A 56343-nucleotide genomic window follows, 5' to 3' on the forward strand; every position below is an offset into this window, starting at 1 on the left:
CTGGAGTCACTACAGGATCGGGAGCAGTAGCTGTAGATTTGGGTTCATCTGGAGTCACTACAGGATCGGGAGCAGTAGCTGTAGATTTGGGTTCATCTGGAGTTACTACAGCATTATTATTACCATTATTAAAATTTGGGTTGGTATTAGGTCTATTGGTTAGTACGGGTAACGTTGCTGCTGTACCCAACGCTATAGGGGCTAATTTATTTTGGCGATCGATTCGATATGATGGGGTTTGTAATCCTGATGGGACAGCAAAATTTGGCGATGAGGAAGCAGCTAAAGAAGATCTTTCCTGAGAAGCATTATTGGCTATTTTCAGGCGATCGCTTTCCCGATCTATTTCGCCAAAGTCTAACTTAGAATCAGCATCGATGCTTCCTAGGTCGATTCCAACATCTTTTGTAGACAACAAACTATTTTGTCTGCCGAAACCAAAAGTATTGGCAATTCCGCCTCTTTTAGCACCCAAAGACCAAAATAGTATTGTTCCAATAGTGCCGAAAGCAACAATTATCGCAATCATTTCGTCGAAAGTTACCCCCGCAGCAGGTTTTTTTCTGCGTTCTGGAATGGGATTTTGGGGTTCTTGAGAAGATGGATTAGTCATAGATATTAGATTACTAATTTAACAGTGACACTTAAAAAATAAACTAAGTTTAAGATAATTCTCAAAAAATAGGCTGAAGTTTTTAGGTTCTGATCGAACCGCTATTAATGATTGGTTGCAAATTGTAAAGCTGCTATTTGTGCTTCTGCTTTGTTTAATGATTCGTACCATTCTTTTTCGGGATCACTATCGGCAACAATACCCGCTCCCACTTGTCCGTAAACTAGAGCCAGTTTGGCATCGGCAGATGGGACGTATAGTAAAGTACGAATGAGAATATTTAAGTCTAGATTTCCTCGACAGTCAAGGTAGCCACAAGATCCATAGAACAAACTACGGCGCGTCGGTTCTAATTCTTCAATAATTTCCATGCAACGTACTTTAGGACATCCTGTAATTGTTCCCCCAGGAAATACACCGCGAATTAAATCTATTGTATCGCGATCGCTTTGTAAGATTCCTTTGACATTACTAACTAAGTGCATCACGTGGCTATAACGCTCTATTACTAATAGTTCGTCTACTTCTACCGAACCCCATTGGCAAACTCGACCCAGATCGTTGCGCTCTAGATCGACCAACATAATATGTTCTGCTCTTTCTTTGGTATTTGCTAGTAACTCTGTAGCCAAGGCGCGATCGCTTTTTCGATCTGTCCCTCTTCTTCTCGTCCCTGCAATAGGTCTAGTTTGAGCTTGGCTGCCTTCTAATTTAACCAGTCTTTCGGGAGAACAACTAATAATATCTCCCCAAGGGGATTTCCAATAGCTAGCAAAAGGAGAAGGATTTATTTGTTGGAGTTGACTATAAATCGACCAGCTATCGCGGTTTGTTTGAGTCTGAAAACGTAAAGACAAATTGGTTTGAAAGATATCTCCCGCCTGGATGTATTTTTGGGCTTGTTTGACGGAGTTTTGGTATTGTTCTCGATCGGTGAGGAAATTAATTGAGGACTTGGGGATTTGCCCTAAAGGATACCGCTTCCCATAGGGACTTGGGGACTGGGCGAGTAATCGGGTTTCTAGGTCGTTTAATTGGTCGGGGTTGGTCGTAGCTAACCAGAGGATGTTTTTTAAGTGATCTAAAACCGCAAAGCATTCGGGTTCGTACCAATAGGCTACGGGAAAAGGTAAGTCATCTTGATTGAGTTTGGGCAAACTTTCAATTTCCCAAGCAAGGTCGTAACCGAGCCAGCCCAACCAGCCACCAGTGAAGGGAAGATGGGCTATATCTGGGTTTTCTATTGGGTTTTCTGCTAGCGATCGCTTTAGTAAAGAACGAAGGAAAGGTAATATCTCACCCATTGCAGGAGTCCATATTTGGGCTTTGCCATCCACTTTTCGAGGACAACCTCCACAAATGGAATAACGAGATAAATGGGGGTATTCTGGGTCTGCTATGGTAGGGCTTTCGAGGAGGGTAGCAATATCTTGATCGCCAAATAATGTACTAAAGACTTCTGAAGCAGTGCGGTTGGCTAAAGGTAGAGATCGCCAGTACCAAGATTTTGTTGCTTCTGTCATAGTTAAAAAGTTCCACCCACAAACCAACGGGCGCACCAGAAGGGAATTAAGATCCCTAAAGCGATCCAATCTCGCGATCGCAATTTTAGTTGATGCCATTGGACTCGATGTTCGTTAGGACTAGTAAATCCTCTAACATCCATTGCCACAGCAATTTGTTCTGCTCTCAATAATAAATTTTCTAGTAGCTTCTCTGAAACAATTAACCATAGTTGCGCGCTACGACGCAAGCCCAATTTCTTCCAATCTATGGCTCTAGTGCGGATCGAACGAACTAAATTTTGTACTTCTTCTAAAACTAAAGGTATAAAACGCAGGGAAAGAGTCAAGGTGAGAACGATCTCTGAAACTGGTATATTGAAATGACGCAAGGGGTTCATTAAGTCGTCTAATCCTTCGGTAATCTCTTCGGGAGCAGTGGTTAATAAATATAAGCTAGTGCTGTAAATTAGAGTGAAAATTAGGGTAGAAATTCTGATCGCCACATCTAAGGAGCGACGAGTAATTACCAGACGGGGTAGCAAGAAAAACTTGGGTTTATCGAATAAGACGTATTGATAATCTGTGGCAGGAGCTAGGATGGAAGTGCATTGGGCAGTCTTTTCTGCTGCAAGATCTTTTGTGGTGTTATTGGCGGTGTTATTCGCTGGGGATATTTCCCCACAAAATGGGGGTGTGCGGGGGGTATACTTGACAGCTAGGCTATCGGGAGAAATGCTGGCAAATAAGAACATAAAAGTGCAGAGCAAGAGTAACCATCCCATTTGCTTGCGCCAGACTCTAAAGGGAATCCCAGCAACTATGGTTAAGAGGATTAAAGACCCCGCCAAAGCAATTCGCCAAAAAGGATTGCTTAATAAAGGAGCGATTAAAAAAGTCATTAACCAAACTAATTTAACTCGCGGATCGATTCTGTGTAGCCAAGTAACAGGTTGTTCTAAATATGACCCAATAGGCAGCGATCGCAATAAATCCATATGTAATCAAGGAACGAGGAGCAAGGAGCAAGGAACGAGGAATTATTGGTTTCTCTGACGGCGAATTTCTCTAGTTGCTGCTTCGTGGGCGCGAAGAGTTTCGCTAAAAATGTGAGTTCCATCATAACGAGCTACGAAATATAAATAGTTTGTATCTTCTGGATTTAGAGTAGCTTTGAGGCTTTCTATGCCAGGAGAAGCAATGGGAGTAGGAGTCAAACCAACGTTCATATATGTATTATAGGGCGATGGAGTGCCTACTTGGGTGTAGGTTAGGGGTTGATCTGCGGTTTGTCTGATGCCCAAACCGTATTCTACAGTGGGATCGGAGCCTAATTTTATCCCTTTTTCTAACCTCGCGGTAAATACCCCTGCAATCAAACGTCTTTCTGAGCCAACTACTGCCTCTTTTTCGACAATACTCGCCAGAGTTACCCAATCATTTAAACTCATATCGGGTTTTTCGGCTTCGTAGACTGGCAAAGCTACCTCTTCAAAGCGATCGAGCATGGTATAAATAATTCCCTCGGGATCGCTAGTGCGATCGCTGCTAATCTTATAGGTATCGGGATACAAAAAACCTTCTAGAATCGGTAAATCTTGAGGAAGCCAAGGATATTTATCGTAGGGAATTTGTTTGACCGCATTGGCAAACTCTTCTGCACTAAAGTAACCTCGATCTGCAAAATATGCTGCCATTTGTTTGGTAGACCAACCTTCGGGAATGGTAAAGTTAGTCTGCATAATATCTCCCGACCAAATTTTGGTTGCAATATCCGATAATGATTCTTGGGGGGATAGAAGATACGTACCAGCTTTGAAACCGCCTTGCGAGTCGGTGGTTTGTTTTAGCTTCGTCCAGATTTTCCAGCCTTGATGAGATTTGATTAATCCCGCCTGGGCTAATTCTGCACCAATTTGATTGCCACCAACACCAGATTTAACTGTAAACGGGACTTGCTTTTCTTGATCTATTTTTCCCCCTGGGGATTCTACGGGGGCAGTTAAACCTTTCCAACCAACCAATCCCAAAAGAAATAAAACCCCTACAGTGGCAGGAATAACTTTCATTGCTGGACTTATTTTAGTTTTTCTTTTAGAAGTTTTTTTCCGAGGAAACTTTCTTTTAGTAGTCATGTATAAATTATTTTAGTTATCAATTATCGATAGATATAAATTATCCGTATTTAGTTTATTTTGCGATCGGGTTCGATTTTACCTTGATCGTTATTAAATTGTCTTCTTCTGCCTCTAGTATGTTGAATTAATTGCCATGACATTCTTGATATTTTTTACCACTACCACACCAACAAGTTTCTTTAGACTTGGGTGTTGTTCCTGGTAGGATATCCCCATCGACATAAAACCATTGACCGTCAACTTTAATAAACCGAGAACGTTCGTGGAGTTGTTCTGGTAGATCGACTTGGTACACCGCTTCAAATTCTACAATTCCAGTGGTGTCATTTTTCTTACCTTTTTGGGTATTGATTATGGTCAAACCCAACCACTCAGTATTGCTAATGCTTTTGCTTAATTGGGCGCGATCGCTTTTGTTTCTTTTGTCGGGATGCAACGTCGCGATTAAATAATCAATATTACCTCGATAAAATGCTGTATAACGCGATCGCATTAGTTTTTCTGCTGTTTCTGGTTTTTTCTTCCCAGATAAATACATTCCACAACAATATTTATCTGCTTTTTTGCTTTGACAGGGACACAATTCTGGAGTCATTGATTAAAGATCTTAAAGTTACTAGTTTAGGGGGTGCGATCGATTTTCCAACCCAATTTAGTAGGATGTTGGTAGATCTTTTTTAGGGTGTTAATATCCCTGAGAGAAATAGGAGGAGGATCGCTTACCTGAGAGAAATAAAGCGCGTCAGTTTCTCGATCGCTATGTCCCCATATCCCCAAAGCATGACCCAATTCGTGGCGGATCGTGGCGAATAGAGATACCCCCGCATAATTAGGACTGATTTCTACTTTCATTTTATGAGTGATGGTAGCAGGATTTTGTTTAATATAAAATTTATAATTAGTTTCTGCTGTAACTGCTCTGGGGATATCGTATAACCCCGTATCGCGGTTTAATTTGGTTTCTCTTGGGGGTTGGGAGCGCAATATTACAATATCTGCTCGTTCTCGTTTTGTTATTTCTTCTAGGGGTAAATATACATTCCATTCGGCGATCGCTTTTTTAACCGCGTTAACCCACTGTTGAAAACGTTTGTCTGCTGAGGAGTCGGTCAAACTGAGGGGTTGCTGAACGTATACTGTTACGGGGAAATGCGACCAAACTAAATACCCTAGGGGCGTAGAATCAATGCGACTAAAATAATTACCGCTGTTTGTTTTGTCTTCCCATGTCTTCAAAGATTCGGGTAGAGTATGAACTTTGGATGGGGGTAAATTGGCGGTGGTGGGTTGAGCGAGAACTATAATTATCTGGGAAATAAATACAATCAGACAAGTGGCGATCGCAATATAAACAAGTTTTTGCCATTTTAACCGCCACTTATTCATGAATTTCTCATCAATTTAGGAAAATATTAACTAATCCAACCTGCACTCAAAGCAATAGTGAGAACGATAAAGGAAATACCTAAGCCCCAGGTAATACGATTTAAAGCATTTTCCGCGCTTTTTGTACTGGTAAACATTTGAGACTGTCCGCCAATACCGCCCAAGCCGTCACCCTTGGGGCTATGTAATAATATAAGTACTACCAATAGAAAGGCAGAAGCTGCCCAGACAATTTGAACTGCTTGAAATACGTTCATAAAAAAATATAATTTCGGCTTTTATTTTTATTTTTAAGACCAGCAACTATTGTAAACTTTTAACACAGGCATATTCAACTTATTTTTTAAATCGTAGGAAATGTCATTCACTCTAACTGACTTTCCCCCATCCCTACATGAACAATTACTTTGCTACAGTATCTCGCGGTTTAGAAGAAGTAGCGGTACGAGAATTAGAGAATATTGGCGCAAAAGATGTTCGTCCCGACTTTACAGGAGTCCATTTTAAAGGAGACAAAGCCACACTCTATAAGGCTAATTTATGGACGAGAACCAGCTTTCGGATCTTGATGCCCATCGCACGAGTTAAAAGCTTTACGGGGGACGAACTATATAAGAGCGTGCAAAAAATTGATTGGGATGAATATCTCGAACCCGATATGACTCTAGCTGTAACTTGTACGGGAAAAAGCAAGCATCTCAATCACACTCATTTTACCGCCCTACAAATTAAAAATTCCATCACGGACTGGCAAAAACAAAGGGGTGGCAAACGCTCTAGTGTGGATACAGAAAACCCCGATCTCTTAATTAACGCTCACATCGACCAAAAGCACTGTATCTTGAGCCTAGATAGTTCTGGTTCTAGTTTACACCGTCGGGGATATCGCCCCGCGATCGGTGCAGCACCGATGAAGGAAACTTTAGCCTCTGCTTTAATCGAGCTATCAGAATGGACGCCCGATTTACCCTTTCTCGATCCGATGTGCGGTAGCGGTACATTACCCATTGAAGCAGCTTTAAAAGGCTTGAATATCGCCCCTGGGTTGTATCGCGACTTTGGCTTTCAAACTTGGCTCGATTATGATGATAAATTATGGCAGAGTTTGATTAAAGAAGCAGAGTCGCAACAAAAAACAGACATCAATGTTCCCATCATAGGCAGCGATCGCAATTTGCAAGTAATTCGCCAGGCTTTTGTGAATGCGGAGAATTCTGGATTGGAAGACTATGTCAAATTTGCCCGTCAAGAGCTAATTAACGTCGAACCGCCAGCAGATAAGGGGGTTTTGATTTGCAATCCTCCCTATGGGGTAAGGTTGGGCAATGAGGCGGAATTAGGCGAACTATATAAGCTTCTGGGAGATATTTTTAAGCAACGATTTAAAGGTTGGACTGCCTATATTTTTACGGGTAGTATGAAACTATCTAAGCAAGTCGGTTTGCGGACTTCTAAGCGAGTCAAACTTTACAACGGCGCAATTCCTTGCACTTTGTTGAAATATGAGATGTATTAAGTAGTTTGGCTTTATGGTTTAGAGGGTTAATAGTTATCTCACGCAAAGACGCAAAGAAGCAAAAGTACAGAGGGATCGAGAGATATCCTGAAATAAGTTTGACCTGCTATTTCGATAATTTTAGTTTCATAAACCCCAATTAAGCGATCGCCTAAATCTAAAACAAAAATTAACCAATAGGTTTCAAGAACTGCGATACCCTAGATCGAGTGATTTATTAGATTTTTTTAAGATAGTTCCTATGACATCCACCATTGAAACTTCTAAGCGTACAGTACGTATTGGTACGCGCAAAAGTCAACTTGCTTTAGTACAAACTTATTGGGTGAAAGCAGAACTAGAAAAGCATTTTCCTGATATTGAATTTGAAGTCGAAAAGATGAGTACCCAGGGAGACAAAATCCTTGACGTACCCCTAGCAAAAATTGGCGACAAAGGTTTATTCACCAAAGAGCTAGAAGTAGGAATGCTCAATAATTCTACTGATTTTGCGGTGCATTCTCTTAAAGATTTGCCTACTAATTTACCCGAAGGTTTAATGTTGGGATGCGTTACCCAAAGAGTAGATCCCGCCGATGCTCTAGCAGTTAACGAAAAGAACAAAGATAAAACCTTAGCAACTTTTCCTGAAGGTTCGGTAATTGGGACATCTTCTCTTCGACGTTTGGCACAGTTGCGCCATCATTATCCCCATTTAGAGTTTAAAGATATTCGTGGTAACGTTAATACTCGTTTGGCTAAATTGGATGCGGGAGAATATGATGGTATTATTTTGGCGGTAGCTGGCTTGCAAAGATTGAATATGAGCGATCGCATTCACGAAGTTATTTCTCCAGAAGTATCCCTTCATGCAGTAGGACAAGGCGCACTAGGTATTGAATGTCGCGCAGGAGACGAAGAAATTCTTAAAATTCTCAAAGTATTAGAACATTCAGATAGTAGCGATCGGACTATGGCAGAAAGATCGTTTTTGCGAGAGTTGGAAGGGGGTTGTCAAGTACCTATTGGAGTCAATACTACGATTGATAATGACTCTCTAGTCGTCGTGGGAATGGTAGCTAGTTTGGATGGCAAACAATTGCTTAAAAATACAGTAACTGGCAAAAAACAAGACGCAGAGCAGCTAGGAAAAGATTTAGCAGCTAAATTGCGCGAACAAGGCGCAGGGGATATTTTAGCCAAGATTTTTGAAGAAGTAGGACGAGGATAAGTTGTCGCAGCTTATTTATCGCTTAGTTGAGGAAATTTATTGGCTCGTAAGTAATAAGTAATAACCGTTAATAGATAATCGATCTAACCTTGTCCGAAATTTATCTATTAAAGAGTACATTTAAAAACCCTAGCTTAAAGTTGGGGTTTTACACTTACATTTATTCATCGGAAATTTTAGTTTGAGTTCCTTTGACTCTACAAGAATTTTCGAGTATCACTTACATAGTCCAATTAAATTTTCTTCATAACTATTACCATGAATATCAAAGTCAAAACTATAGCTGTACCTGCATTTGTTGCTCTATCTCTTCTATTTGGAGCTTGTGCAGATCAAACAATTGAATCTCCTGATGCCATAGATGGAGCAGTTCAAGAAGGAGTTGAAGGTATCGAACAAAGTACAGAAGATGCTGGAGATTCAATCAAAGGCGGTCTAAAAGACTTCGAGAAAGGAGCAGAAGACGCTGCGGGCAATATTCAAGACGGTGCTAAAAACTTACAAAAAGATGCTGGAGAAGCTGCTGGAGCAGTCAAAGATGGTGTCAATCAAGGTATAGAAGATGCTGGCAATGCTGTTGAAAACTTGGGTGACGAAGCACAATAGTCATTGAATAGTTAAGAAGTTCAATTGAGAGTGAATAATTGAACTCCTTAGCTGATAGGATCTTGATTAATCAATATAGGTATCGTGTAGCAGTAACTACCGATACCTGTTTTTTTAGCTGATTTTGTCAGAAAATATTCAAAAAAAACTTATGGATTTCACTAGCAGTATTTTTGTATATGCTAAATGGTTGGGATTTGCTACCATTTTTTGTTTGCTCGTAGCAATCTTATCTTTTGTTGTCGGCTGGAGTTTTCGCTTTCGTTTGGTAGGTGTTACCAGCTTTATGGGAGTGCTTACCGCAGGAATGTTTGCTCTTGGCTTGAGCTTTTTTCCCCACGAATCAATTTCTGGTGCGGCTCGCTACACTTTGATTTATGACAATGGTGCAAACCAAGCAGTAGTAGCAGTCGCCCCCGATATAGAGAAATCCGCCATCGAACCCACCTTGCTTCAAGCAGCTTCGGATTTGTATTCTTATGGTAGGACTGGTACGGGTGGCAATAGCGAGTTTACTATTAAACTAAGAACAGTTTTGCATCCTCAAACAGGAGTATCTCAACCTTTATTTTTGGGCGAAGCAAAGCGATCGCTGATAGCTAGTGGAGATGAAGACATTCAAGTTAATGTTTTTTCTCAAAATTTGCGTAAATTACCCAACCCCAGCTAAAAGAGCAAGATTAATCAACTATTTATATGAGCAAGAAAGCTACACCCACATCAACCAAAACGGCAACTAGTTACGCTCCCTTATCGATCGCCCCCGCACGAGTATTGCGAGGAGAGCATTGTTTGAGGGATTCAGGTAAGGAAATCGCTAAATTGGGAGTTCGTCCTCTGGTGGTGGGTGGAGATCGAACTTTAGCAGCGATCTCCTCTAATTTAGAGCCTATCTTCACCCAAGAGCAATTAGTTGCTGAATTTGCTAGTTATAGTCCAGATTGTGCGGAATCTTCTTTATCCAGGCTCAAGGAGATGGTGCAGCAGCATCAAGCCGATCTGATTATTGGTGTTGGTGGTGGTAAGGCTTTGGATACGGCAAAACTACTCGCCTATCAATGTAATTTACCCATAGTTACCCTGCCGACTTCTGGGGCTACTTGTGCTGCTTGGACGGCTTTATCTAATATCTATTCCGAAGCGGGAGTTTTTCAATATGATGTCTCTCTCAGTTGTTGTCCCGACTTGTTGATTTTAGATTATGGTTTAGTCCGCACTGCTCCCCAGCGTACTTTAGTTGCAGGAATTGGCGATGCGATCGCCAAGTGGTATGAAGCTTCTGTCAGTAGTGGAGAATCTACTGCTACCTTATTAATTTCGGCAGTACAACAAGCCAGAATTTTAAGAGACATCTTATTCCAAAAATCCGCGATCGCTCTAAAGCATCCTCAGAGCAATGAATGGAGCGAAGTGGTCGATGCCACAGTATTGTTAGCGGGGGTAATTGGTGGTGTTGGTGGAGCAGATTGTCGTACTGTTGCTGCTCATGCAGTTCATAATGGTTTGACCCATTTACTAGAAGCCCACGACGTATTCCACGGCGAAAAAGTCGCTTATGGTATTTTGGTACAGTTGCGCCTCGAAGAGATGATTCAGGGTAACAAACTGGCAGCATCATCGAGAAAGCAATTACTCAAGTTTTATACTGAAATTGGCTTGCCTAAAACCCTAGAAGACCTTGGTTTAGCAGATGTTAGCCTCGCTCGACTGCGTCACGCAGCAGCGATCGCAACTCAGCCTAAATCCGATCTCCATCGACTACCCTTTGCTGTTTCTGCCGAACAATTAATGGCAGCGATGGTTTCAACCACTGTAGATACAACAACAGTAAAGGCGAACAATCTCAATTAAACAATATTTTTGCTTTATTTAAAAAGCGATCACGAAACCAAGCAAAGCTATAAAGCGATCGCTTTAACTATAAATTTTTATTTACCCAACAACCTAACCGCACCAATACCGCCAAAATATAATCCCAATACTGCACCTGCTAATAAAGACTGAGTTAAAGGATCGGTAGAAGGGGTTAAGACTGCACCCATAATCACCGATCCCAAAACTACAAAACGCCAACCTGCAAACATCTGTGCCGAGGATACAATACCGAGAAAGCCTAAGATAAGCTGAATAATGGGAATCTGGAATGCTAATCCCGTACTAAATAATAGCAATAAGACAAACTCAAAGTATTTATCGATCGACCAAGACTGTTCGACAACATTGCTACCATAATTGATAAAGAAATTGAGCGCAGCAGGAATCAAAGCAATATAGGCAAAAAACAAACCTGCAAAGAATAAAATACTCGAACCAAAAATGACGGGGGCGAGGAGACGACGCTCTTTTCGGGTTAAGCCTGGTAGGACAAATTGAACGATTTGATAGAGAATAAATGGACTAGCCAAAACCATGCCACTATAACCAGCTACCTTAATCGAAACAAAGAAAAACTCCCCTGGTGCTAGCTGCAAGAATTTAACCCCTTGGGCGGGGACTTCTAAGATGCGTACTAGAGGGCGTACAAAAATAAAACAGCCTAATGCTGCGATCGCAACGGCAATCAGAGCGTAAAACAGACGCAGACGCAATTCTTCCAAATGGTCGAATAGAGACATCTCTACTTCATCAGGAAGTTCGTTTAGATAATCTTCTTTTTCTTTAGTAGGGGTTTCTAAATTGGGTGATGGCATAAATAGAGATCGCCCTAGAATCTTAGGCAACGTTTAATTAGTTTTAATAATTATATCTTTCTTCCTTACAGGAAGGACGGGAGAAAGAAAGCCAACGTGCTTTTAGCCGTTGGACGGCGTGGAACATGGTCGGGAAACCCGACCGTTTCCGCTTTATGAATTTCGACCTTATTCTGAGGTTGGGCTGGACATTGGATTGAATTATTTTTATACCGACGACAAAGGTAACAAAGTTGAAAACCCTCGATTTTCAACCCTCGATTTTATAGAAAAGGAGAAAAAGCTCTTAAAAGACTAAATCGAAGTAAGTCTAAGAAATGGTATCTTGCATAAGACTAGTAATGCTGGGCGTAAATAATAGGTAATAAGTAATGATTTATCAGCTTTGACAGATTATTTAACGGTTACTTTATTTACTCCATTCTCTACTAGTCCCATACAAGATTGGCGAAGAATTTAGCTCAAATCCCATAAATATTAGCTTCAATGAGGTAATTAATGACAAAATACGACGTATATGCTTTAGGTAACGCTTTATTAGATACTGAGTTTGAAGTTTCTCCAGAGACTCTAGAGAAGTTAGGCATAGAAAAAGGCGTGATGACACTGTTAGATCGTGATGCTCAAGACAAAATCGTGGAATCTCTGGCAGAATACGATACAAAACGTTCCTGTGGTGGATCTGCTGCCAATACCCTCATTGCGATAAGTCAGTTTGGCGGGAAAGCTTTTTATTCCTGCAAAGTAGCCAATGACGAACCAGGGAAGTTTTATACTAAAGACTTATTAGATTGTGGTGTAGCGACTAACCTAGATACCCAAGTTGCAGATTCAGGGGTTACGGGTAAATGTTTGGTATTTGTAACTCCCGATGCCGATCGCACTATGAATACTTTTTTGGGTATTTCAGGAAATTTCAGCGATGCGGAATTAATTCCTGAAGCGATCGCCAATGCTGAATATACTTATATTGAAGGTTATTTGGTTAGTGGCGAAAATAGCAAACAAGCAGCCATTAAAGCTAAAGAAATCGCCCAAGCAGCGGAAAAAAAAGTTGCCTTTACTCTAGCTGATTTTAATATGGTCAAGTTCTTTAAATCTGGTTTGCTAGAGATTATAGGTGATGGGGTTGATTTCTTGTTTGCTAACGAAGGGGAAGCTTTATTGATGGCAGATACGGAAGACTTTGATACTGCCGTCGAACATCTAAAAACTCTTGCTAAAGGCTTTGCCATTACTCGCGGTGCAACTGGGTCGGTTATTTTCGATGGCGAAAAACTGATTGAAATAGAACCTTTTCCCGTTAAAGCGATCGATACTGTGGGTGCGGGAGATATGTATGCAGGAGCATTTTTATACGGTATCACCAACGGTATGAGTTACGAAGAAGCTGGCAGATTGGCTTCTAAGGCTTCGTCCAAAATTGTAACTAGTTTGGGTGCGCGGCTTAAAACCGAGGAAGTTCGAGGTCTTTTAAACTAATCTAAAGTTGCTTAATTAATTAGAAAAGCGATCGCTTTATAAAAGATAAAAGGCGATCGCTTTTAGTTATTAAATTCTAAATAAAAAATTAAATATATAAAAAGAGCGCGATCGCAATCTATGCCCCGCACTCTTTTCTATAATTTGATAGATTTATATTTTAAAAGTATTTATAAATCTTTCATTAGCTTAACTAGTTGCTACAGTTTCTGCATCGACATCAACAGTTTCGCTACTGGGATTTTCGGCGTTGGTAGTAGTATTAGGATTACTTTCTTGACGAGCTTGTATTTTAGATATCATCATTTGTGACAATTCTGTAAATAATAAACCTGCTAACATTACATCATCAAGTTGTCCCAAAATAGGAATAAAATCTGGTGCAATATCAATGGGACTAATCAAATAAATTACCGTACCTAGCATCACCCACCAACGATATTTAGGATGGCGGATGGCACTGCGATACCAATCGTACAAGGAAGAAAGAGAAAAATTCATCGCTGTATTTGTGTCCTCGATTAACTGATCTCATTATGACAGAGTGCAGCTATAAATTCAGTGTGGAAAACCTCATATATAGCCGTACAAAGATTTTCATAGTGATTTTAATAGTTGGAAACGAGTACTTCTGCGATCGCACCTCTTTTGTTTCCTTGAGAATTAATCGATCGCGGTGCATTTACTTGTTCTATTTTAAATTGACTATAGAGATCGAAAATTAAAGGTGCAGCAGAATTAGATACCATAAACTTAACTCCCTGGCGATCAAGTCTTTGGCAAAGATTTAACAGTGCGATTTGCATTTTATTATCGAAACCTTCTTTGCTGTAGTTGGTAAAGTTAGAGGTTGCATTTAAAGGGATATAAGGGGGATCGAAATAAACAAAGTCTTCAGGGGTGATTTTTGATTCTAGATCGAGAAAAGAACTATTTAAAATCTTGGTTTTTTGCAAACTATTACTACAAGCGCGAAGATTGTCTGCATCAATAATTTTCGGATTTTTATATCTTCCAAAAGGAACATTATATTGACCTTTGGAGTTGACTCGATATAAACCATTAAAACAAGTCTTATTCAAGAAAATAAAACGGCTAGCCCTTTGAATATTTGTCCATTGAGAGTATTCAGGCAAGCGATCGCAATTTCTAATTTGATAATAATATTCTTGATCGTAATAATGCTGTTGGAGATCGATAATTAATTCTTCAACATTATTTTTAACGCATTGATATGTATTAACTAATTCTAGATTGATATCTGAAAGTACAGCTTTCTCTGGTTGTAAATGCCAAAAAAGAGCAGCACCACCCATAAAAGACTCGTAGTATGTTTCATATTTTTGAGGAAGGCGTTTGACTAATTCTGGAAGTAGTTTTCTTTTCCCTCCCACCCACTTTAAAAAAGGCTTACAAGCGATCGTTGAATTGCTCAAAATTTTATATTTAAAATCATTAATCTTAGAACTATCTAAAAATGCGATCGGGTTCGAATATTAAATATTATCAATTTAAAATAAAAAAAGGTGAGTTCAACCCACCTTTAAATCAAGTTAAATTACATTGAAACATCTAAATTCAGTAGGAATAGTAGTAAGTCAATGCAAATAATAATCAAATAATCTCTTATTACTTATTACTTATCCTCAACGATCCACAGACCCCATAATGATATCTATACTGCCGAGAATAGGCATAATATCAGCCAGCTTAACCCCTTTAAGAAGTTCTGGTAGAATTTGTAGATTATTAAAGTCAGGGGCGCGAATTTTCCAACGCCAAGGAAAGACATTATCATTACCGACAATAAAGATTCCTAGTTCCCCTTTACCACTCTCCAAACGAACGTAGTGTTCCCCTTCAGGAATTTTAAAGGTAGGAGCAACTTTTTTGGCTACATACTGATATTCAAAATCATTCCACTTAGACTTACGCCCTTCCGCCATGCGACGAGCTTCCAGGTTTTCATAAGCACCGCCAGGAATACCTTTGAGAGCTTGACGAATAATTTTGAGAGATTCGCGCATTTCGCGGACTCGAACTAAATAGCGCGCAAAACAATCACCTGCTGTTTCCCAATGAATATCCCAGTCAAAATCGTCGTAACATTCATAATGGTCTACTTTACGCAAATCCCATTTAACCCCCGAAGCTCTTAACATAGGCCCCGATAGACCCCAGTTAATTGCTTGGTCGCGGGTGATTGTACCGACTCCTTCTACACGACGACGGAAAATCGGATTGTTGGTAATCAATTTTTCATATTCATCGATCTTAGGATCGAAGTAATCACAAAAATCTTTGCATTTATCAATCCAACCGTAGGGTAAATCTACCGATACACCACCAATACGGAAGTAGTTATTATTAACTAGTCTTTGACCAGTAGCAGCCTCCCAAAGATCGTAAATTAATTCCCGTTCGCGGAAAATATAGAAAAAGGGAGTTTGCGCCCCAACATCTGCCATAAATGGGCCTAACCACAATAAATGGTTGGCAATACGGTTTAATTCGAGCATAATTACCCGAATATATTGGGCGCGTTTGGGAACTTCAATTCCTGCAAGCTTTTCAGGAGCATTAACGGTAATTGCTTCGTTAAACATACCCGCAGCATAGTCCCAACGGCTTACATAGGGGACATACATTACGCTGGTACGGTTTTCTGCAATCTTCTCCATACCTCGATGAAGATAGCCAATTACAGGCTCACAATCGATTACATCTTCCCCATCAAGAGTCACAATGAGACGCAATACGCCGTGCATTGAAGGATGATGAGGCCCCATGTTGAGAATCATGGGTTCGGTTCTAGTTTCTATCTGTGCCATAAATCAGCAATATGTCTTTTATTAATAAAGCTATATATTGTTACCGCTATTCTGTATATCTTATCGAGTTTCTTGTCGGGATACGAATCTATTCACTCTAAAACTAACTATTGCGTAAATTTACAGAAGGTTTATCATAAATTTAATATTTACTACAGATTCTGGCAACGCTTTCGATTATGATTAAATCTATCAGACACGAGCAAGAAAAGTTAGAATCATGGTAGCAGACGATCTTCAAATCGGTTCTCTTTTACAGCCTTTCCAACGTTTTGGCGTAAATCTTGGTTTAAAAAGAATTGAAAAGCTACTAGCAAATTTAGGCAATCCTCAAGAAAAAGTACCAATTATTCACGTTGCGGGTTCTAATGGCAAAGGATCGGTCTGTGCTTATTTGTCTTCGATTTTGACCGAAGGGGGATATCGAGTCGGACGTTATACATCTCCTCATTTAGTCGATTGGACAGAACGAATTTATCTCAACGAACAAGCTATTGCACCGACTGAATTAATTAAACTACTACAGGATATTCACGGGGCGCTCGACCCAAATGCAGAAAGCCCCACCCAGTTTGAAGTAATTACTGCTGCTGCTTGGCTTTATTTTGCGCGATCGCAAGTGGATATCGCCGTGATGGAAGTGGGCTTGGGAGGTAGACTGGATGCAACCAACGTCACCGATCGCAGCTTGGTTAGCATTATTACATCCCTTAGTAAAGAACACTGGCAGCGTTTGGGGCCGACTATAGCCGATATTGCGAGAGAAAAAGCGGGAGTCTTCAAGCCTAACTGTCCTGCTATTATCGGACAATTGCCGTCAGAAGCGAAAGATGTGGCGATCGCTAGAGCAAAAGAGTTAGATTGTCCTTTGACTTGCGTAGAACCAGCTCAAAGAATCGAAATTCCGCAACGAAATGATGCTAATTGGGCAAAATATGAAGATATTAAGTATCCTTTGCCTTTAAACGGAGAAGTACAGCTAAATAATTCAGCTTTGGCGATCGCGGCTATCAAAATTTTACAACAGCAGGGGTGGGATATTCCTGAATTGGCAATTCAGACAGGAATGAACAAAACTAGGTGGTTGGGTAGGTTGCAGTGGAGTACTTGGCAAAATAGTCCTTTGCTGATTGATGGGGCGCATAATCCCGCAGCAGCGATCGCCTTAAGGCAATATGTCGATACTCTCAAAAAACCCATTGTTTGGGTGATAGGAATACTTTCTACCAAAGATCGTGAAGATGTTTTTGATGCTCTTTTAAAACCTCAAGACGAGCTACATTTAGTACCCGTACCAGACCATAGTAGTGCAGATACTCAAGAATTAGCAGCGATCGCTAATGGTGTGTGTCCTAACTTAAGTCATTGTTCGACTCACCTAGATGTCTTTACCGCTTTAGATAGTGCCATCTCTAGAACTCAAGAATCAAAAACAGAAAAGTTAGTTGTTCTATGTGGTTCTCTATATTTAATTGGTCATCTCTTTCAAAATAGAGATTTGCATCAACCTTCTCACAAGTTAGTCAATGCAAGATAAATTGATCGATTAATTAAAATGAAGATTCGCTAAAAGAAGATGTTGCCGAAGATTCCTCCGTGTCAGTGGTCGGAATTTCTAGAAAGTCACTGTTGTCTAATGGTTTAATTAAACTATTATCCCTGGTGCTATTAAAATCATTACTAGAAGTTGGACTGCTATAGTCAGGAAACTGACTGCTGATTCTTTCTTGGTTTTGGCGATTGCGTGCCACACTCGAATCAAAGTTATCAATCGGGCGATTTATATCTGTTAAATAGGCATTTGCAGTGGATTGAATAGTGCTAGGAGGATTAGAATAAGTGCCTGTGGGAATTCCTTCATTACTCGGTAATATACCTGTCGTACCTCCTTCCTCTTGTGGTACGGGAACGATGACTATATTGTCTTCTCTGTTTAATTTCTCAAAAGGGCTGTCATCTTCAGTAATGTAAGATGACTCTTTTTCTTCTTGTTTTTCTTGAGCAATTTGGTCAGTATAAAATGAATAGGCTATTCCCCCCATGCCCAATATTACGCAGAAAAGTATGCCTACTCCCAGGATTATTGGTAAATATTGTGAATCTCGCTGCATAATGTTCCCCAATAAAAGTTTTGGTTATTAATGCCTTCACTTTTTAACTTAGTAAGCAATAGTAAAATAACCGATTATTTTCAGGGAATTCTATAACTAAATATCTTGGAATACTTAATGACTCTCATCATTTGCCCTGGTATTCATCCACCAGAGTTAACCGAAAGCTTTGTTGAAAGTATTAAAAAGACAATTGGAGAAAGAAAATATCTAATTTTCCCCTCCGAAGAATCTGGGCCTTATTCGGCGATCGCAATTCTACAATGGCTAAAAATACACTATCCATCACCTCTAGATGCTCCTCCACTATCTTTTATTAGTTTTAGTGCGGGAGTTGTGGGTAGTATGGGGGCTGCGATCGCTTGGCAATTACAAGGAGGAAGAATTAATAACTTTATTGCCTTTGATGGTTGGGGAATGCCATTAATTGGCAACTTTCCTCTCTATCGAGTTAGTCACGATCGCTTTACCCATTATACGTCGGCTCTTTTGGGAGGAGGAAAAAAAGGTTTTTATGTCGATCCAGAAGTAGAACATTTAACATTATGGCGATCGCCCGATACTTGTCGGGGATGGTACATAATTAGCCCTGGTTTAAAAACTCGTTGTTCTCTCCTGGAATATCTTAATTCTAGATGTTAAACCAAAATTTAGAAAATAATTTTTGTTCCTACATGACAGACAAGCAATAACAAAACAGCATAATTAAAATAATTGAGCTTTTTTAAATCTCGCTTCAATTCAGAAAAAGTAAAAGCTAAAAATATCAACAAATTAAAGACAAATAAGCCGCCTCCATAGATCCAGTAAGTATTAATCTTATAAAAATCTATATTAGTATTTTGAGTGATTAATAATCCATGAATCAATCCCAAACAAATAGTTAAGAGTATTCCTAAATGAGAAATTTTTAGCGTTAGCCTGTTGCTATTGCTCGTAGTAATCTTGAACGTATTAACTAAGGTAGGAAATAAAATTGTCAGAGAAGTTACTAAAGATAAAACACCTACAGTATGAGCTATTGAATTAGGATTAAGCATAATTAGTATTGATCGAATTTATAAAAAATTTATATTTCAAGCTGAAGACAATGAGTTCGTACCTTCAGCTTGGTATCAAAGTTTGAACTACAATCCAAGTTTTTGCTAGACAACATTTTAGTTGTCTGCTAGATACTGCATAAAATCAGCACCAAACTTGGAGTCAATACTCAAACAAAATACAGCATACAAGATTCCAGCAGTAATTAAGGCGTGAAATTGTTTCATAACTATTAAGTTTCCAATTTTGATTGTTAATCTAGATTTTGACTACGACGAACATCAATTGAATATGCATTTTAAAGCTATTTATCAATATTTTTTATTAAGTAAACTTTAATTAATAATAATAAAAAATTTCATTAATCAAAAAAGCATCTAAAATTTAGATGCTTGAAAATAAGTTATAAAAACTGTCTGAAAAATACCTGCTATTACTGAAGATAGTTAAAATAAGCGAGGGTCAATATCTATATATTTTTGGTCGAATAAAGTTAATTAAGAACAAATTAATTGTCTAAACTCATGCTACTTGAGGCTCTAACATTGTGCCCAATTGCTCGATTCCTTTATGTAGATGTCTAGTAACAGTCATCGGACTAATGCCAATATGTCTGGCGGCTTCTTTTCGGGGTAAATCCCAAAGAAATACACATTCAATTGCTGCTTTAGTTTTATCTTCTAGTTGACTCATTGCTCGTTGCAACTGCAATTTATCATCTTCCAATTTACGCTGTTGATGATAGCGAGGATCTGCAATAGTATCGCCAAAGGTAATTGATGAATCGAGACAATTATTAACCACCGCATCCAAACTAATTGGCAAGCGATTTTGTAAGGCTAATTGACACTCACTCCATTCTGCCAAAGGTACGCCCAAACCATCTGCCAATTCCGTGTCTTTAGGCAAACGTCCTAGCTTTTCAATTAAATCTTTGCGGAGTTTTTTTCCTCTGGTATAAAGCTCTTGCCATCTACGAGGAATTCGCATCATGCTACCTTTATCTCTCAAATAATGTAGCATTTCTCCACGAATATAAGGAATCGCAAAAGAGCTAAATGCAGAACCTTGTTGGGGATCGAAGCGTTCGATCGCTCTAATTAAACCCAAGTAGCCAATTTGTTCCAAATCTTCATACGGTTCAGCACATTTACGACAGATTTGATGGGCTACTTTTCGAACCAAACCTGCATTTAACTCTACTAATTTATTGCGTAATTCTAAAGATGGATTACGATGATAATTCTGGAGAAAATCCATACAACGATAACTAAAAGTTGGAATAGCCATAAAAATAAAGTTTTTCTGTATCAACAATCTATTTATGCGAATCTAAATCTCATTTTCTGTTGTCAGAAAAATCTACACCATAGTTGTTTTACGGAAAAAACTTAATTCCAACTTTTTTGTCTACGAGCAAATACGTATTATAGATTAAGTTTTAGCGAGGTATTTGTTCTAATTAAATACTTTTTAAAACTGAGCTAAATCAGATTATTTAAGGTATAAAGTACGTAAATATAATTAGCAAAAATTTGTTATCTCAAACAAAAAAATCTTACAAAAAAGCAAGAATAGAAAACACTATTCTTGCTTTTTTAATAGCTATATTAAATATAAAATTAAAGTTATAACTTATTTAGTTCTTCGGCAAGAACATCAACGGTTAAATGAATCTGTTCCACGGTATGATTACAAGTAATAAAAAACCTTAACCGCGCGCCATTTTGAGGCACAGAAGGATAAATCATAAATGGCACGTTAATCCCCCGCTTAAATAAATTTTGAGATAGCTGAATTGATTTCAAAGAATCGCCAACAATAATCGGAATAACTGGAGAATCTTTACTCATCCCCGTATTCAAACCCTTTTCTTGGGCTAAATCCAAAAACAGCTTGGCTCTTGCTTGAAGAGTAATTGCTCTTTCTGGCTCGTTTTGCAAAACATCAATAGCAGCGATCGCAGCAGCGGTATTGGGAGGAGACATCCCCACGCTAAACACAAAACCAGGGGCAGTATATTTCAAATATTCAATTAAAGCAGAAGAACCCGCAATATAGCCTCCACAGCTAGCAAAAGACTTACTAAGTGTTCCCATCCATAAATCTACGTCTCTGGGGTTAATATCGTAATATTCGCTAATTCCACGACCCGTTTTGCCGATAGTACCCATGGAATGAGCTTCGTCGACCATCAATAAAGTTTTATACTGCTGCTTGAGTTTGATAACTTGAGGTAAATCCGCAATATCACCATCGGTGCTATATACCCCTTCAACAACAATCAAAACTCGTTGATAGCGGTGACGGCGATCGCTTAAAATTTCTTCGAGGGCTTCGTTATCGTTGTGAGGAAATGCAATCAGACTCGCTCCAGAAAGAAAACAACCCTGCATGATGCTGTTGTGACTGAAGGCATCATAAATGACCAAGTCATCTTTACTCAACAAATGACCGATAGTAGTGACATTGGTAGCATGCCCTCCCACCATCATAATGCTGTCATCCACGCCAATAAGATCGGCGAATTTTTGCTCCAATTCTCGATGAATTGGTTTTTCCCCTGAAATCAAGCGACTAGCACAAGCAGAAGTACCGTAGAGTTTTGTTGCATCTTGTGCAGCTTGGGTAACCACGGGATCGCCACACATTCCGATGTAGTTGTAGGTGGCAAAATTAATTAGTTCTCTCCCATCAATAGTAGTGCGATCGTTGACTACTGTTTCCTGGGGAATAAAGAAAGGATTACCATTGCCCAAACTAGCAACTTGTTCTTGCTGTGCTTTTAATTTTTTGTATTCAGGAAATTCTTCAAACTGATAATTTTCTGGAGAAATTGCTAAAGAATTTTGCTTGCTTGCTGCTTGGGATAGATCGGCAGAAGTGACAAATTCTAAATCCTTGGCCGAATTCACTCGATCTTGAAGTGAATTACCCGTGCCTAAATATTGAGCCAAAGCTTCAATATTTTGATAATCCCAAAGTAGGGTAGGTGGCAGACGACAGCCCAAATAATCTTCTAAATCTCCCGATAGATTGATTGCTTCGGCTGATTCTAAGCCATACTCTTCAAAATCTTGCCTCACATCAATTTGATTGGGTTCGAGTTCCAGAACTTCTGCCAGCTTATCAATCAACCATCCCTGTATTTCCTCTGCTTTCGAGACAGCACTTGAGCCATTAAGACTGGCATTTCTGCTGGGAGAAATATTGTTGGTTTCTTTATTACCATGTAACGTTTCTTTGAATAGTGTCATTAACTCACTCCTACACCACTTAAATTAAAAATCTACTGTCGGCAACTTGCCCAACGGCAGATCGGGGAAATCTTTGGGGTCGCTTATTCATTGGTCTAGCCGACACCTTCCAGACCGCGATCTTGATACTCGATGATTATTTTGCTATCTAGAAGTTCTGATTTTATCAGCCATAATTTTCTAGGGACGTTTTTCGCGCTACGAACCCCCGCCAAAATACCAGAGTATATAGCAGGGGTCAATTTCATTTGTTTAATTTGTAATATTAATATGATGGCGACCCCACTTTTTGTTACAAAGATACAGAATCTATTGAATAATAGATCGAATCTATAACAAACTTGTGTAGATCGCCAGTTTTTCAGCAAAATATATTGTAAATTTTAACTAGCAATATATTCTCTAACGTAGCTTCTGCGCCGTCTCAACTGAGCTAAAGCTTGATGTTCTAGCTGACGCACTCTCTCGCGACTAATTCCCATTCTCTGACCGATTTTGGCCAAAGATAATTCTTTGCCATCATCCATACCAAAACGCAATCTAATCACTTCTTGTTGTTGGGGCGATAAATCCGCCATCAAACTAAATAAATCTTGACGTAGAAGTTGCTGAGTAGCATAAATATCGGGGGAAATGCCATCATCTTCGAGTAATTCAGAGAGTTCTGTATCTTGATTGTCACCTACTCGAACATCTAGAGAAATTGGCTGACGGGCGATACTTAAGTATTCTCGGATTTGAGAAGTTTTAAGTTCCAACTCTAAAGCAATTTCTTCAGGATTGGGACTGCGCCCCAACTTTTGAGATAGTTCTCGCTGGGTTTTTTTGATTTTGTTAAGTTTTTCGGTGATATGAATTGGCAAACGAATAGTACGAGCTTGCTGGGCGATCGCCCTGGTGATTGCTTGGCGAATCCACCAGTAGGCATAAGTAGAGAACTTATATCCTTTCGTGGGGTCAAATTTTTCTACACCCCTTTCTAATCCCAAACTTCCTTCTTGAATCAGATCGAGAAATTCCATATTGCGCTTTTGGTATTTTTTAGCTATCGCTACTACCAAACGCAAATTCGCCTCGATCATTTTTCGCTTTGCTCGTTGACCCTGTTTGATAATCTTGTTAAGTTCTACTTCACTCATTTGGGCTTGTTTTGCCCATTCCTTCAGGCTGAGTTGGCAATCTTGCTGCTTTTCTAACTCTTCTTTTTCGCTCAACAGGATCATCATTTTCTGTACTTGCTTGCCATAAACAATTTCTTGTTCGTGGGTTAACAAGGGTACCCGTCCAATTTCGTGCAGATAAGTTCGCACCATATCTGCTGAGTAGCTTCTTTTAGCAGTTGTTTTTTCGATTTTAGCTTTGGGCATCTTTACAGTTATGACTCCTATGTAAACTGATTAAAAGTCAGCGATACTTCTTCTTTTTATGAACTGTCCGACTGTGTGTTTAGACGTTGTGTTAGGAATAAAGGTTCAACCATTTTGCATACATAAATGTTGAATGGTCTAAAAGCGATCGCTTGCAATCTACAATCGATAACTTCTTTACTTCTATGATGGACTTAAACGAGTTATGCAAGACCTAACTTGCGATCGAGATTGCCGAACTTTTGATGGTGTAATTTACTATTTGCAGTCAGAATTCAGGGCAGCAACAAGAGACTCAAAATCAAAGCGATCGCCAGCCATAATAAAAAACAATAACTAGTTAAATTTAAGGCTCGGTCAATTTTGTCTCGGGTAATGGGTTCCAAAGCATCTCCCAGCAATGGTTTTTCTTTGACAATACCTTTATAGGTATTTTTGCCTCCAAGCTGTACCCTTAAAATGGCAGCATAAACAGTTTCACTCCACCCCGAATTGGGACTGGGATCTTTTATGCCGTCTCGACGACAAATAGCCAAAACTTCAAGGGGTTTGCCCGAACATAAGCTTAAGGTTAAGACAGTTAAACGACAGGGAAGCCAAGTTAAACGATCTTCTAACTGTGCGCTAAACCAACCCAGATCGGTATAGGGTTCGTGGAGATAGCCCACCATTGAATCTAGGGTGCTAGCAGCTTTGTAAGCTAGTGCTAGAGGTAAGACACCCACTCCTGGGATAAATAAGCCTAAAATAGCGTAAAAAAGAGGTGCTGTGACTCCATCTACGGCATTTTCTCCTACAGTTTCCAATAATGCCCGTAATATTTCCGATCTCTCAAGGCGATCTGTATCTCTCCCCACATACAGACTCAAACGCGATCGCGCTATGGTCAGATCTTGAAGATCGATTGATTCTAAAACATCTTCAACGGCTACCTGCAAGCTTTTCTGTGCAAAACAACTAGCTAGTAAAACGATCTCGACTGCATATCCCCACAAAGGATGAATCTCGCGAAATATCGCCACGATCGACCAACCAAATATTCCACTACCAATAATCAAAGTTAAGCCTAACAATATTCCTGCAAGACGACGGAGATAGCCCGACGGACAAAATGCGATCGCCAAATTGGCATATTTTTGAATTAGCCATCCTATAACCTGCACTGGATGAAGCCATCCCCGGGGATCGCCAATTAAATGATCCTCTAGGGCTGCTAGCAGTAAAACTAAACCTGAATGAGAAACTGACACTGTAGAGAAAATAACTAAAACTGCCTTGTATGAGTCCAAAGTATTTATTTGTAAGGCTTTTATAATGCCTCAATAATCATCTTTTTTTTGAGAAAATTCAAGATTATTTTCCCAGTTTTGACCCTGACAAACTAACGGTTTTATTGGTTTATCTATCATTATTTTTTCTCTCAAACAACAAAATTATTTTCTTCTCCTTGGGCAGCTTGCCAACTGCGAGCATCATAATATAAATCGGCTAACGTAATACTATACAAGGCTGCTTTTAATTTTTGATGTAGTCTTTGCCACAGGCTAAAAGTAACCCAATCTTCTGCTAAATTACAATCGGGGGAGTAATTTACTAAAGGTTCAATAGTTTCTCCTACCGCTTCGAGAATTTTACCTAAAGAAATCTGTTCTGGTTTAAGAGCTAATTGATAGCCACCATTTGCTCCTCTCACTGATTTTACTAAACCAGCCCGTCTCATTTCTATCAGCAATTTTTCTAAATAAGGTGCGGGTAAATCTTGTCTTTGAGCGATTTTTTTAACTGATGTTGGTTGATATCCTGGTTGTAAACTGAGGTCTAATAATGCTTTAACACTATAATGACCGCGAGTAGTTAGCTTCATTTTTTATTTTTTATAAAGTAGAACCACTTTAAACTTGCGTATATAACTCGATTTTTTTTTACAAAGTTACTTAAATCAGTTTTTTATACTGTCAACTATATCTTTAAATATCTAAATTTTAATTTTTTATTTAGTTAATTATGCTCAATAAGTGTAATATAGTTCTATATAAAGATTGCAAGGTAAAATATATAAGCTTTGTATTACTTTAGTGAAAAGCAAAATTGTAAACCAAAATAAATTTTTAGTTGTTTCAAGTTAATGGCAAAAGCAACCCAACCACAACCTTTAGTAGGTCCAATATTAATCGATAAAGTCAAAGAGCTAGGCAATCTCTCTAAAGAGGAAAAAGCTAGAGAATGTGGCTATTATACAGTTACAAAAAATGGTGTAGAAAGAGTTAATATGATGAAGTTCCTTAATGCACTAATTGATGCAGAAGGAATCGAATTAGACAGTACCTCCAACGGTCAAGGTAGAGGCGGTCGTTCTGCGAGTTATCGTATTAGTGTTCAATCTAATGGTAATTTACTAATTGGTTCTGCTTATACTAAAAAAATGGGTCTGAAGCAGGGTGATGAGTTTGAAATCACTTTGGGTAGAAAGCATATTCATCTACGCCAAATTGGTGTAGATGATGAAGAATAAATAACCATCAGCTTGGGAAGTTTACCCAATAAAATAGCGAGTTTCTTAATTAAAAAATCAAAGATTTATTAGAGGAGTTCGGTTGAACAGATAGTTTAGTAGACCGTTCGTCCTCAATTTTTATAATTTAACGGCCTTAACGGCCTTTGTGAAACGATTCGTGGATTAGGCAGATTAACACGAATTATTGATAGTTATAGTTAAAAATTACTTAAGTCAATTACACCTGAGGCAAAATTAATATTTTTTGATAGCTAGTATCCAGTTGAGAGAATCAAACTGAGAATCTTTAATCGTTTTTTCTAAAGGAATCTGCAAATCTTTAACAGCTTGAGAATCCAGGAGTAAGTAAACATTGCGATCGTGCTGCCAACGGTCTTTCAAATCATCAGTTTTTTGCACTACGACTTGGCGATCGCTATAAAAATCTAAACTAGACCGCTCCTGGACCATAGAAGTATAAATCACCTGATTTTCTGGAGTATGCTGACGAATCAACTCCGCAATTGGCTTAACTGGTTCGACGCTTTTTAACTCCCAAATCCAGTGGGGAGAAACCATCAATAAAAAAATTGAAACAAAAAGACCCCAAAATAAAAGCGGAATAAATTGCTTTTCTTGTTGGGCAAGGACAATGGCGGTAGCAGCAAAAGTAATCGCTAATGAACCGCAGACAAAGGGCAGATAAAAATCTATATAATTGCGAATGCCCCAGTGTAATCCTGCAAAAGCGGACAATGCTGCCATTAAAGCAAAACTATAAGTCAACAATCGAGGATAATCTGCATAACTAGGCAAATTACGAATCAAATCTAATTGTATCCCCGCTACTAATGCCAAAGCTGGGTATATAAGTAAAATAGACCAATAATAATCCCAATTAAAAGTCAAAAAAATCAGAGTTAAATAAAAACCGATCCAAACTACTACCAGTTTGCCCCACCCCCAATGAACGTTGCGACTTGCCAATTTTAAACCAGCACCCGCTACCATGAACCACGGTACAATATACTGTAAGCTTTGAGTCAGAAAATATTGAAGAGATAAATTGGCATCCAAATTCCCAGCAGATATTGGACCCTCAATAGCATTTAACTCCAAGCCAGAGGAAGATTGACCTAAAAATAGACTGATAAAACTCTCCGTACTTTGAAATTCATAATAATGAAACCACTGACAGATATACCATCCTAACCCAGGAGTTACTCCCAATATTAGTCCTCTCAGAAAATAAGGAGAAGTTAGCAGACGAGGAGTATCCCACCATAAAAATCCTCCTACAATCGCTAAAATCTGCAAACTAACGATTCCTTGAGTCAAACCGATCAACCCCAAACCTATTCCTGCAACTAAAGACCACTTGAGATCTCGGCGCGATCGCAAAATCGCCCAAATAGTCAGCAATTCAAAACAAAGCAACGGACCATCAGACATTGCCAAGCGACCAAAGCGAACTACGGGGAGACAAGTCAAATAGACTAACGCCGAACACAAAGCAGGAAAACGAGCGATAAAAATTTCGCGACCGATATTATAAACGAATATTACAGAGCTAGCAGCTAATAAAGCCCCAGGCAAGCGGGTGGTAAACTCACTGACTCCCCCCAGCTTATAAGCGATCGCAATCAAGTCATGTACCAATGGTGGTTGAGCCAAATATGGCTCGCCCCACAAAGTCGGAAAAATCCAGTTAGATAGGGCATCAGATCCTTGATAAATTTCTTTAGCTACTTGCGCGACGGTCCCTTCATTAGAGTCTAACAAAGGCAAATTGCCCAAATTAACTAAAAACAAAATTAATGCTGCCAAAAATAGACTAGTAAAATAAAAACACTCAAGCCAAATTTCACTTTGGCGTAGTTTGTTGGGGGAACGTCTCCAGATAGATGTAGGATGGGATGGCATAAGTTACGACAATACTAATTAGTGCAAATTATCTTTGTTTCCAATTTATGTGGTTAATGAAAATATAAATTTTGAAAGATGTTTTAAAAAATGTCGCTGGTATTTATTTGTTGTCTTAGATTGTAAATATATTTATCTTCATCAGTCTATCTCTTTCTGTTCCTAGAGAAACAACCATAATCAAAATACTAAGTAAAAAATATTGAGTAATTTCACTTCTGACTCAGATGTTAAAATATGACCGAAGCAAACAGCGATCGCATAGTTTGATGCCCGAAACTATTAGTCTATTGGATTCAAAATAAAATTTATAACTCGCCACAAATAGGCAAAATAAAGTAGGTTAACTATTGTTAACTATTAACAAACTCAAAAGATTTGAAAAAACCATTTTCTTTCTTTGTTTGACTGCCAATCTGCGCTCGTAATGCTCATCTTTTATACAGCTTATGGAAGGATCTTTTGAAATTACCCTACAAATAGTCATTGCCGTTCTTGCAGGTATTAGCGCACAAGTGGTGGCTGAATATTTTCAAGTCCCTAGCATTGTCTTTCTCTTGGTGTTTGGTATTTTATTGGGAGCAGACTCGTTAAACATACTTCATCCTCACGATCTTGGTATAGGGTTAGAAGTCTTAGTTGCCCTTTCTGTTGCCATTATTCTGTTTGAAGGAGGACTAAATCTAGAATTACGCGAACTGGGTAAAGTATCGGGTAGCTTGCGTAACCTAGTCACAATAGGAACGCTGATTACTCTAGTTGGTGGAGGGATGGCTGCCCATTGGTTGGCTGAATTTCCGTGGTCGATCGCTTTTCTCTATGCCTCTTTAGTCGTGGTCACAGGACCGACCGTTATTGGGCCTTTACTCAAGCAGGTCAGAGTAGATCGTCAGGTGGCAACTCTCCTAGAAGGAGAAGGTGTCTTAATAGACCCCGTTGGAGCAATTTTAGCGGTAGTGGTACTCAACACGATTCTCAACACTAACGCTGCACCGATAGATATTATGAGCGGATTAGTACTGCGTTTGGGAATTGGCGCAGTAGTAGGAGGATTGGGAGGATGGTTATTAGGTTTATTCCTCAAAAAAGCTAACGAACTTTCAGAAGAATTAAAAAATCTCGTTGTTTTAGCTGCGGTATGGGGACTATTTGGTCTTTCTCAAAGCTTGCGTAGCGAATCGGGTCTAATGGCAACCGTGATTGCAGGAATTGTTCTCAAAGCTTCTGCTATTCCTGAAGAAAGATTATTGAAAAGATTCAAAGGTCAACTAACAGTACTTTGTGTTTCGGTCTTGTTTATTCTTTTAGCAGCGGATCTATCTATTGATAGTGTGTTTGCACTAGGTTGGGGTAGCGTGCTAGCAGTTTTTGTACTGATGGTCGTGGTCAGACCAATCAGTATTGCTGTTTGTACTTGGAATAGTGGCATGAATTGGCGACAAAAAATATTTTTGGCTTGGATTGCTCCCAAAGGTATTGTTTCTGCCTCTGTAGCTTCTTTATTCGCTATTTTGCTCACCGAAAAAGGTATTAATGGGGGAGATGCGATCAAAGCACTAGTTTTCCTCACTATTTTGATGACAGTCTTTTTCCAAGGATTAACGGCACGGTGGGTAGCAGGTTGGTTGCAGATTACTTCTAGCGATGCCAAAGGTGCGGTGATTATTGGTTGTGACGCTTTAGGTCGCTTTATGGGGCGTTTGTTCCAGCAGTTGGGAGAGTCGGTCGTTATGATTGACACCGATCCTGAAAACTGTAAAAAAGCGGAAGCAGATAATTTAAGTGTATTCCAAAGTAGCGCGCTCGATACCGAAGTTTTAGCCGAAGCGGGCATAGAATCAATGGGAACATTTTTGGCTATGACCAATAATGGCGAAGTTAATTTAGTTCTAGCACAAAGAGCCGTGGAAGAATTTCAACCCCCTAGAGTATTGGCGGTATTTCCCCAGAATAGTTCGGCTGAAAGCAACAAAACCAAAGTAAATCAAGCACTAATTCCTCAGCTACAAATCAAAACTTGGAACAGCTATATTGATGATGGTCAAATCAAGCTGGGCTTAACGGTATTGAAAGAACCTGAATTTTCTTTTAAACTAGCCCATCTACAGGCATTAATTCGTGCAGGAGAAATGTTACCTTTATTAGTCAAGCGTAATGATAGTCTTCAGGTAGCAGTAGCCAAAGAAGAATGGCAAATTGGCGACGAAATTTATTATTTAGTTCACGACCCCAGACCAAAGCTATTGAAGCGTTTATCGGGAGGAAATCAGTCTTCTCGTCTTCTTTTAGAAAAGCTTCCCGAAGTAGAAGAAATTCCTTTGGCTTCTCCCGTAATCAAAAATCCTACTGAAGCCATAGAAAAATCTAATTAAAAGCCAGGTCATATAGTCACAAATTAGTTGTATTTAGATACATCGATCACGATTAATAGATTGTTTGCAGAATCTGATTGAGATAGATCGCACTATCATATTAATAGAAATTTTAGTAAATAAAATATTGAGAACTATGGACGTTAAGTTGATTTTGTTGATTTTGACAGGAGTTTTTACTGTTGCTTGTCTGTTTTTTGGCACAAAAGGTGGCTACTATGACACCGATAAATACGATGGCAATGGTTCGGCACATTAAAACAATAGTTATTTAAAGATAGATAACTAAACTTAACTTCTCTTTAGATTGAAGAGAATTTTGTCACCTCCGTAATTTAAGATCTTGATTGAAGCACTAAATATTAGTGATTAGTGTTGAAAGTTTGTTTGAAGCTGGGAGATCGGGGGGGACTATATGAAAACAAGACAGGGACAAACTGGATCTATTTCCCTGCCTTTGTCCTGTTTTGTATACGCAGCGGGTCATGAAGATGAAGGTGTATGTTTGCTACTGCATATTGGTAAATATCGAATTCTGCTCGATTGCGGTCTAGCCGATCTAGGAGATTTGTCAGAAAGAAACAAGTCGCCAGCAGATATTGTTGTTTGTTCTCACGCCCACGAAGATCATTGTCGCAGTTTATGGCAATTACATCGTAATTTTCCTGAGTTACCAATTTATGTTAGTGAAGTGACATCAAAGTTGCTGCCATTTTACTGGGTTGATGACCCTAGTTTGGAAAATCTAGATTGGTGTCAAACTTTACCTTGGCGATCGCCAATTGATATTGCTCCCGATTTGCAGATAGAAATAGTACCTGCGGGACATTTACCAGGAGCAGCAGCAATTATTATTACCTATAGAACGACCGAGCGTAGCTATAAGGTAATGTATACAGGAGATTTTTCTGTTTCCAACTTTCAGCTAGTAGAAGGCATGTCGATTGAAAATCTCCGAGGAATATCCCCCGATGTGCTGATTTTAGAGGGCAGTTACGGTACGGTGCGCCATCCCCATCGTCGCCTGCAAGAAAAACAATTGATGGAGCGAATCGATCGCGCTTTATCTCAAGGAAAGAATGTTTTACTTCCCGTACCTCCTATTGGTTTGGGACAAGAAATACTCAAGCTGTTGCGTTCTCATCATCAGTTTACAGGGCGAGATTTAGATATATGGGTAGATGAATCGGTTGCAGTTACTTGCGATCTGTATTTAGAGCTTTTGCCTCAGTTTCCTTTGCCCGTACAGAATTTTGCCAAACATCAACCTTTGTTTTGGGACGAACGAATTTGTCCTCGTATGCGGCGGCTTAACAATGGAGAGAGATCCCTAGGAAACCAAAATCAGGGAGTATTTTTAGTAGATTATCAAAGCGATCTCTGGCAATATTTAACTGGGGAAACTGAATGTTTGGTTTTGCTGGCAGAACATCCTCAAGAGTATTTGCATCCAGATTCGCCAAGATTAGATTTAATCCAGAATCTGTCTTATGTAACAATTGAGACGTATTTGCTGGCAGAACATAGCGATGGACGCAACACTACTCAGTTGATTCATAATTTGCGACCACAGCACGTTATTTTTGTTCACGGTTCTTTAAGTTACCTTTTAGAGTTAGCCAGCTTAGAAGAGCTGAGAAACCGCTATCAAATACATTCTCCTGTGGGGGGAATACTTGTAGAATTGCCTATCGGCGATCGCTTTGTTCAACCCCAAGCTCCTCAACCCGTTTATTACGAAGGAGAACTCAACGAAATCGGTTCGGCGATCGCTATAAACTTACCATATGACATTAGCAGCGATCCTCGTTGGCAAAATATTGCCGATACGGGAATTATTCAAGCTCATTGGCAAGGAGACGAATTAGTAGTCAGGGGTGTATCTCAACGAGAATTATTAAATGTCAATAGTCAAGCAAGAATATCATCAGACCTAGACTGCTGCAATCGCTGTCAATATTACAGAGATCGACGTTGTTGGAATCGGGCTTCTCCTTTATGTGGATTTAAAGTAATTCCTGAAGGTTATTGTCCTGTTTTTGAAGCTATGGAAGAAAAAAGTTAAAACTAAACTTTTAATCCCGATCGTGTTCGGGAGATTGAGGCTGAATTTGTTCTGCTTCTGGACAGTCTTCAGAAACTATAATTTCGCTATTAGTTTTAGATACTGATGCTAGTTTTTGGGTAACAGCACCAATACTTTCCAAGCGTACCATTTCTTCCCAGGAACTAACTTCATCATCTTCTTCTGTTTCATAGCGGATAGTGACAATATCCCCCTCGAAATCAACAATACAACCTCCTTCAATCCAACGTTGTTGATCCCGCAAGTAAATACAAACTTCGCGACCATCTTGACAGAGTTGATAAATCTTGCGGTGTAGCATGGGTTTCTCCTGTTGCAAGTAACTCCTAAAACTTTACAGTATCTATTATTGCCATTTTGGCACTATGACACAAGAGTCAATTTTTCTTTTCTGATAACCGAATCCTAGCAAATTACTCGATAATTTTTCGGCATCATTGATCGCTCTTAATTGGGACTGGGTTGACTTTCTAAATATTGCAAAAATTCTAACAATTGTTCGTCCGTCAAGTAAAGGCGACTGAGCTTTCCATAGTGACTTTTAAGAAAATCTTGTCCATATTCTTTAGTCCAACCCAATCTTTTGATTTCAATATCGGTTTTTTGCTTTATTTGGTGAAATTTAGCAGAATTTACTATTTTTACACTTTCAGTCGTGGTGGTTAAATTAGGATTGGGAGCATAAGTTTCCGTCGCAACGTTGCTCGATCTAGTTTCTGTATTAGCAGTTCCCTCAAATAAGTTACCTCCTCTAGATTCTTGGGGTGATCGCATTGTTTTTTCCTGAGAGACTTCTGACTCTGGAATTGATGGAGATGGTACAGGTTCGTTTGTAGAAGAGGTAGATTCGACTTCCCCTGAAAAATCATCAGAATGAATGATAAGTTCTGTTTCGAAGGCATTGTTGCGGTCTTCTACAAGATCGTTATTCTTACCATAGCTATGACTAGGGATTTCAAAAGGTTCTCCTATAGCAGGAACAGGGGGTGAATTTCTGGATGCAGCAAAACTGGGAGTAACCTTGGTCGTGGAAGTCAAATCAGTTTGACTCGTTGTCCCATGACTGTCTAAAATCAACGTTGCGATCGCTCTTTCTCTGGCTTTATCTTCGGCTGTTTCTACTCGGTCTGTTCCAGCTAAACCAGTAGCCAAAGTAACATTTTTTACTACGATTGAGACTCGAACGATATAAATTCCTCGGTCAATATCGATTAGTTCGCTAACTAGACTTCCTTGGGGATATAGTTGACGAAATTTACCTAACATCATCATAATTTAATTTATTTTTTAGTTTAAATACTAATATGAAGCTACTGTTTATTTCTTTTAGTAAAAAAGAAATTTGCCAATAAGCATTGAGAATTTACAATAGATCTGAATTGGTTATAAATTAACTCGTAGTTTTGTGAAAGTTAAATTCACCATCAATTTATCGATCGGCACGAGAGGAGATAACTAGGCTACAAAATTTTAAAACATATAGTCAGTAGATTCTATTGTTTTTCTCAAGCTTGTAGAGTCCCCCACCCTCAAAGTTACACTGTCATAAAACGAAAGTAAGATGACAGTTAGTCGGAATGCTGCATCAACCTCGCAACCGTAATAACATCAACATAAATGCAGAGCAGAAGCTTGGCAATCTTCATATCGTTATTTTACCTCTGTTGTGCAGTGCAGCTCTTAATTCCGATTGAGGGGACACCAAAATCGCTAAACAGGTAGTTTCCGTCGTAAAACATCCTAACGTGCAATATAGATCTTACGAGTTACTATAGTCATCTTCGCTTCTGTCGTCTATTACTAAATTAAAATTGGATAAGGATAATTTTTAGATGGAATTTTCAATCGCTACATTATTAGCTCAGTTCGTCGATGATAAATTAGTCGCAGGCAAAAATCTCGAAAAAAAGCTCGGCTGTGAAGAAGAAGAGAGCATCAATAAATTACAAATTACTTTAGATGCTCTAGAGAAAATTGGCGTTTTAGTCAAGGAAAGAGGTAAGTATCGCCGTGTTTACGAAGAAGATGTGGTGGAAGCCAAACTAAGATGTTCTAGTAAAGGATTTTGCTTCGCCATTCAAGACGAAGAAAACGCCGATGATATTTACGTTCGAGAAAGTCATCTCAGCAATGCTTGGAATGGCGATCGCGTTTTCGTAAAAATCATTAAAGAAGGCAGTCGTCGTCGCTCTCCTGAAGGCGAAGTGAAGTTAATCTTAGAAAGATCTAATCCTTCTTTACTGGCAACCGTCACCAATAAAGAAGAGAAATATCGCGCTATCCCCTTAGACGACCGTCTTTTATTTGAACTCAACCTCAAAGAAAATGGTCAAGATTTAGAAGCAGCCTTAGAACATCTAGTTCATGTATCGGTTCTACGCTATCCCTTGGGGCAGCACCCTCCCTTGGGCAAAGTAACTAAAGTTTTAGGTAGTGATGCCGAAGAAGCTGCGGATGTAGATATTGTTTCTTGCAAACACGACCTACCCCAAGACTTTCCTGAAAAAGCCATTAAAGCTACGACTAAATTACCCACCGCCCGTATTCCCGCAGCAGAGCTTAAAAATCGTCAAGATTTAAGAGATAAGCTGACTTTTAGTATTGAGTCCGAAGCCAATCTTAACCATACTCCTTGGGTAGAAAATGCTTTTTCTCTGGAAAAAACCGCAGCAGATAATTGGCAATTAACCATACACATTACTGATGTAGCTCACTATATAGAAACAGATAGTATTTTAGACCGCATTGCCAGAAAAAGAGGTACGGCAGTCAATCTACGCAAACAAGTTTTACCTTTGTTTCCCGAAAAAGTCAGCAAACTTTGTTCGTTTATTCCAGGTAAAAACCGCCTTGCTATATCTGTAGTCATAACTATCGAACCTCAAGGTAGCATTCTTGAATATACAATTGCCCCAACAGTAATTTCTGTCGACCATCAACTGACTTATCAAGAAACTCAAGTTTTGATTAGCGAGGAGAAAAAACCAGGGAGAAAGTTGGCTGAAGTAGCTCCCGTACTCCAAGATTTATTTTTTACCCTCAGTCCTTTGATTAAGGCACAACGTTTACAGAGGGGTGGTTTGGAAATTAGTACTCCCGAAATAAACAGCCTTTATAAAGACGAAGGAAGAGTGGGTACAATTCTCAGTCTCGATAGTTTACCCGTGCATTCAATGTTGACCGAATTGACTATTTTGGCGGGTAAAGTAGTAGCAGAACATTTGAAAGCTTTGGAGTTACCAGGGATATACTGTACTCAATCAGAGCCAGATGTAGAAGATTTAGAAGATTTGCTCAAATTAGGCAGTAATCTGGGTTTGGAATTGGATATTAATCCAGAAGAAGGAGTTACTTCTCAAGACTATCAAAGATTAACCGAGCAGTTTTCTACTTCCTCTGCGGTAATGGTATTGAATTATTTGCTGCAAAGCACGTTCAAACCAGTTAAGTTTTTGACCGAACCCAACAAGCACTTTGGTTTGGCTTATGAAGATGGTTATACTCACTGTATTTCTCCTGGTCAGAGATACATTGATTTGGTCGTTCAACGTATCTTAAAAGCAGTATTCGAACACGGAAAAGATCGTCGTCATAGTAGAACTAAAGAAGGAGTAGATCTTTTCAGCAGTAGTTGTCACGGACAAATTAACTGGAAAGTATTGCCTCCTAAGATTCAAGAAGAAATCGAAACTGATATTCAGACGATGTTACCCTTTTTGAATGATCGCGAAAAACAAGCCGAAGATGCGGAAAAAGATCTGGCTGGCTTGAAAAAAGCAGAGCAAATGAAAGAACGCACTGGCAAAATCTTTGAGGGTTTAATTACAGGGGTTCAATCCTATGGTTTCTTTGTCGAGATTGAAGACTTGCTCGTAGAAGGTCTAGTCCACGTAAGCTCTCTTAAAGATGATTGGTATGAATATCGTTCTCGCGATAGCTGCTTAAAAGGTAGAAAAAACCGTACAGCCTATCGTTTGGGCGATCGCGTTGAAGTAGAAGTTAAAAGCGTTGATTACTATCGTCAACAGATTGACCTCGTTACTGTCGGTGGTGGTAGTGATGCTGATGATGGGAGTAATCGTAGTTGGGGAGAAGAGGAATAAGGAAAAAAGTAGGAAGTATTGATATTGCTTTGATACTTCCCTTTACTCTTTAAAAATCAAACTAAAAAATTTAATTCAAAAATGAAAGATAAAGTAATCGAACAAGTTATTGATCTTGCTAAGAAAAAAGGTGTTGAGGCTGAAGTTTATTACGTCTCCAGTCAAGATACGCCAATTGAGTTTGCTAATAACCGTTTGAAATCTCTGGAGACTAAGGCTTCTGAAGGAATTGCTTTGAGAGTCATTGCTGATAATAAACTAGGATTTGCTAGTTCGACGGATTTAACTCGCTTATCGGATTTAGTCGATGCTGCGATCGCAACAGCAGAAATTGGCGATCCAGTAGAATTTGATTTTGCTCGGGATTTTAATGGGATTGAAGATAAAAAAGAGTTTCAATTCCCTAAAACTGCAAAATTGGTCGAAGTAGGGGAAGACTTAATCGCAAAAGTCCACCAATATAATCCCGATATTCTGGTAGACATTAGCTTTCACAGTCGTTCTGGTAGAGCAGAATTAGCTACTACCACCGATGTTTATACCGAACAAAACGGTCAAAGTCTCAGTGCGGTTTTATCGGGTAATTTGGTACGGGGAGAAGACTTTTTACAAGCATACAGTTATGAAGTAAGTCGCGATCGCCAACCTGACTATGAAGCAATTTTAAATAAGTTAATTAAAAAATATCAACGTGCCGAAGGTAGCGCGAAAATTAAAAGTGGTACTTACCCTGTATTATTTACCCCTAGTGCCGTTAGCAGTACTATGGGCAGAATGTTTGGCACGATTTTCTCTGGTCAGTCTTTGGTACAAAAAGCTTCTCCTTTGACCGATAAATTAGGGGAAAAAATGTTTGACGATCGCATTAATGTCTACGAAGATCCGACTATAGGAGTATCAGCCTGTGATTTTGACGATGAAGGCGTACCCACTAGTAAAAAATATCTGGTCAACCAAGGCGTTATCGAGCAATTTTACTGGGATAGACGTTGGGCAGCCCGTTACGGGATTGAATCTAGTGGAAATGGTTTTCGGGGCGGTATATCCCTTCCTAGCCCCAGTTTAGCTAATGTTTGTCTGACTCCTGGTTCGACGACTGTAGACGATCTCATTGCAGGAATGGAAGAAGGGATTATTGTCGATCAGGTTTTAGGCGCGGGACAATCTAATATCTTGGCAGGAGAGTTTTCCGTCAATATAGATTTGGGTTATAAAGTCGAGGGAGGACAGATTATCGGTAGGGTCAAAGATACAATGGTTGCAGGCAATATTTTTGAAGCTTTCAGCAATTTAATCGATCTGAGCGATCGCGCTGAATGGGTCGGAGGTAGTTCCTATGTTCCTCATATCCTATTTGCTAAGTTAGGAGTTGCAGCCAGAGGATAAATTACTTGCACCAATGATGATTAGCTACTTTACTTAGGGGAAAGGGAAAAGTGATTAAAAAAAGCCGTGTTGTGAGATTTTTGTTGCCCGTTGTTTTGTGTTTAGCAACCTTGCTAACTGGCTGCGTTGATTATGATGTGGGGGTTAAGTTTACTACTCCCTATCAAGGGGAAATTACTCAGCATATTAAAGTTAGCGATAAATTAACCAGTCTCGCCCCAGGAGACAGCAGAAAATGGTTAAACAGCATTGAAAAGCGATCGCGACAGTTAAAAGGTAGTATTAATAAGCTAAATTCTGAAGAATTGTTATTAACTATTCCTTTTGGTAATGGTGCAGAGTTGGCACAGAAGTTTAATCAGCTTTTTCAAACCAGTATTGTCCCTAATGCGACAATTCCCCAAGGTAAAGCCGACCTAATTCAGCTTAATTCCCAGGTATCTTTAAAGCAAAATAATTTAATCTTTGTTGAAAGGAATACCATCGATCTAGCGATCGACTTAAGAGCATTAGATATATTAACCAAACAAGATAAAATTGCGATCGCAACTGATTCTTTAGCAGATTTGGAATTTCAGTTGGATACTCCTTGGATTGCCTATAGCATATCCGATCTAGACTATCTCCAGCCTATCGATAGTACCCTCAAAAAAGGTTTGGTATGGCAACTTAACCCAGGAGAAATAAACCATATTAAAGCGGTGTTTTGGCTGCCTAGCCCCGTAGGTATTGGTGCAGCAATAATTGTTCTGTTGATGTTATTGGGGTTTTTATTAAAATACCGTCATTTCCCTGGAATAGCTTAATCATATTTTCTTTAGATAAAAGGGAGACATTTCTTCTGGATAACCAGCGACAATAACAACAAGGCGATCGCGATCCAGTAAAATTGAAAAAAACAATCAATAAAACATAAAACTAGATTCGAATAAATCTTTTACTAGTTTTTAATATCGAGATTAAAGTCATTTAGCGTTCAATAATCAAGAATTAATTCTTTGACGTAAAATAAATTCGGCGATCGCCAAATCTACAGGAGTCGTAACTTTCAAATTAGTTTCTTCCCCTTCAACAATTTTCACGGGAATATCGCATTTTTCCAATAATGCTGCATCATCCGTAACTTGCCACCCCAAATTTTTTCCCTGAGCATGACATTTTTTTAACAGTGCAACATCAAAACCTTGAGGAGTTTGAGCAGCCCATAAGTTGCTCCGTTCTGGAGTATCTGTAATAATTCGGCGACTGTCCACTACCTTAATCGTATCTTTCACTGGCACGGCAGCAATAAAACTCTGACAATCATTGAGAGCATTACTACAGCGATCAAATAACTTAGGAGTTACCAAGCATCTTGCCCCATCATGAATCAATACCCTCTCAGCAGCATCTGGCAGAGCCTGTAAGCCATTGTAAACTGATTCTTGGCGCGTATCTCCTCCAGCAATCAACTCCACTGGTTTGGTCAAATTTGACTGGTTCAGGATATCTTTAAAATCAGGAAAATCCATCGGTTGACCCATAATGCCAATCCACCGAATGGTTTGAGACTGTTCCGCAGCCAGTAAAGTCCATGCTAGTAGAGGCTTTTCTAGTAATTTTAATAAAAGTTTATTGCGTTGGCGTAGCCTTCGCGCAGCGAACTCGCTGCCCATCCGACGACCCATACCAGCAGCAGGGATGAGTAAGTACATTTAAGATGTTTTCCTTAAAATAAATCTCTTTAGCTCTATCATCTACTAAAATTGACCTCAGATAAAACAAAGGACTATATCTTCTTCATCCCTAATGCGTATACTGGCTCTCATCCCTGGCGGAATTGACAACCAACTCCTATTTTTTCCTACTCTGGAAACTCTTCAACAGCAGTATCCCCAAGCTGCAATAGATGTATTAGTAGAACCAAGATCGAAAAAAGCTTATCGAGTTTGCAAAAATGTTGATGAAGTTTTAGTGTTCGATTTTCAAGATCGCAATAGTTTTGCCGATTATCTTAACTTGTTAGGAATAATACGCGATCGCGAATATGATGCGGTAATTAGTCTCAAAACGACTTGGCGCATTAAATTGCTATTGTGGCTCAATGGGATACCCACTAGAATAGGTTATCAAGATGATTCTGCTCTATATTTATCCAAATCTGTTCCTCGCAAACCAGAGCAATATACTGCCGAAATGTACCACGATTTGGTGACAGGATTTGGCATTCAAACTCCTTGTCCCCCCATGACAATTAATGTCCCCACAGAAGATATTAGTTGGGCAGAATCGGAACAGCAACGACTATCTGTCAAAGATACTGGATACATAATTTTTTGTGACAATCCTTCTATCGAGTCAGGTAATAGTGTTTATCCCATCAAAAGTTGGCAGAAAATTATTGACGATCTAAACCGCAGACAAACAGGATTATCTATTCTTTTGTTGCAAACTAGCACCAATCGCGAATGGGTCACATCCATGATTTCAGCTAACAATAATCTTAAAGCGATCGCTCCTCCTGATGTGGGCAAAATGGCAGGTATTGTTGCAGGTGCTAACTTGATTTTGTCTAACAACGGCACGCCTTTGCAACTTGCTATAGCGACTAAAACCTATAGTTTTGCTTTGTTAAGCGATCAAGACAGTAACGTTATTTCTGCTCGTGAAGAAAATTGTACTGGTATTTTATCGACAACTGATAACTTAGCTGATATTGCACCAGAAACAATTATTCAAAAAATGTGGCAAGAGAAATAAAGAACAAGAAAAACCAAGAACAAGGAGCAAGGAGCATGAAAATAATCAGTAATTGATCGTTTCTGCTCTGATAGCTCCTAAATCTTCGCGTCAATCTATTTACTAGCCAACCTCACGAACGCCTATGATACAAGACAGTTGGGAAACCGAACCAAGTTCCTTTGCTGAAACAGTTCAGTTAGTTGAGAACTTTGTCAAGGGAGAAATTATCCGAGAAACCAAAGAAAAGCAACTTTACTATCACACTATAGATCATGCTTTAGCTGTTAAACGTCGAGCTAATATCATTTTTAAAGCGATCAAACCCACTTTATCAACTAGTCAGCTTTTAATTGAATTAAATCGCTTAGAATATTTAATCGGTTTGTCTGCCATAGCTCATGATATGGTGCAGCAGTTTTCCTTGTCTCCAGAAATTAAAATACCTCGCAAGCGAATCGCTGGAATTAGTGAAATTGCCACGGCTAATAAATTAATTGAATATATTAACAATCTCAATCAAGCATTATTAGATCGGCAGCTTGATTCTGATATTTTATTCACTGACTGGGATATAGCAACTATTAAAGATGCCATTCTAGCTACTATTTGCGATCGCGATCCCCAAGCTGGCAAAACAGCTTATAGCTTTTCTCCCTACTCAATTTATCAACCCTACCTCTATGATTCTCAAGCTAAAAATTCTATCGTCGGCAGAATTATTGCCTTGGCAGATCTAGGTACACTAGGAATAGAAGGTGTCGAACAATATATCAAAGAAGGCATTTTAGTTTTTTTAGAAGATAATCTAGATCTCAAAGACTTAATCTTAAATTGCGATCTTTCAAGTTCATCGGTTAATGAATCAACTAGATTGAGACTGCTTAATATGGCTCGATTCATAGTTAACTTGGCAAGAGAAAGACAAGCTAGATTTGAATTGGAAATTGCAGGATTTGCTCCTCAAGCTCGTCAAATTTTACGAGAACGAGTTTTCATTTACTTAGATAAAGAAAATATTCATAAAATTCAAGCCAGAGTACCCACGGAGGATAATACTAGCCTGGCAGAATTGGTAGATTTCTTCTGCTTAAATAAAAATTTTGATGTTTAATTCTTGTTTAAGAATTATCAATCGCCTGTTGTTTGGCAATAATGAGGTGGCTAATCTTTTGGACAACTCGATCTAATCAACTGCCACCTAATTATTATTCAGTCATGACAGAAGTACTAATTTGAGACTCCTGCCATAGCTGATACAATAAATATTCACTACTGTGGTTCAATTGGCAGACAAAGACTCCTTCTTCACTATCTTCGCTCTGGGCGACCCAAGTACCAGACAAAGAAACCTCTAAATACTCTTCATCACAAGGAGTAACTTCGATTAGTTCTCTTTCTTGTAATTCTACCAAACTCGCTAAATAGGGAGTATAAGCAGGAAGCGCCAAACAAGCAGTACTCGATTCAGTATAAATGCTGACGCCAGCGCGCAAACTAACTAAGACCCTGGCTGCTTTCCATGAGTCAACTGATTCTTGTAAATATTCTAAATAAATTCCGTCTTCTAAATAAGTGATTTTTAACACGATATTCTTCTCTCCTTCAAAATGAAAGTCCTTAAAACAAAAAGTCTTAGAGACTCTGTTTTCTTTGTTTAAATAGCTCCATAACTAAATGTTTCCTATTTCTTGTGGATTGGCATTGATATAAATCACCTATGAACTGTTTTCTGAACCCAGCGACCAACAAAAACAGACAATAAAAAACCCTGCTAGTTAAAATTTTTGAGCAGGGTTAAGTTAATTTTTGTTAAGATAAATACTTGTTTATAAGATGCTTATCTTCCACTTATTTCCCCTACTATTTGGTTTCTGTTCCGATAGATAACTATCTAGCCATGTTCTCCAACCCTTGACATCTTGGGAATTACAAGCTTTGATATGTTTGATTTCTGGTAAATATGCTATTTCGTTGCTATCCTGGAAAAATAAACACTCTTGACCGAACACTACCCACAAACATATATCTGGGCGCGCTATATTGGATGTCAACGGTAAAAGTGATAAAAACAACATTAAATTTCTCGGAAAGCCTTTTCAAACTGCACTTTTAATACTACACTTATATTACCGTATATGTCTAGTATCTAGAGGAAAAAAAATGCGAACCCTAACTCGCACATCTACAACTGAAATGGAAGTTACCAGCATTCGTCTGGAACGCAGTCTTAAAGACAAGCTAAAAGAATTATCTGGCAATCAAGGCTATCAGGCTTTAATTCGAGACATTCTTTGGAACTACGTTCATCAAAAGTCTGGTGACTATCGTCCCCAGTTCGCTCGCTCTGATATTCGCGCTACTGTTGAAGCAACTGCTCGCAAAGATGAAAGCTGCGCCCTCACTGGTAAGCTCATCCAAGAAAACGAACCAATGCTTCTTGGATTTACCATCTACGGAGATTTAGTACCTTTAAGCGTTAATAGCGTAACTGAATAGTATCTTCGATGCTTAGGGGAACTAAGAAGTTAAGAGTTTTTCTATATTCTTATTTATATATATGGTTGCTCCAATTTCTTGGTTCTCCGTCAAGAAACTATCCTTAACCTCTGGGATATTATTTAAGACATATAATTTATCAAATATTTATTACCGAGTTAATTGTTTTTAGAGTAGTTTGCAGTAAAAGAATTTAAAATGAAAAGTATATAAATCCTATAGTAAATTTTTGGCAATAGTATACAGTCACATATTTTACTAATCTAGCTTAAATTTAGAAGGAGCGATCGGACAAGATGACAGAAGCTACTCAAACTATCGAAAGAGGTATTCAACTTACCCCTACAGCTTTCAAGCACATCAAAATGCTGCAAGAGCAACAAGGGGATCGAGAGCTTTGCCTTCGTGTTGGGGTTCGTCAGGGAGGTTGTTCTGGAATGTCTTACATGATGGACTTTGAAGAACCGAATAAAATTCAAGATACCGATGAAGTTTTTGATTATGACGGATTTAGAATTGTTTGCGATCCAAAAAGCCTTTTATATCTTTATGGCTTAGTCTTAGACTATAACAACGCTATGATAGGCGGTGGATTTGATTTTACCAACCCCAATGCTGCTCAAACTTGTGGCTGTGGTAAATCATTTGGCGTATAGAAGCAGATAGATATATCGGTTTAATTAAATATTTTCTTGGACAGACTGGATATATTCAGTCTGTCTTTTGTCATTAGAAAGCTGCCAAATTAAACAAATATCCTATGGTCTAGGAAACTTAGAAGCTGCGGGAAAATATTTTACAGGTTCGTTTTGCAATGCCTTCAACATAAAAGAACGCCATACAGGAGCAGCATAATCTCCCCCTGTGATCCCTTTACCCATACTTTGATAATTATCATTACCTACCCAAACTGCCGTAGCTAGTTGGGGGACATAACCCACAAACCAGACATCTCGTTCGGAAGAAGTCGTTCCCGTTTTTCCTGCTGCTGGACGACCGATATTAGCTTTGTTACCCGTTCCTCCAGGCTCTAATACGCCTTTTAGCATAGTAGTTAAATTAGCAGTCGCCCAAGGGTCGAGAATCTTTTTAGGTTGAGGAGTGTTGTCTAATAGTATGTTGCCTTTACTGTCAGTAACCTGCAAAATAACAGTAGTGTCAGATTGCCAACCATTATTAGCAAAGGTTGCAAAAGCTCCAGCCATTTCTAAAGGAGTTACTCCAATAGAACCCAGGGGTAGGGATATAACAGGCTGCATTGGGCTTTTTATACCCAATTGACGGCAGATCTCGATTACTTTCTCCAATCCTACTTGTTTGCCCAACTTAACCGCAGGAATATTACGAGATTGACTGAGAGCTTTAGAAAGAGATATGATTCCTGCAAAATCTTCTTTCCCGCCATAATTTTGCGGTTTATAAATTCCTCCTGGAACAGGATAGCTGACAGGTGCATCGTTAATTGTCGTTCCTGGGCTATATTTACCACTGGCTAAAGCAGCGTAGTAAACAAATGGTTTGAAAGAAGATCCTGGTTGTCTGCGAGATTGAACCGCACGATTAAATTGACTAGATTTATAGTCAACTCCTCCTACTAATGCTTTGACAAAATGAGTACGAGGATCTACTGCTGCTAATGCAATCTGATCGGCTCTTAAACCCCAACGTCGGAGCATATTATGACTATCTTGGACAGATTCCTCTGCCATCTTTTGAAATTCCATATCAATGGTTGTCTGAACCCTAATACCCCCTTGACGAACTTTCTCTTGTCCAAAACGTTCTTCTAATTCTCTGGTAACAGCTTCAGTAATAAAAGGAGATTTACTCTTACGCCATGCTGTTGGTTTGCCAACTAAAAGTTTTGCTTGTAGGGCTTGTTGTTCTTCTTCTGGGGTAATCCAATTTAGGGTACGCATTCGAGCTAAGACTTGTGCCTGTCTAGCTTTAGTATTGCCATAGTTTAAAAATGGACTATATTGTTCTGGTGCTTGAATTAAACCAGCTAGTACGGCAGCTTCAGCTAGATTTAACTCGTCTGCACTTTTATTAAAATAACTTTCAGCAGCAGTTTGCACGCCATAGTTGTTGTGACCCCAATAGATGTTATTGAGGTACATTTCTAAAATTTCTTCTTTGGAAAAAACTTGTTCGACTCGAATTGCCAGAATTGCCTCGGCTAATTTACGACTGAAAGTACGTTCGCGGGTCAAAAACAGATTTTTAACCAATTGCATCGTTAAAGTAGATGCGCCTTCTGAGACTCCACCTTGTTTGTAGTTGGCTAAAGCAGCACGCGCAATACTATAGGGATTTAATCCATCATGACGATAAAAGTTACTATCTTCGATCGCGACTACTGCTAGCTTAAGATGAGGTGACATCTGCTCTAAGGTAGCAAGTTCTCGGTTAGCTTCTCCATGCAAGCTGGTGAGAAGCCTACCTTTGATATCGTAAACATAGCTGGTTTCGGCAGGGACATAATTACGCAGCACCCTCACATCAGGAAGATTGCGAAAACTAAAGGCTAAACCAACTAAACCACCAGCAGCAACGGCACTGGCAATCATTGTAATGCCTAACACAGTACCTCCCGTAGCTTTGACTACACCAGACAAAAATGATTTGGCGATCGCTTTGGTGTTTTGAGGTTCTGGTTTTTGTAGCATGATTTCAGAAGACACGGTGTTTTAAATCCCTCCTAAGAGCATTACAAACAATGGTTTGAATAATAGGCTAAGTCAGTAGAAAGTCAAGCCAACTAGCACAATGTTGAGTTAGATCGATAATTGTAGCAATACCCACTGGATAATGGCTTAGCTTTAATTGGCAAAAAAAACCTCGGCTGACTAACCGAGGAATATTAATTCAGGAGAAATCAATGTTGACCAGTTTCTTGCTACAAATTTGGTAAATGAGTGACGGAAACAGGTAACATTTGAATTTATGTAAATTAATGTAACAAAAAAGTTATATATTTACAAGGTATTGCAGGATCTAGCTTAGTCGGACGCGCTTCTAGGTAAACTACTACTCAAATAAACTATTGCATCCTTTAGCCAATGATTATCGCAATTACTGCATTGAAAGGAGGGGTAGGTAAAACTACCACGGCAGTTCATTTAGCTGCATATTTTCAAACTCTCGCACCAACACTATTGATTGATGCTGACAAAAATCGTTCTGCATTGGTTTGGTCTAAAGAAGACAAGTTGCCTTTTTACGTGGCATCTCAAGCAGGTGCGCCTGGTCTGATCAAAAAGTTCGATCGCATTATTATCGATACTCAGGCAAGACCCGAACCTGAAGAATTGGAAGATTTGGCTGGGGGCAGTGATTTGTTGATCTTACCCACTACTCCCAATCATTTAGATCTTGATACTACTATTAAGGCAGTCGAGTTACTCAAGACTTTAGATGCCAACTATAAAATTCTGTTGACGAAGGTGGATTCTCGGACAAAAAATGGTCGAGATGCCAGACAATTTTTGGAAGAGGCAAAATTACCCCTGTTTAAGGAGGAAATTCCCCTTTTAGTAGCATTTCAGAGATCTCCCAGTCGCGGTGTTATTGTGAAAGATTTTCCAGATCGTCGAGCAAAGATCGGCTGGAATAGATACAAGGCTGTGGGCAAAGAAATCGTTGCCACTATGACTGATAATTAATATTTGTAATATTTGTTAGGCTTTGTGGGCGATTACAGCATAAAAAGGATCGCCTCCTCCTATTCCCATCATCTGTAGCAAAGGAGGTAAAGTTGATTGTTGAATTATTACTTCTGGTTCGGTAAAACCGTCAACAGAATGAAAATATTTGCGTACTAAGTTTATGCGATCTCGATCAGTTCCATCTCGCCAAGCTGCGATCGCTTTTTGATAAAACATGCGATTGGAAAAGCTGATAATTACTATCCCATTTGGTTTGAGAATTCGATATATTTCTGATAAAACTGCCTCGGGATATTGTAGGTATTGTATCGAAACCGTAATTAAGACTGCATCAAAATTATTATCTTCTAAGGGAAGTTTTGGTTGCTGATTCAAATTTTGCAGAAAATAACGATCTAACTGGGGATTTTTGGCTAATTCCTCTTGATTCATTCCATGACCTTCTACGTGAGAAAATTTTAGGTCTTTGGGTAGATGAGATACCCAACTACTCATCAGGTCTAAAATACGGCTATTGGGTTCTAATTTTTCTCGATAAAGATTAGTCAGGCGATCTATAAATCCATCATCAACATGAGTAACAAAGCGGGGCAATTCGTAAAAATTGAGATCGTTGGCATCGTCCAATTTGCTTCTCTGTTCTGGGCGTAGCATATTCAAAAAAGTACTTTATTATTGAGATGAATTATGTTGAATTGTAACGTTTTTTCTGAAATAAAAGCTAATTTAGCCACAGCATATTGTGTCAAATGGAAAGGTGTCATACTACGGAACATTTTTGAGATTTAAGAGTCTTATTATCAGTTAATCAATCAGTTTACTTGGCAATATCCCATTGAAGAAAAATGTTACCCGATCGAGATATAAACAGTTAATAGTTATTAGCCACAAACTTAATAAATTTGGGTTTAATTATTGGTTTTATTATTTATAATCGCTAGCATCTAAGACTCGTCTGTATCTGTAAATATTGCTTTTTTACCCTGTTCCCGTTGGCTTAAAGCAAACATTTTGAGGTAAGGCGATATCCCTCGTTAAAAACGATAGTAGAGTTCAGGAATTCTCTAAAATGGCAAACCAAGAACATTTAGCATTAATCAAGCAAGGAGTAGACGTTTGGAATGAATGGTACAAGAAGAATAAACGAGTAATTCCTGACTTAGCTACAATAAATCTAAGCGGTTTTAACTTAAGTGGTATTAACTTACAAAGAGCAAATTTAAGAGGGGCTAATCTAAGTCATGCAGATTTAACCAAAGCTCAATTAGTTAATGCTGATTTGGTAGGTGCAAATTTTTTAGCAGCAGACTTAAAAGATGCTAATTTAAAAGCAGCTAATTTAGATTATGTTATTTTTTCTCAAGCCAAACTTAATGCTAAAACTATAATTGCTGCTAAAAACCGTAACGTATGGGAAATTGTTAATAATAAAACTCAAGATAAAAGTTTTAATGGTGCAGATTTAAGAAATTCTAATTTATTTCGCGCTGAATTGAGCAAGGTTGATTTAAGTCATGCCAAACTAGAGAATGCCAATCTTAATAGTGCTAATCTCAATAATGCTTATCTTTTTAAAGCAGACTTGACAGGAGCTAATTTACAAAATGCCGATTTGAGAAATGCTTATTTCAGTCAAGCTAATTTAACTAAAGCTTATCTTAGTGGTGCATTATGTTGTGGAACATATTTTAAAGATGCCGACCTCAAATTTGCTGTTTTGAAAAGGGCTAAATTTAGTCACAAGACCATGATTGACCTTAAATGGCATTCTGTATGGGAAATTGTTAATCGTGGTGCGGCGAAAAAGAATCTTAGTGGCATAGATCTTAGCAATGCCAATCTTCAAGGAGTTAATTTTGCAGAAGCTAATTTAAGTCATGCTAATTTGAGTAATGCCAACTTAAGTCAAAGCAATTTGGATTTAGCTAATTTGACTAATACGGATTTAGCAGGAGCAAATGTCAGTGGTGTGGATCTCAATCAAGCTAATCTTAGAGGGGCTAAATTAAAGTCAGTTATCGGTCGAGATACTCAATTACCTGTAGCGGTTAAACCGATCCAGACAAGTGTAATGGTACAAGAAAAACCTACGACCATACAAACTGTAGCGACTCTTGATCCAAGTCAAGCAGCTTTAGTCGATAGCCCTCAAACCAAACCCAATACTAAAACAAATATATTTGGTTTAGTATTGGCAGGATTAATTACTTCGGCGATCGCAGTATCTTATGTTGTATTAACTCAAAATCCGAATATTTCTTGGCAGGATTTGTTACAAAAGTTGCAGCCTTGGAAAGATAAAGTAGAAAAGTTAATTCCTATTAATTAATTATTATTCAATCAGTTAAACCAGGAAGGGTTAGATCTCCTTTCATTATAAATATCAGATCCAACCCTTCTTAATGACTTTGTTTGTATGGGTAACAGTTATTATTTAGTCGTTTTCCCAACTGTCACTAGAAATTAAATCCCCAATAGGATCGCGTAATAAGTAGTCACATCTTTCCAATTCACACTCGATTGTCACCCATTCACGAGCAGGAATATATTTGCAGAGAGTATATATTGATTGCTGACGGCTAATCAAACCTGTTTCGATTAGTTGTCGTGCTTCGTCTCTTAAGGTGTCAATGGAATATCTAGTAGAAACGCAGGGGGATGCAGTAGCAGCAGTCATGTTTTATCACCGTATATTTAGTAGTTTAAAATTAATTCTCTTGATACCACTATAAACTATCTCGAAGATGATTAACTAACAAAATCTTATTCTTGCTGTATCTAAAATAACAAAATAATTGTAGTATAAGAAAATCAAATAGCGACGTTAATGTTAACTTAATAAATACTAATTATTTTTAATAACTAGAGCTATTTAGAAACCAAAGTTTTGTTGAAAATTGGACTTAAATGCCTCAGAGTCAAGATTATATAGAGCTTTTAAAGCGATCGCTTGAGCTTGTTCCATTTGCCCGTAACTAAATACTAAAGGTAGTTTGTTATCAATAAAATCCTCGAACCACGACAATACATAAGGACTACCGTAAATTACTATTCCTTCTATTTGGTTTTTAGTTGCCAACTGTTGATAAATCTGTCTGGTATTAGAGTTTAAACCCGCATTCCCTCGAAAAGGATTGCCTCGGATAAATATCTGTAACAAAGTGGGGCGAGAATCGAGCAAGATACAGTCGAGGGTGCTGCTGTCTACTATTTGTCTTTGATAGCCAAGCTGTTGAGGAATGGCGATCGCAGGAGTGTTTATATCTAAATAACCTGCATTTAAGATGTCATCTACAATAATTAAGTTGCGAGACTCACTTTTATTGGCAGAAATTAGAGGGAGATTAGCGGTTTGTAATGAATCTTGTAAAATCGATTTAACTGTTAACCTAGATTGGGGGGCAGATATCTCTGGAATAGTATTAGATTCGTCTAACACTTTCTGTTTGGCTTGCCAAATGCGTTCCCAAGATTGTTCGATCTGCTCTCGGTTGATACATCCCGACTTAACTGCATCATAGATTGATCTGATCGCAACTTCTGGATCGTCAGGCATTAATAAAATATCGCTACCCGCTTCTACTGCCATGACAGCTATTTCTTCAGGGGATGCGTACTGGGTAATGCCTCCCATAATTAAAGCATCAGTCACGACTAAGCCAGAAAAACCCAACTCCTGTCTTAATTTTCCCCTAACGATCTCCGTTGAAATAGTAGCAGGTTTATCTCGATCCCAAGCAGGTATAGAGAGATGGGCAGTCATCACGCTGTCTACTCCAGAGGCGATCGCTTTTTGGAAAGGAGGTAATTCTATTCGGGCTAATCGAGCATCATCATGGGGTAAGGATGGCAATTCTAAATGAGAGTCGGTAGCTGTGTCTCCATGTCCCGGGAAATGCTTGGCAGTAGTTAAAACGGGATAAGACTTTGCCCCTTGAATAAATGCCCCACTTAAAGCAGAAACAACTTGAGGAGATTCTCCAAACGCTCGAATATTAATGACAGGATTATCAGGGTTGTTATTGACATCCACCACGGGAGCAAGTATCCAATTAATTCCTATGGCGATCGCTTCTTGCGCGGTTATTCTACCCATCTTCGCCGCATATTTTAGGGCTAACTGAGAATCTTGTTGATAGATTGCACCCAATGCCATTGGTGGTGGAAACCAAGTACCCCCAGGAAAACGCTGTCCGATTCCTTCTTCAATATCTGCTGCGATCAACAAAGGTATGTTTGCCCAAGATTGAAGTTGCCCACATCGCTTTTGTAATTCAATGCTACTTCCTCCTAAAAGAATCACCCCCCCCAGGTTTAATTCTTGTAGCCATTGTTGCAGTTGAGCATTAGAAGCCTCCCAAGCAGGGTAGCGAATTTGATGGTCGAATAAATAGCCAGATGCCCGAACAACAATCATTTGGGCGATTTGCTCTTTTAAAGATAAACTGTGCCAATCTTTGCTCATTAATTATTCAATTACTCTACTATTTCTGGCTTATTTTGTCTTTCCTCACTGATTTTATTGAGAAGATTGAGCATTCCATCTCCTCTTTCTAAAGAGCGATCTTCAATAAACTGTACTGTTGGGGTACGACGTAGCTGCATTCTACTACCCAATTCTTTGCGGACATAATGAACCGAAGAATCTAACCCTTCCATAGTTTCTTCTTTGGCTTCTTCTGTCCCATATACGCTGACAAAAATTTTAGCGTGTTGTAAATCTCCCGACACATCAACGTCAGTAACGCTTACCATTCCCGCACCAACGCGATCGTCTTTTATTTCACTAAGCAACATTTGACTTACTTCCCGCTTGATTAAAGCAGCTACGCGAGCCACGCGACGACTATTAGCCATAATATTTTTATTTTGATAACTGTGGGTGATGTAACTCCATCCTGCAATTACATCATCATTAATTGTATTGTTTTTCTTATTTAATTTTTTATTTCGCCAAACGAGCCAGAATACTAGATTCGGGAAAAGACATTTTTGGGCTTTCTTCCAATAAATATTCTAAAAATGTTTCTGCAATCACCGATAGTTTCTTTCCTGCTAGGCGACATACAAACCAACGCCGTTTAATGGGAAAGTGTTGAAAATCAAGAACAGTGAGTTCTCCCGACACTCTTTCGGAAATAAGGCAGTGTTCTGAGAGGATAGATATCCCCAATCCTCCTGATATTGCTTGTTTAATCGCTTCATTACTACCTAGTTCTAGTTTTACTTTAACTGAAATATTATGCTGCTCAAAAAGCTCTAGGATGGCATCTCTAGTACCCGATCCTTGTTCTCTCATGATAAACGGGCAATTGTTTAATTCTTGGATGTCTAAATTCTTTTTTCCTGCCAAGGGATGTTCCTTTTTCGCTACTACCACCAAAGGATTATTTAAAAATGCTTGGCTTTTAAGATCTATATCTTTATGAGGATTGCTCACTACATATAGATCGTCTTTATTGTCTGACATTCGCTGCTGAATTTCTCGATGATTGGTCACTTTGAGAGCAACATCAATACCTGGGTAATGCTGGCAAAATGAGCCTAGTAGTCTGGGGACAAAATATTTGGCAGTAGTAATAACAGCTAAATTTAACTGTCCTTGTTTAGTACCTTTCAAGTCTGCTACCTTGATTTCAAAATTATTCAATTTCTCAAAAATATCTTGACAAGTAACTAGCAATTCTTTTCCTGCATCCGTTAAATAGAGACTCTTGCCTATTTGCTCGAATAAAGGCAATCCTATAGCTTTGGTCAACTGTTTGACTTGACTAGAGACTGTTGGTTGAGTAATTAATAATTCTTCTGCTGCACGAGTGAAACTACCGTTTCTGGCTACTGTCTCGAAAACTTTGAGTTGATGTAGAGTTGCTTGAATCAAAAGTTTTTGCTCCTGGCTAATTCGATCGAACTTACTTTTTACTATCATATAAATAAATCAATGCTTTTTTAAAAAAATATAGGTATATATATATGCATTTGATACTTAAATAAACTCTAAAAATTAGAAATTAGCCTAATATTATTTTAGATATGTAGATCAGATCGCAAGTAAAAGTTGAACAACTAAATTGATAGTTTCATCATGTTTGATTTTCTCAATCCTCTCCTCAAACGTCATCCAGAACGGATCAAAGCTGATATAGAGATTTATACTTGGGCGACTTGTCCCTTTTGTATTCGCGCTAAATTACTTTTGTGGTGGAAGGGAGCAAATTTTACTGAATATAAGATTGATGGAGATGAAACTGCCCGCAATAATATGGCACAGAGAGCAAATGGTAGTAGAACAGTCCCTCAAATTTTTGTTAACGATCGCCATATAGGGGGTTGCGACGATCTTTATAATTTAGATGCTAAGGATGAATTAGATACTCTTTTAGTTCAGCCAAGTACTTAATTTTTTAGATGTAAGCTGCAAATGTAATGGATAATAGATTTTCTAATATATTCAATCTGACTGAAGATCAAGCGATCGCTTTATTGAAAAAGCCTTTAAATACTGAAGATGGTACATCAGAACGTTATGTGGGTGCGGCACATCTAATTAACTTTCCGACAGAAAGGTCGATTAATGCTCTGATTGAAGCCATAGAAGATCGAGATCCTGCTTTAGAAAATCGTATAGCCAGGCGTAAGGCGTTAGAAAGTTTGGGTCGCTTAAAAGCTGTCCGAGCATTACCCACATTAAGAGCTTGTTTGTCAGATGAGGATGTTCTGACGGTGGAAAATGCGGTATGGTCGATCGGGGAAATTGGAACAGAAGATGAATCTATCCTAGAAGAGATCGCCAATCTGTTAGGCAAACCAAATCAAACTTATCGCGTCATCATTCATACCCTGGCAAACTTTGATTACAAGCCCGCCATTGACAGAATTAAACCTTTCACAAATTATGACGAAGAATCTGTAGTTAGTGCAGCGATCTCATCTTTGGCTCGTCTGACCGAAGATAATAGCCAAATGGGACGAGTAGTAGAGTTTTTACAAAACGATAATATTAATGCCCGACGTGCTTGTATCCAAGATTTAATTGATGTTGAATATTATCCCGCTATATCGGCGATCGCCAAAGCTCCAATTTCGATAGCCTTTCGTTTGCGCGGAATAAGATTATTAGCAGCCAAAGGTATTGGTAAGGGAAAGATTACTTTTGGGGATATTGAGTCGAGTTTGGATCGAATAATTCGCGATCGCCCTCAAGATATTGAGATGGTACACGAATATGACCAACTACCGTCTTTAGAGTTTTTAATTAGAGAGTTATACCATACTGACTTTGGACGTTGTTATTTGGCAGGAAAAACCATTCTAGAAACATATCCAGCCCAAGCACCTGAGGCTCTTTTGAAGACTTATGCAGAAGAAGCTCATAATGACTATGGCGCGCATTTTCATGTAGTTAAATTATTAGGATTGCTCAAACACAAATCTAGTTACGATCTCATAGTTGAAGCTCTACACAATGATTCGCCTCAGTTTCAGAAATCTCGTGCCGCAGCAGCTATCGCCTTAGGAAATATTCACGAGATTCGAGCAATTCCTATTTTGAAAGAAACTTTAAATACTCCCATTTTTGACCTTAAATACGCCAGTCTTTTAGCATTAGAGCAGTTGGGAGAAAGTTGTTGGTCAGAAGTTGCCAACGACCAAAATCTTTTAATTAAAGCTAAAGCTAACTACAAATTGAGTTAGTAGTAATAACCAATAGCAAACAATAAATGAACCTTTGGCAAAATCCTCCCTCTTCACCAAGCCTACAAGACAATCTAGTTCACATTTGGCGTACTAATTTAGATTTATCAGAGCAACTGGTTACAGAGTTAGCAACTTGCTTGTCTAAAGATGAAATAGCTAGAGCAAGCAAGTTTCGTTTTCTAGCAGATAAAAGAAGATTTATCGTTGCCAGGAGTATTTTAAGACATTTATTGGGTGATTATCTCGGAATAAGCCCCGAAAATTTGGTATTTAACTATGGCGATCGAGGAAAACCGCAACTAAAAAAATGTAGCATGGCACATCCCTTACAGTTTAATATCTCTCATTCCCACGAATATGTATTGTATGGATTTACTACTAACCATTTAATTGGAGTAGATATTGAATATTTAAGAAAAATGCCAGATGCATTAAAAATTGCTCGACGCTTTTTTTCCCCCAGAGAATTTCAGTTAATTGCTAGCTTAAAAGACGAACACCAAGAAAAAGTTTTTTTAAAACTGTGGACAGCTAAAGAAGCCTATCTAAAAGCAGTTGGGGTCGGATTATCAGGATCTTTAGCTAGTGTAGATCTTGATCTAGATCGAGAGGAAGACTTTCGTTTATTAGCTATAAAAGGAAATACCATCGCAGTACAAGATTGGTCTATTTATTCTTGTATCCCTTCAAATGATTATGTAGGGGCTGTGGCTATTGAAACTCAACTAACTAAGCAACAGATTAGCTTTTGGAATTGGAATCGAAATTTATAACTACTATTTCCCAACTTTTCTTAAGCAAAACATAGACAAACATAATAAAGTTTAAAATCGATGTTACGATCCCTTATAATTTCTTAATAATATAGTAAATAGGATTTAACAAGAGAGTTTCTATGACGACTATTAGCTTTGTAAAGGAAAATAAAGAAGCGATCGCAGCACAAGGATCTAATTTACGTGAGAAAGCTCTCCAAAATCGAGTCGATATATATACCCTGGGAGGTAAACTAAGGAACTGTGGTGGCTATGGTCAGTGTGCGACGTGTGTTGTTGAAATTGCCGAAGGTATGGACAATTTATCCCCCAAAACCGATTTTGAAAAACGTAGATTAAAGAAAAAGCCTGACAATTATCGTTTAGCTTGTCAAACTTTAGTCAATGGATCGGTCAAAGTAATTACTAAACCAAAAGCTTCTAAGAAGAAATAACTCTAGTCCATGCAGCTATCCTCCTAAGTAATGATATCCTAGATAGGAATGTTGTTTTAAAATCACCCACCTAGGAGCTGCTTTTATATGGAAGTTAACGATCTGGGATTTGTAGCTACTATTCTATTTGTTTTAGTTCCTACTGTCTTCTTACTCATTCTCTTTATCCAAACTGATAAAGACCAAAGAGAAGGTTAATATAATCTAAGAAATAAAATAACTTTTTTTGTAGTTGAGCTACAAAGCAATTATTTGCAGCTGCCTTGGCGATAGATGGACTAGTCGCTTTTCTGGGTTAAGTGCATTATCGCTTTCTGCTCGACTTTTTGTATATATAAGATGTTAGTCAATAAACAGTCAATAAACAATTTATAAGCTATTTAAGTACCTAAGCAAAATTATTTGTATGTTTTAAGATAAAATTAAAGAAACTCAT

Annotated in this window: 56 protein-coding genes and 1 pseudogene; 26 read left to right on the top strand and 31 right to left on the bottom strand. The window is 38.7% G+C overall.

The features are described 5' to 3' along the window. The 7 genes and pseudogenes from I4641_RS07960 to secG form a co-directional block, all read right to left on the bottom strand. Positions 1–613: pseudogene (locus tag I4641_RS07960) on the bottom strand (hypothetical protein); the annotation flags it as partial. A 104-nt stretch (positions 614–717) separates the two neighbouring features. Next, on the bottom strand, positions 718–2136 hold the full coding sequence (locus I4641_RS07965) for an anthranilate synthase component I (RefSeq protein WP_369426746.1): 1419 nt from the start codon (positions 2134–2136) through the stop codon (positions 718–720). Between the two features lie 2 nt (positions 2137–2138). After that, a complete protein-coding gene (locus I4641_RS07970) occupies positions 2139–3113 on the bottom strand; it encodes an energy-coupling factor transporter transmembrane component T family protein (RefSeq protein WP_229639954.1) in 975 nt (324 codons plus the stop codon). 42 nt (positions 3114–3155) lie between these two features. After that, complete coding sequence (gene mltG, locus I4641_RS07975; protein WP_229639955.1) at positions 3156–4250, bottom strand: endolytic transglycosylase MltG; 1095 nt, start codon at positions 4248–4250, stop codon at positions 3156–3158. A gap of 127 nt (positions 4251–4377) precedes the next feature. Continuing rightward, a complete protein-coding gene (locus I4641_RS07980) occupies positions 4378–4848 on the bottom strand; it encodes a YchJ family protein (RefSeq protein WP_229639956.1) in 471 nt (156 codons plus the stop codon). A 26-nt stretch (positions 4849–4874) separates the two neighbouring features. Next, positions 4875–5639, bottom strand: coding sequence for a matrixin family metalloprotease (locus tag I4641_RS07985; protein ID WP_229639957.1), 765 nt, complete (start codon positions 5637–5639; stop codon positions 4875–4877). A gap of 26 nt (positions 5640–5665) precedes the next feature. Further along, on the bottom strand, positions 5666–5896 hold the full coding sequence (gene secG / locus I4641_RS07990; RefSeq protein ID WP_229639958.1) for a preprotein translocase subunit SecG: 231 nt from the start codon (positions 5894–5896) through the stop codon (positions 5666–5668). 137 nt (positions 5897–6033) lie between these two features. On the opposite strand from secG, the gene I4641_RS07995 reads away from it, so the two are divergent. The 5 genes from I4641_RS07995 to I4641_RS08015 all read left to right on the top strand — a co-directional run bounded on the left by I4641_RS07995 (position 6034) and on the right by I4641_RS08015 (position 10822). Beyond that, positions 6034–7155: a THUMP domain-containing class I SAM-dependent RNA methyltransferase gene (locus I4641_RS07995; RefSeq protein ID WP_229639959.1), complete on the top strand. Its 1122-nt coding sequence runs from the start codon at positions 6034–6036 to the stop codon at positions 7153–7155. Between the two features lie 241 nt (positions 7156–7396). Beyond that, on the top strand, positions 7397–8365 hold the full coding sequence (gene hemC, locus I4641_RS08000; RefSeq protein WP_229639960.1) for a hydroxymethylbilane synthase: 969 nt from the start codon (positions 7397–7399) through the stop codon (positions 8363–8365). Positions 8366–8623: 258 nt separating this feature from the next. Further along, entirely contained in the window at positions 8624–8971 is a 348-nt protein-coding gene (locus I4641_RS08005) for a hypothetical protein (RefSeq protein WP_229639961.1), read from the top strand. A gap of 151 nt (positions 8972–9122) precedes the next feature. After that, positions 9123–9641 carry a Ycf51 family protein gene (locus I4641_RS08010; RefSeq protein WP_229639962.1) on the top strand — a complete coding sequence of 173 codons (519 nt, stop codon included), beginning with the start codon at positions 9123–9125 and terminating at the stop codon, positions 9639–9641. Between the two features lie 26 nt (positions 9642–9667). Continuing rightward, complete coding sequence (locus I4641_RS08015; RefSeq protein WP_229639963.1) at positions 9668–10822, top strand: iron-containing alcohol dehydrogenase family protein; 1155 nt, start codon at positions 9668–9670, stop codon at positions 10820–10822. A 77-nt stretch (positions 10823–10899) separates the two neighbouring features. On the opposite strand, the gene tatC is transcribed toward I4641_RS08015, so the two are convergent. Next, complete coding sequence (gene tatC, locus I4641_RS08020; protein ID WP_229639964.1) at positions 10900–11661, bottom strand: twin-arginine translocase subunit TatC; 762 nt, start codon at positions 11659–11661, stop codon at positions 10900–10902. 498 nt (positions 11662–12159) lie between these two features. Between tatC and I4641_RS08025 the strand changes: the two genes are divergently transcribed. Then, the gene (locus I4641_RS08025) at positions 12160–13143 is read left to right on the top strand and encodes an adenosine kinase (RefSeq protein ID WP_229639965.1); all 984 of its coding nucleotides are present in this window, start codon (positions 12160–12162) and stop codon (positions 13141–13143) included. A 189-nt stretch (positions 13144–13332) separates the two neighbouring features. Here I4641_RS08025 and I4641_RS08030 read toward each other — a convergent pair whose 3' ends face one another. The 3 genes from I4641_RS08030 to I4641_RS08040 all read right to left on the bottom strand — a co-directional run bounded on the left by I4641_RS08030 (position 13333) and on the right by I4641_RS08040 (position 15974). Next, complete coding sequence (locus I4641_RS08030; protein WP_229639966.1) at positions 13333–13644, bottom strand: YkvA family protein; 312 nt, start codon at positions 13642–13644, stop codon at positions 13333–13335. Between the two features lie 107 nt (positions 13645–13751). Then, positions 13752–14582, bottom strand: coding sequence for a DNA adenine methylase (locus I4641_RS08035; RefSeq protein ID WP_369426747.1), 831 nt, complete (start codon positions 14580–14582; stop codon positions 13752–13754). 207 nt (positions 14583–14789) lie between these two features. Next, positions 14790–15974: an NAD(P)H-quinone oxidoreductase subunit H gene (locus tag I4641_RS08040; protein ID WP_229639968.1), complete on the bottom strand. Its 1185-nt coding sequence runs from the start codon at positions 15972–15974 to the stop codon at positions 14790–14792. A 220-nt stretch (positions 15975–16194) separates the two neighbouring features. Here I4641_RS08040 and I4641_RS08045 point away from each other — a divergent pair, with 220 nt between their 5' ends. After that, positions 16195–17511: a bifunctional folylpolyglutamate synthase/dihydrofolate synthase gene (locus tag I4641_RS08045; protein WP_229639969.1), complete on the top strand. Its 1317-nt coding sequence runs from the start codon at positions 16195–16197 to the stop codon at positions 17509–17511. Between the two features lie 13 nt (positions 17512–17524). Here the strand turns inward: I4641_RS08045 and I4641_RS08050 are convergent, their stop codons facing one another. After that, positions 17525–18085: a hypothetical protein gene (locus I4641_RS08050; RefSeq protein ID WP_229639970.1), complete on the bottom strand. Its 561-nt coding sequence runs from the start codon at positions 18083–18085 to the stop codon at positions 17525–17527. Between the two features lie 117 nt (positions 18086–18202). On the opposite strand from I4641_RS08050, the gene I4641_RS08055 reads away from it, so the two are divergent. Beyond that, entirely contained in the window at positions 18203–18727 is a 525-nt protein-coding gene (locus I4641_RS08055) for a hypothetical protein (RefSeq protein ID WP_229639971.1), read from the top strand. 8 nt (positions 18728–18735) lie between these two features. Here I4641_RS08055 and I4641_RS08060 read toward each other — a convergent pair whose 3' ends face one another. The 7 genes from I4641_RS08060 to I4641_RS08090 form a co-directional block, all read right to left on the bottom strand. Further along, positions 18736–19125 carry a hypothetical protein gene (locus I4641_RS08060; RefSeq protein WP_229639972.1) on the bottom strand — a complete coding sequence of 130 codons (390 nt, stop codon included), beginning with the start codon at positions 19123–19125 and terminating at the stop codon, positions 18736–18738. A 523-nt stretch (positions 19126–19648) separates the two neighbouring features. Next, complete coding sequence (locus I4641_RS08065; protein ID WP_229639973.1) at positions 19649–20416, bottom strand: RNA polymerase sigma factor SigF; 768 nt, start codon at positions 20414–20416, stop codon at positions 19649–19651. A gap of 338 nt (positions 20417–20754) precedes the next feature. Then, on the bottom strand, positions 20755–22383 hold the full coding sequence (locus I4641_RS08070; protein ID WP_229639974.1) for an aminotransferase class I/II-fold pyridoxal phosphate-dependent enzyme: 1629 nt from the start codon (positions 22381–22383) through the stop codon (positions 20755–20757). Between the two features lie 95 nt (positions 22384–22478). Then, a complete protein-coding gene (locus I4641_RS08075) occupies positions 22479–22631 on the bottom strand; it encodes a hypothetical protein (RefSeq protein ID WP_229639975.1) in 153 nt (50 codons plus the stop codon). A gap of 135 nt (positions 22632–22766) precedes the next feature. Next, positions 22767–23750 (bottom strand): RNA polymerase sigma factor, RpoD/SigA family, encoded by a 984-nt coding sequence (locus tag I4641_RS08080; protein ID WP_229639976.1) that lies wholly within the window; start codon positions 23748–23750, stop codon positions 22767–22769. 275 nt (positions 23751–24025) lie between these two features. Beyond that, complete coding sequence (cbiB, locus tag I4641_RS08085) at positions 24026–25039, bottom strand: adenosylcobinamide-phosphate synthase CbiB (protein ID WP_229639977.1); 1014 nt, start codon at positions 25037–25039, stop codon at positions 24026–24028. 131 nt (positions 25040–25170) lie between these two features. Then, entirely contained in the window at positions 25171–25614 is a 444-nt protein-coding gene (locus tag I4641_RS08090) for an Rrf2 family transcriptional regulator (protein WP_229639978.1), read from the bottom strand. A gap of 261 nt (positions 25615–25875) precedes the next feature. Between I4641_RS08090 and I4641_RS08095 the strand changes: the two genes are divergently transcribed. Next, on the top strand, positions 25876–26262 hold the full coding sequence (locus I4641_RS08095) for an AbrB family transcriptional regulator (protein WP_229639979.1): 387 nt from the start codon (positions 25876–25878) through the stop codon (positions 26260–26262). A gap of 237 nt (positions 26263–26499) precedes the next feature. Here the strand turns inward: I4641_RS08095 and I4641_RS08100 are convergent, their stop codons facing one another. Beyond that, a complete protein-coding gene (locus I4641_RS08100) occupies positions 26500–28167 on the bottom strand; it encodes an ArnT family glycosyltransferase (RefSeq protein ID WP_229639980.1) in 1668 nt (555 codons plus the stop codon). A gap of 449 nt (positions 28168–28616) precedes the next feature. Between I4641_RS08100 and I4641_RS08105 the strand changes: the two genes are divergently transcribed. The 3 genes from I4641_RS08105 to I4641_RS08110 all read left to right on the top strand — a co-directional run bounded on the left by I4641_RS08105 (position 28617) and on the right by I4641_RS08110 (position 32604). Then, the gene (locus I4641_RS08105) at positions 28617–30539 is read left to right on the top strand and encodes a cation:proton antiporter (RefSeq protein WP_229639981.1); all 1923 of its coding nucleotides are present in this window, start codon (positions 28617–28619) and stop codon (positions 30537–30539) included. 136 nt (positions 30540–30675) lie between these two features. After that, positions 30676–30798: a DUF8629 family protein gene (locus I4641_RS23800; protein ID WP_263858180.1), complete on the top strand. Its 123-nt coding sequence runs from the start codon at positions 30676–30678 to the stop codon at positions 30796–30798. A 156-nt stretch (positions 30799–30954) separates the two neighbouring features. Continuing rightward, on the top strand, positions 30955–32604 hold the full coding sequence (locus tag I4641_RS08110; protein ID WP_229639982.1) for an MBL fold metallo-hydrolase: 1650 nt from the start codon (positions 30955–30957) through the stop codon (positions 32602–32604). A 10-nt stretch (positions 32605–32614) separates the two neighbouring features. On the opposite strand, the gene I4641_RS08115 is transcribed toward I4641_RS08110, so the two are convergent. After that, positions 32615–32926, bottom strand: a complete 312-nt coding sequence (locus I4641_RS08115; RefSeq protein ID WP_229639983.1) for a DUF6679 family protein — start codon at positions 32924–32926, stop codon at positions 32615–32617. A 146-nt stretch (positions 32927–33072) separates the two neighbouring features. Beyond that, positions 33073–33897 carry a slr1353 family protein gene (locus tag I4641_RS08120; protein ID WP_229639984.1) on the bottom strand — a complete coding sequence of 275 codons (825 nt, stop codon included), beginning with the start codon at positions 33895–33897 and terminating at the stop codon, positions 33073–33075. A gap of 560 nt (positions 33898–34457) precedes the next feature. Here I4641_RS08120 and I4641_RS08125 point away from each other — a divergent pair. From I4641_RS08125 to I4641_RS08135, 3 genes are all read left to right on the top strand, one after another. Further along, positions 34458–36728 (top strand): ribonuclease R family protein, encoded by a 2271-nt coding sequence (locus I4641_RS08125; RefSeq protein WP_229639985.1) that lies wholly within the window; start codon positions 34458–34460, stop codon positions 36726–36728. 81 nt (positions 36729–36809) lie between these two features. Next, positions 36810–38114, top strand: a complete 1305-nt coding sequence (locus tag I4641_RS08130; RefSeq protein ID WP_229639986.1) for a TldD/PmbA family protein — start codon at positions 36810–36812, stop codon at positions 38112–38114. A 50-nt stretch (positions 38115–38164) separates the two neighbouring features. Then, complete coding sequence (locus I4641_RS08135; protein ID WP_229639987.1) at positions 38165–38920, top strand: DUF3153 domain-containing protein; 756 nt, start codon at positions 38165–38167, stop codon at positions 38918–38920. A gap of 177 nt (positions 38921–39097) precedes the next feature. Here the strand turns inward: I4641_RS08135 and ispD are convergent, their stop codons facing one another. Then, on the bottom strand, positions 39098–39808 hold the full coding sequence (ispD, locus tag I4641_RS08140; protein ID WP_229639988.1) for a 2-C-methyl-D-erythritol 4-phosphate cytidylyltransferase: 711 nt from the start codon (positions 39806–39808) through the stop codon (positions 39098–39100). A gap of 94 nt (positions 39809–39902) precedes the next feature. Here ispD and I4641_RS08145 point away from each other — a divergent pair, with 94 nt between their 5' ends. After that, the gene (locus I4641_RS08145) at positions 39903–40853 is read left to right on the top strand and encodes a glycosyltransferase family 9 protein (RefSeq protein ID WP_229639989.1); all 951 of its coding nucleotides are present in this window, start codon (positions 39903–39905) and stop codon (positions 40851–40853) included. A 124-nt stretch (positions 40854–40977) separates the two neighbouring features. Beyond that, a complete protein-coding gene (locus I4641_RS08150; protein WP_229639990.1) occupies positions 40978–41946 on the top strand; it encodes a hypothetical protein in 969 nt (322 codons plus the stop codon). A gap of 94 nt (positions 41947–42040) precedes the next feature. Here the strand turns inward: I4641_RS08150 and I4641_RS08155 are convergent, their stop codons facing one another. Together I4641_RS08155 and I4641_RS08160 are read right to left on the bottom strand one after the other, a co-directional pair. Further along, entirely contained in the window at positions 42041–42421 is a 381-nt protein-coding gene (locus tag I4641_RS08155; protein ID WP_229639991.1) for an alr0857 family protein, read from the bottom strand. 240 nt (positions 42422–42661) lie between these two features. Beyond that, the gene (locus I4641_RS08160) at positions 42662–42886 is read right to left on the bottom strand and encodes a hypothetical protein (RefSeq protein ID WP_229639992.1); all 225 of its coding nucleotides are present in this window, start codon (positions 42884–42886) and stop codon (positions 42662–42664) included. Between the two features lie 109 nt (positions 42887–42995). Between I4641_RS08160 and I4641_RS08165 the strand changes: the two genes are divergently transcribed. Both I4641_RS08165 and I4641_RS08170 read left to right on the top strand, forming a co-directional pair. Beyond that, positions 42996–43331 (top strand): hypothetical protein, encoded by a 336-nt coding sequence (locus I4641_RS08165; RefSeq protein ID WP_229639993.1) that lies wholly within the window; start codon positions 42996–42998, stop codon positions 43329–43331. A gap of 296 nt (positions 43332–43627) precedes the next feature. Next, entirely contained in the window at positions 43628–43987 is a 360-nt protein-coding gene (locus tag I4641_RS08170) for an iron-sulfur cluster assembly accessory protein (protein ID WP_229639994.1), read from the top strand. Positions 43988–44089: 102 nt separating this feature from the next. Here the strand turns inward: I4641_RS08170 and I4641_RS08175 are convergent, their stop codons facing one another. Continuing rightward, entirely contained in the window at positions 44090–46015 is a 1926-nt protein-coding gene (locus I4641_RS08175) for a penicillin-binding protein 1A (RefSeq protein WP_229639995.1), read from the bottom strand. A gap of 378 nt (positions 46016–46393) precedes the next feature. Here I4641_RS08175 and I4641_RS08180 point away from each other — a divergent pair, with 378 nt between their 5' ends. Next, positions 46394–46996 carry a ParA family protein gene (locus I4641_RS08180; protein ID WP_229639996.1) on the top strand — a complete coding sequence of 201 codons (603 nt, stop codon included), beginning with the start codon at positions 46394–46396 and terminating at the stop codon, positions 46994–46996. Positions 46997–47011: 15 nt separating this feature from the next. Here I4641_RS08180 and I4641_RS08185 read toward each other — a convergent pair whose 3' ends face one another. Next, the gene (locus I4641_RS08185; RefSeq protein ID WP_229639997.1) at positions 47012–47653 is read right to left on the bottom strand and encodes a class I SAM-dependent methyltransferase; all 642 of its coding nucleotides are present in this window, start codon (positions 47651–47653) and stop codon (positions 47012–47014) included. Positions 47654–48068: 415 nt separating this feature from the next. On the opposite strand from I4641_RS08185, the gene I4641_RS08190 reads away from it, so the two are divergent. Next, positions 48069–49328, top strand: a complete 1260-nt coding sequence (locus tag I4641_RS08190; protein ID WP_229639998.1) for a pentapeptide repeat-containing protein — start codon at positions 48069–48071, stop codon at positions 49326–49328. 105 nt (positions 49329–49433) lie between these two features. Here I4641_RS08190 and I4641_RS08195 read toward each other — a convergent pair whose 3' ends face one another. From I4641_RS08195 to I4641_RS08210, 4 genes are all read right to left on the bottom strand, one after another. Next, the gene (locus tag I4641_RS08195) at positions 49434–49676 is read right to left on the bottom strand and encodes a DUF4327 family protein (RefSeq protein ID WP_229639999.1); all 243 of its coding nucleotides are present in this window, start codon (positions 49674–49676) and stop codon (positions 49434–49436) included. 195 nt (positions 49677–49871) lie between these two features. Further along, complete coding sequence (locus I4641_RS08200; protein WP_229640000.1) at positions 49872–51464, bottom strand: glycoside hydrolase family 3 N-terminal domain-containing protein; 1593 nt, start codon at positions 51462–51464, stop codon at positions 49872–49874. A gap of 11 nt (positions 51465–51475) precedes the next feature. Next, positions 51476–51856: a 30S ribosome-binding factor RbfA gene (rbfA, locus tag I4641_RS08205; RefSeq protein WP_229640001.1), complete on the bottom strand. Its 381-nt coding sequence runs from the start codon at positions 51854–51856 to the stop codon at positions 51476–51478. 88 nt (positions 51857–51944) lie between these two features. Next, entirely contained in the window at positions 51945–52880 is a 936-nt protein-coding gene (locus tag I4641_RS08210) for a LysR family transcriptional regulator (RefSeq protein WP_229640006.1), read from the bottom strand. Positions 52881–53084: 204 nt separating this feature from the next. Between I4641_RS08210 and grxC the strand changes: the two genes are divergently transcribed. The 5 genes from grxC to psbM all read left to right on the top strand — a co-directional run bounded on the left by grxC (position 53085) and on the right by psbM (position 56105). Further along, positions 53085–53399 carry a glutaredoxin 3 gene (grxC, locus tag I4641_RS08215; RefSeq protein WP_229640002.1) on the top strand — a complete coding sequence of 105 codons (315 nt, stop codon included), beginning with the start codon at positions 53085–53087 and terminating at the stop codon, positions 53397–53399. A gap of 26 nt (positions 53400–53425) precedes the next feature. Continuing rightward, positions 53426–54694 carry a C-phycoerythrin alpha-cysteine-82 phycoerythrobilin lyase CpeY gene (gene cpeY, locus I4641_RS08220; RefSeq protein ID WP_229640003.1) on the top strand — a complete coding sequence of 423 codons (1269 nt, stop codon included), beginning with the start codon at positions 53426–53428 and terminating at the stop codon, positions 54692–54694. A gap of 26 nt (positions 54695–54720) precedes the next feature. Continuing rightward, entirely contained in the window at positions 54721–55470 is a 750-nt protein-coding gene (locus I4641_RS08225) for a 4'-phosphopantetheinyl transferase family protein (protein ID WP_229640004.1), read from the top strand. Positions 55471–55592: 122 nt separating this feature from the next. Then, complete coding sequence (locus tag I4641_RS08230; protein WP_229640005.1) at positions 55593–55907, top strand: 2Fe-2S iron-sulfur cluster-binding protein; 315 nt, start codon at positions 55593–55595, stop codon at positions 55905–55907. 87 nt (positions 55908–55994) lie between these two features. Then, entirely contained in the window at positions 55995–56105 is a 111-nt protein-coding gene (gene psbM / locus I4641_RS08235) for a photosystem II reaction center protein PsbM (protein WP_106238888.1), read from the top strand. Positions 56106–56343: the final 238 nt, after the last annotated feature.

It is taken from the genome of Waterburya agarophytonicola KI4 (genome assembly GCF_020640915.1).
Classification (GTDB): Bacteria; Cyanobacteriota; Cyanobacteriia; order Cyanobacteriales; family Xenococcaceae; genus Waterburya; species Waterburya agarophytonicola.

Excerpts from the sequence above, each read along its gene's own strand:
- I4641_RS07965 (WP_369426746.1), bottom strand. The coding sequence starts at position 2,136 with ATGACAGAAGCAACAAAATCTTGGTACTGGCGATCTCTACCTTTAGCC.
- I4641_RS07970 (WP_229639954.1), bottom strand. The coding sequence starts at position 3,113 with ATGGATTTATTGCGATCGCTGCCTATTGGGTCATATTTAGAACAACCT.
- mltG (WP_229639955.1), bottom strand. The coding sequence starts at position 4,250 with ATGACTACTAAAAGAAAGTTTCCTCGGAAAAAAACTTCTAAAAGAAAA.
- I4641_RS07980 (WP_229639956.1), bottom strand. The coding sequence starts at position 4,848 with ATGACTCCAGAATTGTGTCCCTGTCAAAGCAAAAAAGCAGATAAATAT.
- I4641_RS07985 (WP_229639957.1), bottom strand. The coding sequence starts at position 5,639 with ATGAATAAGTGGCGGTTAAAATGGCAAAAACTTGTTTATATTGCGATC.
- secG (WP_229639958.1), bottom strand. The coding sequence starts at position 5,896 with ATGAACGTATTTCAAGCAGTTCAAATTGTCTGGGCAGCTTCTGCCTTT.
- I4641_RS07995 (WP_229639959.1), top strand. The coding sequence starts at position 6,034 with ATGAACAATTACTTTGCTACAGTATCTCGCGGTTTAGAAGAAGTAGCG.
- hemC (WP_229639960.1), top strand. The coding sequence starts at position 7,397 with ATGACATCCACCATTGAAACTTCTAAGCGTACAGTACGTATTGGTACG.
- I4641_RS08005 (WP_229639961.1), top strand. The coding sequence starts at position 8,624 with ATGAATATCAAAGTCAAAACTATAGCTGTACCTGCATTTGTTGCTCTA.
- I4641_RS08010 (WP_229639962.1), top strand. The coding sequence starts at position 9,123 with ATGGATTTCACTAGCAGTATTTTTGTATATGCTAAATGGTTGGGATTT.
- I4641_RS08015 (WP_229639963.1), top strand. The coding sequence starts at position 9,668 with ATGAGCAAGAAAGCTACACCCACATCAACCAAAACGGCAACTAGTTAC.
- tatC (WP_229639964.1), bottom strand. The coding sequence starts at position 11,661 with ATGCCATCACCCAATTTAGAAACCCCTACTAAAGAAAAAGAAGATTAT.
- I4641_RS08025 (WP_229639965.1), top strand. The coding sequence starts at position 12,160 with ATGACAAAATACGACGTATATGCTTTAGGTAACGCTTTATTAGATACT.
- I4641_RS08030 (WP_229639966.1), bottom strand. The coding sequence starts at position 13,644 with ATGAATTTTTCTCTTTCTTCCTTGTACGATTGGTATCGCAGTGCCATC.
- I4641_RS08040 (WP_229639968.1), bottom strand. The coding sequence starts at position 15,974 with ATGGCACAGATAGAAACTAGAACCGAACCCATGATTCTCAACATGGGG.
- I4641_RS08045 (WP_229639969.1), top strand. The coding sequence starts at position 16,195 with ATGGTAGCAGACGATCTTCAAATCGGTTCTCTTTTACAGCCTTTCCAA.
- I4641_RS08050 (WP_229639970.1), bottom strand. The coding sequence starts at position 18,085 with ATGCAGCGAGATTCACAATATTTACCAATAATCCTGGGAGTAGGCATA.
- I4641_RS08055 (WP_229639971.1), top strand. The coding sequence starts at position 18,203 with ATGACTCTCATCATTTGCCCTGGTATTCATCCACCAGAGTTAACCGAA.
- I4641_RS08060 (WP_229639972.1), bottom strand. The coding sequence starts at position 19,125 with ATGCTTAATCCTAATTCAATAGCTCATACTGTAGGTGTTTTATCTTTA.
- I4641_RS08065 (WP_229639973.1), bottom strand. The coding sequence starts at position 20,416 with ATGGCTATTCCAACTTTTAGTTATCGTTGTATGGATTTTCTCCAGAAT.
- I4641_RS08070 (WP_229639974.1), bottom strand. The coding sequence starts at position 22,383 with ATGACACTATTCAAAGAAACGTTACATGGTAATAAAGAAACCAACAAT.
- I4641_RS08075 (WP_229639975.1), bottom strand. The coding sequence starts at position 22,631 with ATGAAATTGACCCCTGCTATATACTCTGGTATTTTGGCGGGGGTTCGT.
- I4641_RS08080 (WP_229639976.1), bottom strand. The coding sequence starts at position 23,750 with ATGCCCAAAGCTAAAATCGAAAAAACAACTGCTAAAAGAAGCTACTCA.
- I4641_RS08090 (WP_229639978.1), bottom strand. The coding sequence starts at position 25,614 with ATGAAGCTAACTACTCGCGGTCATTATAGTGTTAAAGCATTATTAGAC.
- I4641_RS08095 (WP_229639979.1), top strand. The coding sequence starts at position 25,876 with ATGGCAAAAGCAACCCAACCACAACCTTTAGTAGGTCCAATATTAATC.
- I4641_RS08100 (WP_229639980.1), bottom strand. The coding sequence starts at position 28,167 with ATGCCATCCCATCCTACATCTATCTGGAGACGTTCCCCCAACAAACTA.
- I4641_RS08105 (WP_229639981.1), top strand. The coding sequence starts at position 28,617 with ATGGAAGGATCTTTTGAAATTACCCTACAAATAGTCATTGCCGTTCTT.
- I4641_RS23800 (WP_263858180.1), top strand. The coding sequence starts at position 30,676 with ATGGACGTTAAGTTGATTTTGTTGATTTTGACAGGAGTTTTTACTGTT.
- I4641_RS08110 (WP_229639982.1), top strand. The coding sequence starts at position 30,955 with ATGAAAACAAGACAGGGACAAACTGGATCTATTTCCCTGCCTTTGTCC.
- I4641_RS08115 (WP_229639983.1), bottom strand. The coding sequence starts at position 32,926 with ATGCTACACCGCAAGATTTATCAACTCTGTCAAGATGGTCGCGAAGTT.
- I4641_RS08120 (WP_229639984.1), bottom strand. The coding sequence starts at position 33,897 with ATGATGATGTTAGGTAAATTTCGTCAACTATATCCCCAAGGAAGTCTA.
- I4641_RS08125 (WP_229639985.1), top strand. The coding sequence starts at position 34,458 with ATGGAATTTTCAATCGCTACATTATTAGCTCAGTTCGTCGATGATAAA.
- I4641_RS08130 (WP_229639986.1), top strand. The coding sequence starts at position 36,810 with ATGAAAGATAAAGTAATCGAACAAGTTATTGATCTTGCTAAGAAAAAA.
- ispD (WP_229639988.1), bottom strand. The coding sequence starts at position 39,808 with ATGTACTTACTCATCCCTGCTGCTGGTATGGGTCGTCGGATGGGCAGC.
- I4641_RS08145 (WP_229639989.1), top strand. The coding sequence starts at position 39,903 with ATGCGTATACTGGCTCTCATCCCTGGCGGAATTGACAACCAACTCCTA.
- I4641_RS08150 (WP_229639990.1), top strand. The coding sequence starts at position 40,978 with ATGATACAAGACAGTTGGGAAACCGAACCAAGTTCCTTTGCTGAAACA.
- I4641_RS08165 (WP_229639993.1), top strand. The coding sequence starts at position 42,996 with ATGCGAACCCTAACTCGCACATCTACAACTGAAATGGAAGTTACCAGC.
- I4641_RS08170 (WP_229639994.1), top strand. The coding sequence starts at position 43,628 with ATGACAGAAGCTACTCAAACTATCGAAAGAGGTATTCAACTTACCCCT.
- I4641_RS08180 (WP_229639996.1), top strand. The coding sequence starts at position 46,394 with ATGATTATCGCAATTACTGCATTGAAAGGAGGGGTAGGTAAAACTACC.
- I4641_RS08185 (WP_229639997.1), bottom strand. The coding sequence starts at position 47,653 with ATGCTACGCCCAGAACAGAGAAGCAAATTGGACGATGCCAACGATCTC.
- I4641_RS08190 (WP_229639998.1), top strand. The coding sequence starts at position 48,069 with ATGGCAAACCAAGAACATTTAGCATTAATCAAGCAAGGAGTAGACGTT.
- I4641_RS08195 (WP_229639999.1), bottom strand. The coding sequence starts at position 49,676 with ATGACTGCTGCTACTGCATCCCCCTGCGTTTCTACTAGATATTCCATT.
- I4641_RS08200 (WP_229640000.1), bottom strand. The coding sequence starts at position 51,464 with ATGAGCAAAGATTGGCACAGTTTATCTTTAAAAGAGCAAATCGCCCAA.
- rbfA (WP_229640001.1), bottom strand. The coding sequence starts at position 51,856 with ATGGCTAATAGTCGTCGCGTGGCTCGCGTAGCTGCTTTAATCAAGCGG.
- grxC (WP_229640002.1), top strand. The coding sequence starts at position 53,085 with ATGTTTGATTTTCTCAATCCTCTCCTCAAACGTCATCCAGAACGGATC.
- cpeY (WP_229640003.1), top strand. The coding sequence starts at position 53,426 with ATGGATAATAGATTTTCTAATATATTCAATCTGACTGAAGATCAAGCG.
- I4641_RS08225 (WP_229640004.1), top strand. The coding sequence starts at position 54,721 with ATGAACCTTTGGCAAAATCCTCCCTCTTCACCAAGCCTACAAGACAAT.
- I4641_RS08230 (WP_229640005.1), top strand. The coding sequence starts at position 55,593 with ATGACGACTATTAGCTTTGTAAAGGAAAATAAAGAAGCGATCGCAGCA.
- psbM (WP_106238888.1), top strand. The coding sequence starts at position 55,995 with ATGGAAGTTAACGATCTGGGATTTGTAGCTACTATTCTATTTGTTTTA.